Here is a 54,796-nt window from a genome sequence, read left to right on the forward strand (position 1 = left end):
CTGAGCGATCATGGCCGGGCAGCAGCACGCACTGCCCGGCCAATATCCGCAAATTCGGCGGTTCGCACCCGCCGTCCCCAAAACTGTGCTGCTTTTTCCGCCCGTCGCGAACAAGGCATCGCGCCGGGCCATCATCTTTGGTCAGTCATTTCATTGACCGCGACGCGGTTCGGCCGGATATTGATACGCGATATCCGCGTTGTTCAAGGTCACCGCAATGAGACATCCCCACCGCAGCCTGATGTGTGACATGCGAATCCGCATGCAGCATCGCTGCGTCTCGGCGGCGGCCGGCGTCTGTTGTTGATCGCTTAGAAAATCAAAGCACCCGACAATCAGACAGGAGCGCCGTCGTTCGGCGATCGAGCACGCATGTCCCAAGCACAAGTCTCCAAAGCCCAAACGTCTCAAGCTTACGTCATCGAAGTATCGGATCGCACCGCGGGCATCGTTGTCAGCGATGCCAGCGGCTTCTGCTTCTTCTCCTCGGACCGCGCCTTTGACGGCCTCGACGGCGGCTATTTCGGCTCCGCACGCGCCGCGGAGCGCGCGGTGAGGGCGCACTTGCAGCGCCGCCAGACGCGCGGTCAGCCATCATCGAATTCACGCAACATCTGAACGGCAACCTTTGAAAGGACTGTCATGACGACCAGACGTACCATTCTTGCAGCCGCACTGGCGCTGTCGGCATTTGCCGTCGCTCCGGCGAGGGCCGAGGACAAGCCGGCCGAGATCCGCATCGGCACGCAGAAGGGCGGCCTGTTTCCGGCCGTCCGCCAACGTCATACCGTCGAGGACGCGTTCAAGCCGCTCGGCATCGAGGTGAAGTGGATCGACTTCCAGTTCGGCCCGCCGCTACTTGAGGCGATCAATGTCGGCAGCGTCGATTTTGGTTTCGTCGGCGATACGCCGCCGATCTTCGCACAGGCCGGCGCGGCCAAGATCGAGTATGTGGCGGCGGTGACGTCTGATGGCAGCAAGCGGTCGTTCTGCTTCTCAGTCATCATCGCGACAGGCGAATATCTCTTCAGCGGTGCCCGCACCGACACCGCCCCGGCGGATCTGTCGACGTATGGGACCGGCACCGGTTCGCTGACGACGACAGACACCAGCTACTACAAGGGTGACAGCGAGATCGCATCTGTGCGCGTGTCCGACAGCCAGTCGATCTCCTACGGCGTCACGGCTGACAATCCGGCCTTCGAGCAGGTGATGCGGCTTTTGAAATACGTCGGCAACAGCACGACGTTGACGTCGAGCGATATTTCGCAGGCGCTCGACGTCGCCAGCACTGCGCTGGATGCAACGTCCACGGTGCAGGCGAAGCTCTCGACTGCGGCGTCGCAGATCGAGACCGCCAGCACCAACCAGAGCGACTACCAGAATTTCGCGAAGACCCTGTCGACCAACCTCACCAGCGTCGACGTCGCCGCGGTGCCGGCGCAGCTTTCGACCTATCAGGCGCAGCTGACGGCGTCCTATTCGGCGATCGCCAAGATCCAATGCATGAACCTGGCCAATTACCTGAAATAGCCGGGCCGCGGCGAGCGGCTCAGCGGTTCAGGATCTTCAGCCAGACATCACCGAGGACGATCGGCTCGCGCGGGGCGAGCCAGGTGAGGCCAGCCGCCTTGCCGAGCTCGGCGATGGTGCCCTTGGCTTGCAGATCGGACAGCACCTTGTTGACAGCCTCCAGCAGCGCCTTGTCGGTTTCGAGCGCAACGTAACCGCGATTGGCGCCGATCGGATAATAATAGCCCGAAGCGGTGATCCTGGTATCCGGATGGCTGGCGCGGTAGGCGTCGAAGCGGCGGAGGTCGAGCAGCGTTGCGTCGAATTCGCCGTGCTCGAGCTCTCCCAGCAGGTCGCTGCGGCCGGGCACGAGGTGGGTGATGTCTTCGATCAGCTTGCCCTTGTCGAAGGTCATCAGAATGGCATCGCCCAACGTGCCGCTTTCGATCGTTAGGCGAAGGCCGGAGAGATCGCCGATATCGGTGATCTTTTTGTCTTTGGCTTTGGGACCGAGCACGACGGTCATCGGCGAATAGATGTAGGGCTGGCTTGGCACCAGGACGCCGATCGGGATCCGCCGGCGGCGATCGTCGCGGGTGGCGCCGTCGAAGTCCGGCAGCTTTGCCGTCGGGACGCCGGGTACCTTCAGCGAGTCTATGGTGAACGCGTAGCCGCCGACCAGCGAGCAGCGCCCGTCCGACAGCAACGCATTGGCTTCGAGCGCCGGGCTCGAATCTTCGTCGAGCTTGCTCTCGAACCACTGGATCTTGAGCGGCCGCCCGAGCCGTTCGGCGATGGTCTGCGCGAGCGCTACGTCGAAGCCGGCGTCCGGCTTGCCGCGATGATGGGCCGACAGCGGCGGAAGATCCTCGTCGAGGCATACCTTGAGCGGCTCGTCGGCGGCATGCGCTGCCGTCGACATGGCGAGAAGCAAGGCTGTCGCCGCGGCCGCCAGCCGGGCCCTCATGGGGTCCTCCGGCTCGACACGAACGCCCAGACGTCGGCGATCTCCTGCTCGCTCAGGATGTCGGTCCAGGGCGGCATCTTGCCGTTCTTGCCTTGCTTCACGGTGGTCACGAAGCGCGTCTTGTCGTCGGGAAATGCGCGCAAGTCCGGCGTGATGGTGCCGGAGTTGACCATGTTGGGCCCATGGCAATGCGAGCAGTTCTTGGCGTAGGTGACCTTGCCCTGGTCGGTCTGACCCGGAAGGTCGAGTGCACTGGATTGCTGTGCGGCAGCCGGGATCAGCATGATCAAGGCCGCCGCGACGGCGGCGAAGATCGCCGCCGTCAACAGGGTTACTCTTTCAGTCACGTGTGCTCCGCGCTCAATTCTTGACCGCGAAAACCCACAGCGAGCCGCCGGGTGGCACCTTGGCAAGCCGCTCGTCGCCGGAGAACAGCGAATAGACGCCGCCGTACCCCGAGGTGACGGCGACATACTGCACGCCGTCCTGCTGCCAGGTGACGGGTTGTCCCTCGATGCCCGAGCCGGTCTGGAACTGCCAGAGCTTCTTGCCGGTGTCGGCGTCGAACGCCTCGAATTCGCCGGTCAGCTGACCGGAGAACACCACGCCGCCGGCGGTCGAGAGCACGCCGGAGAAGCGCGGAATGTCGCTCGGCGCTTCCCACTTCGCCTTGCCGGTCATCGGATCGATTGCCTTGAGATGGCCGCGCGGTCCGGTGCCCCATTCCCAGGGATCGGTGAGGTCCATGCCGAGATACCATTCGCCCTGCTTGAACGTCACCGGTTCGGACTTGTACTTGCCGCCGAAGGCGAGCGTGTTGGCGTAGGCGAGGCCGGTCTGCGGATTGAACGACATCGGCTCCCAGTTCTTGCCGCCGAGGATCGACGGGTAGACCGTGACCTTCTTGCCGTCACGTGCATCCTTGACGACATCGGTCTCGATCGGGCGGCCGGTCTTCAGGTCTACTCCGGTAGCCCAGTTGACGTTCACATAGGGATTGGCCGCGAGCAGCTTCCCGTTGGTGCGATCGAGCACGTAGAAGAAGCCGTTGCGGTTGGCGTCCATCAGCACCTTGGTCGGCTTGCCCTCGACATTCATGTCGGCGAGCACCATCTCGGCCACCGAGTCATAGTCGAACGGATTGTTCGGCGAGAACTGGTAGTGCCACTTGATCTTGCCGGTCTTCGGATCGAGCGCGAGCACCGAGCAGGTGTAGAGGTTGTCGCCGGGACGCACCGCCGAGTTGAACGGTCCGGGATTGCCGATGCCCCAATAGACCGTGTTCAGTTCGGCATCATAGGAGCCGGTGATCCAGGTCGATCCGCCGCCCAGTTTCCAAGTATCGCCCTTCCAGGTGTCGCCACCGGGCTCGTCCGGAGTCGGGATCGAATAGGTCCGCCAGAGCTTCTTGCCGGTGGCGGGATCCCAGCCGTCGATGAAGCCGCGGGTGCCGAATTCGGCGCCCGAGATGCCGGTGATCACGACGCCGTCGGCGACCAGCGGCGCCACCGTCATCGAGTAGCCTTCCTTGATGTCAGCAGCCTTCTGGCGCCACAGCTCCTTGCCGGTCTTGGCATCGAGTGCGATCACATTGGCGTCGAGCGTGGTGCGGAACAGCTTGCCGTCATAGATCGCCGCGCCACGGTTGATGATGCCGCAGCAGACGATACGCGGCGTCTCGGCGGGATATTCGACCTTGGTCTTCCAGATCTGCTTGCCGGTCTTGGCGTCGACCGCAATCGTGGCGTTGTGCGTAGTGACGTAAAGGACGCCCTGGTAGACGAGCGGCTGAGATTCCTCGCTGCGGTCGTCGTTGAGGCTGTAATTCCAGACCGGCACCAGATTCTTGATGGTGTCCTTGTTGATCTGGTTCAGCGTCGAGAAACGCTGAAGATTGTAACCCATTCCGTAATTGAGAACGTTCGATGTGTCGGTCGCACCCTTGACCAACTGATCGGTGGTCTGGGCGCTTGCACCGTATGATGCAAGAATCACGAGGCTTGCGGCCAGCGCAATGCGTCTCATCCTATCCTCCCAATGAACCTTTTCTGCACGCCTATTCCTGACGTTGCAGACGGAACCATCGGCCTGAAACCAAAACGGGTCAATACGAAAACGTGAACGAACCCCAGCCAACCGCACAAGCCCTGTTGGGCGGGTCAGGTTTTCGCTGATGCGTCCGTAGCTTACCGTCTCGTGGAATACGCAACGCCAGCGCCGCTCGCCGTTATCTCGCAGCGCGAACGGTTCGATCAGCTCGAGGGCGCATGCGGACAGGCACTCGGACGTGGCTTGGTGCCCCGCTTGTCCGGCGGCACATTGCAATTGTCGATGCGCTGCTCGTCGCTCCATTTGCGTCCGAGCCGCTCCTTCCCGGTGAGCGTGCGCTGCTGAATCGCCCCCGCCGAGGCGCCGAGGGGGCTGTTCTGTGCGGACACGGGCGCGATCAGGCCGAGCGCAACGAGGCAGCCCAACGTGGTCCTGCAAACATCGTTCATGGGTCACCTCGTGCGTTCCGGTGCAATGCAATCGGCAGAACGCCACAGATGATCCGTGGGGTCGTCCGTTACCACCCGAAACCCGACAGGCTATCGCCGCTCAGACCAGCTGCAGGAAGGGTCGCCTGACTGCTATGATGGGCATCGATCGCAGGGCGCGCTCCGCAACCCCGGCGGAGCGGCACTCAAGGGAGACCAATGATGATTTCGCGCCGTTCACTTGCTCTGACTTTGGCCATGGCCGTCCTGTCAGGTCCCGTCTTGGCGGCATCCAGCGGTCGCAACGCGCTCAAGCCGCTCGATCCCGACAATGACGGTACCGTCGATCTTGCCGAAGCCAAGAAGGCCGCCGCCGATATGTTCGCGAAGCTCGATCCTGATCACGACGGCACGCTCGACCTGCGCGAATTGCGCGGACGGCTCACCGCGAAAGAACTCGCCGCCGCGGATCCCGATCATGACGGCACCCTGACGCTCGACGAGTACCTTGCGGTGGTCGAGCAGCGCTTCAGGGCCGCCGATCCCGACAATGACGGAACGCTGGATGCGAAAGAGTTGAAGTCGCGCGCCGGCCGGGCACTGCTGCGCCTGCTCAAGTAGGCGCGTGGCGGCGAATTTTGCCGGGCGATTCCGGAGACAGACGCCGGATTCCGCGCATAACAAAAAAAGTTGCGATTTCGCTCTTGGGCAAGACTCGACCGGCGCAATCGGGTCTGCTTATCCGCGCGTCGCTGCCCGGCGGCCGGAAAATGCCTGACAGAACAGTGTCGGAATTTCCCAGCCGTTTCAAAGCCGGGCAGACGTCAGCGAGCCGTCGTCCGTTTCGGCATGTCCAGCAGCGAAGTCGGGTCCTTACCGGCCCTGCTTGCGCCCTGGAAAAGCCAGTCCTAGCTTGCCGCGCGGCGCGAGGCTTGCGCCAACTTATACTTGGGAGAAGGAAATGGCCTGGAAAACACCGAAGATCGTCGAAGTGCCGGTGGGCATGGAAATCAACATGTACGCCTGCGCAGCGCGCAAGTAATCCAAGATAAGTAACGTGAGACAGCCTGCCCGGTTCGTGCAGCTTGCTGCATCGAGCCGGGCAGGTGTCTTCCGCGGCCGCGATGCTGCCGCTCGCATAGCTTCCCTCGCATCCTCTCCAAAAAGACCTTGAGAGTGACACCGCCTGCGCGATTGGCGGGCTGCATCGGTTTGTCTTGCCGTGACGGTCAAGGCGGTGGCCCGGCGACCACGAATGTCTAAATCAAGCGAGCGCGTTCGGGGGTCGTGGTGTCCGCGGCGATCGCTGCCGCCCAGTGCCCACGCCGAGGTCGGTGCGGGTGAATTCCGGAGTCGGACCACCGGGCGCTCCGCCAGGCATGGCGGCCGCTACACACGCTCTTTCAGGAAATGGAGCTGGAGCTCGTAACGACCACGAATTTTCGTTCCTTCAGGTTCCCGTCCTTTCACGGGGCTGTGAAACACTGATTTGGCTGATTACGTATTTCGTCGTGGTATCTATTTCATGAGCACGCTTAGGGATCGCGCATGAACCCGATTGATCTGATCGTCACTGTATGTGCCGTGCTGTCACCCGCCACCTGCGAGGAGCAGCATCTAGTGTTCAACTGGAATGGTTCGCTGCAGCAATGCGCCATGGCCGCGCCGCCTTACATCGCGCAATGGGTCGGCGAACATCCGAAATGGACCGCGGTCCGTTGGCGTTGCGAATATCCGCACAGCAATGACCACGCCGGCACCGACGGCAAACCGTCCGCGGGCTAGCGCTCTATTTGTTGCAGTCCTTCAGATCCTTGTCGGAGACCGAGAACACGGCGTCGGCCTTGATCTCGATGTCGCGGGCGACACACTGCTTGCCTCCGCTGTAGCCGACCTTGGCGTCGTAGTGGCCGGGCTCGACGCCGGTGATGCGCAGGCGCTCGTCGTGGTCGACTTCCTTGTCCTTGTCGTTGAGCGTCTGGTTGGGACCCCATTCATTCTTGCCGGCGGGCGACAGCTCGAAGCTCGAGATCGTCGCGCTGGTCAGATTCCACAGCCGAATGCCCTTGCCCTTGCCTTGGGCGAGCACCGTTGCCGGCAGCACGAGCAACGCAACGCCAACGACAATCAACCCACGCGACATTCAGCCTCTCCCTACCGCTTTCGTCCAAGGATGACGGCGTCTCACATATTTGCAAGGTCCAACTGTGCGAGCTGCCGCTTGATTTCGCCGATCTCGGGCTCGCTGCGCACCGCACGTGGCGCCGCGATGGTTTCGACGTGAAGGATTCGGGCCGGGCACGCCGACAGGAAGAACAGGCGGTCGCCGAGGCGGACCGCGTCGTCGAGATCGTGGGTGACCAGGAGCGTCATCATCTTCCGGCTGGCCACCAGGGTGGCGACCTGATCGCGCAGCCGTCCGGCGAGCGCATTGTCGAGCGAGGCCAGCGGCTCGTCGAGGATCAGGAAATCCGGCTCGATGGCAAAGGCCCGGGCAAGCGCGACGCGGCGGGCGAGGCCGAGCGACAACTCACCGGGAAAATGGTTGCGGTGCGCGCTCAGTTCGAGCACCTCGAACAGCGCGGACAGCGTGCGCTCGTCGACATCAGGTGCGGCCAGCCGGACGTTCTCCTCGACGGTGCGCCAGGGCAACAGCCGCGGCTCCTGGAACACCATGCCAAGGCGCATGCCGGGCGAGCGTGTGACACGACCTTCGTAGTTGCTATCGAGTCCGGCGAGTATCCGCAGCAGGGTGCTCTTGCCGCAGCCGGACGGGCCGAACAGCACGCCAACCTCGCCGGCGTTCAAGCTGAAGGTGACGTTGTCGAGCACGTCGTGCCGCTTCCCGGCCGCGCTCTCGAAACTCTTGCCTGTGATATTGACCTCAAGCTGCACGGAGCCGCCACCGCGTTAGCCTGGTTTCAAACGGCTGCACCAGCAAGGTCTCGATGACGAGCACGACGCCTGCAAAGCTCAACGAGTAGGCGAGCAGCAGGGGGATGTCGAACAGCTGGAAAGCGACGCCGATCTCGAACCCGACGCCGTTCGGGCGGCCCAGATATTCGGCGACCAGTACGATCTTCCAGACCAGCGAGAGCCCGGAGCGCGCAGCGGCTGCAATGTAGGGCGCGAGCTGCGGCAAGATCACATGCCTGAACGCGCGGCCGCGTGGAATGGCGAATGCCGTCGCCATCTCGTCGAGCGCCGGGTCGAGCGCGCGAGCGCCCTCGCGCAGCGTGACCACGGCGGTCGGCAGCTTGTTGATGGCGATCGCCGTGATGGCCGCAACCTCGGTCAGTCCGGCCCAAATGTAGGCAAGCACGATGACGACCAGCGCCGGCAGGTTGAGCAGCAGGATCAGCCAGGGATCGCCGAGGCGATTGGCGAGCGACACGCGACCCATCAGGTAGCCGATCGCCGAGCCGAGGGCCATCGCAAGGGTGAAGGCCAGCGCGACGCGGGCCAGCGTTGCGCCGAGATTGACGAACAGCGCGCCTGACCGGGCTTCGGTGGCGAGCACCGCAAGCACCGCCGGCGGCGCCGGCAGCTTCGCATCGCCGATCATGAGCGAGGCTATCCACCAGGTCGCGATGAACAGCGCGAAGGACAGGAGACGCAGCACCGCTAGTCTCCCGGGATCGCTTGATAGAAGGTGCCGGGATCGAGCTCGGTCGCCGTCCCGACCAGATCGCGGCCGCCGAGTTGCACCAGCACCCGGTAGAGCACGCGGGCATCCGCTTCTTCGTCAGCGATCGGACGGCGAGGGATGCCTTCGCGGTAGCGATCGCGATAGGCATGCAGCGTTGCGGCATCCTGCGCGCCGGTGAGCGGCGCGATCGCGTCCCATTCGGCATCTGAGGTCGCAAGGATATCCTTTGCGGCACGCGTCACGGCGATGAAACGGGCCACCAGATCCTTGTTGGAATTGGCCCAGCCTTCGTCGAACACGTAGCCGATCATCGCGATGCGGCCCTTGCTGCCGAGCTTTTTCAGGACGTCTTCCATGCCGGCGAGACGGCGGAAGCCCTTGGCTTCAAGCGCGGCGCAGAAATTCCAGTAGTTGAGCATCGCGTCCATCTCGCCGTCGAGCGTCTTGGCGGCCAGCAGCGGCGGCGCGCCGTAGACGATGGTCGACTGCGACTTCAGGTCGACGCCGTCCTGCTTCAATGCGGCCTGCAGCAACAGCCAGTTCTTGTCGATCGCGCCGCCGGCAATCGCAAGCTTGCGTCCCTTGAGGTCCGCGAGCGTCTTGACCGCGGAGGAGTCCGACACCATCACGGCGCCCAGCGCGCTCGAATAGGGATAGAATTGCAGCTTGGCGCCGAGCGAACGTTCGCGCGACACCCAGGGCCAGTCGGACACCATCACGTCGGCCGTGCCGGAGCGCAGCGCGATCTTGCCGGCCTCGGGGCTGGCGAGCTCGACGACGTCGATCGACAGATTGGCCTTCTTGTCGAGACCGTGGGAGCGAATGACGGCCAGTTCCCAGGCCAGCGTTCCGGTCTTCTGCGCTGCAACGCGGATGGTCTCCGCGGAGCACGAGGTGCCGAACTGCATGACCGCCAGAACTGCCGCAGCCAACACCGTGCGTACAGAGATGATCATCGTTTGTTGAGCCACTTCCCCGAATGTTTCTTTTCTGATCAACATCCATAGCATAGCTTGCGGAAAGAGAAGAGGAAGCAGGACCATGGCAGGAGCTGGCATGCTACGACCGATTGTCGCCATCCTGGCGCTCGCCGGGACGGCCGTCACCGTGCGGGCCCAGGAGATCAATGACTATCCGACCTCGGCGCGGGCGGAATATGTGTTCGGCTGCATGAAGGCCAATGGCGAATCCAGGCAGTCGATCGAGCAATGTTCGTGCTCGATCGACGTGGTCGCCTCGATCATCCCCTATGATCGCTACGTCACCGCCGAGACCGTGCTGAGCATGGCGCAGGTGCGCGGCAATCTGGGCGGCCAGTTCCGCTCGTCCGAGCAGGCAGCGAACGCGCTCAACGACCTCAGGCGCGCCCAGGCCGAAGCCGAAGTCAGGTGCTTTTAGCGTTTGATCGTGAGAACGCGTCAGGGCCGCTAATTCTAGGTCCCGGGATTCTCGACCTTCCATTCGTGCTCGAAGATGTGCCCGTCGGTGTCCTTGGCTTCGGCACGGAAGTGCTCGGCGCCATTCGAGACGTAGGTGAAGCGGATATTGGGGTCCTCGGAAATCGAGATTCCACCCTCCATCGCGAGCACCGGACTGTCGTCCTGCCAGATGTGCAGCTCGTTGACGAAGAAGGCCGGGATATACAGCTGCGTGACCTGGTCCATCTGCAGGCCTGAATTGTTCGGATGCCCGATCATGATCTGGGCTTCCCGCGTGCTCGTCGCCGGCCCCTGTTCGGACGTTGCGAATTGCCGGTAGCGCATCTGGCCGAGCCGGTTCTTTGCTTCCTCGACGTTCTTGCCGGCCGGCGCCGAGCAGCCGCCTGATGCCTTGACGTAGACCTTGCTCACATAGAGCCTGCCGTCGCTGAGCTCCGCGACGGCGTGGACGTTGGTGTAATTGTTGACGCGGACGCGGGTCGATATCTCGGTGACGTTGGCGTTCGGCCCCAGCGTGAACTTCGCTGCCATCGGCGCGGGATTCTCATCGATGACGAGCGTGATCGCGACGACGCGGCGGCTGTCGGTGGGCTGTAGCTTGCTGCGCAGCGTCACCGGAACGATCGCGGCGTCTTCCGCGCGCGTCGGCATCTCGATGCCGATGACGTCGTTGCCGTCATTCATCGGACGGTTGCTGAAGATGTCCTGGACGAGGCCCGGCCAGGGATCATAGGTCTCGGCCGCGGGCGCAGCCGTGTGCCCACCGCGATCGTGAGGAGGCTGGCAACGCAAAGCAGGCGGGCGCGATGTCCGGTCATTTCGCGAAATCCTATGCGAGCGGCGTCATTATAGGACCAACAGCTACTCCCATTCAATTTCCGAGAATGCTGCAGTTGCGTTGCGGGCGTTGTAATCGTCGAACAATTGCCAGCGCGGTCGCTCGCCGTCCGCGGCATGATCCGCCGCGGCCGTGATCGGCTTGCCGCTTGCGATCAGCGCACGAATGTCTGCGGCCAGCGTCTCAAGATAACGCCGTTCGTCGGCAAGCGCTGCGGGCCACGCGCTCATGGGTCCGTGACCGGGAACCACGCGTGCGGCGGGGATCGCCGCGATGTCGTCCAGCGCGCGCAACCAACCCTTGAGGCTGCCGTCGACCACAGGAATATGCTCGAGAAACACCATATCGCCTGCAAACAGGGTCTTGGTGCGCTCATCGAAGACCGTGAGGTCGTTGTCGCTATGGGCGGGTGGCCATGCCTTCAGGGTGAGGGTCCGTCCGCCGAGGTCGAGCTTCAGCGTGTCGTCGACCAGCACGGTCGGGGGAATGATCCGGACTTCGTCGATCAGCGCATCGCCCATGGTCCGGCGAAACCCGTCGAGATAGAATTGCCCACGCGCAGCCAGCGCGCGGGGCATGGCCTTGTGGCCGACGAAGCCGGTCCTGTCGCCGACGAACGCCGCGTTGCCGAAGCTGTGGTCCGGATGGGCGTGGGTGTTGATCACGTAGCGGATCGGCTTGTTGCTGTGGCTGCGGATCGCGGCGAGCAATTGCCGTCCTTCGCGGACGCTGCCGCCGGTGTCGATGACGGCAATGGCGCTGTCGCCGACCACGAATCCCACATTGGCGATGGCACCTTCGTTCTCGCTGGTCATCAATGCGGTGACCCCGATGTGAACGAAGATTCCGGGAGCGACTTCGCTCACAGGCAATTCCGCCTCTTGCGCCCGCGCTATGGTCGGCGCCCAAAGCATCAGGAGCAGCGCAAGCACCGAACCGCCATGAGCCATGTTTCCGCCTCAGTTTTTCCGGAACGCGCGATCGATGTCGCCGCGCTCAAGTTTGCGCTGCAACAAGCAGCGCGGCGCCGTCGCGATCATTATCATCCCTGTTGCACGTCGTGGTGCACTGGGCAATTGCTGGATATTGGCGACATGTCCGAACAAGAGGAGACCACGTAATGAGAGTTGTCGGACGTCGTCCTGTCCTGCTCGCGCTTGCCGGCTTCATCGTCTGTCTCGCCGGCCGCGACATCGCGCGCGCGCAGGTCAACGAGCAGGGCGAACTCTCCATCGAGTTGGTCGATCCCAGGGTGCTCCGTATCTGCGCCGATCCGCGCAACCTGCCGTTCTCCAACGACAAGGGCGAGGGCTTTGAGAACAAGATCGGCGAGCTGCTGGCCGGGAAGCTGCAAAAGAAGCTCGACTACATGTTCTTTCCGCAGGCGACCGGCTTCGTGCGAATGACGCTCGGTTCGCACCGCTGCGACGTGATCATGGGATTTCCGCAGGGCGATGACCTCGCGCAGGGCACCAATCCCTATTACCGCACGGCCTATGCGATCGTCGCCAAGCCGGGCAGTGGGCTCGACGAGGTCACGACGCTCGAGGATGAGCGGCTGAAGGGCAAGCATATCGGCATCGTCGCGGGAACGCCGCCGGCGACCAACATGGCCATCAACGGTCTGATGAGCAATGCGAAGCCTTATCCGCTGATGATCGATACGCGCTACGATTCCTCGGCCGAGGCGATGATGAACGATCTCGCCAAGGGCGAGATCGATGCCGGCATCCTGTGGGGGCCGATGGCGGGCTTTTATGCCAAGAAGGCGAACCCGCCGCTGCACATCACGCCGCTGGTCAAGGAGACCAGCGGTCCGAAGCTGGTCTATCGGATCGGCATGGGCGTGCGTGGGTCCGACCAGAACTGGAAGCGGCAGCTCAATCGCCTGATCCAGGAGAACCAGCCGGAGATCAACAAGATCCTGCTCGACTTCGGCGTTCCGCTGCTCGACGAGAACGACCGTCCGATCGGGCCGGAGACCGCGACCAAATCGCCATGATCAGGCTCGCGGCCATGCTTGCGGTGATGGTCGTCGCCGCTTCGCCTGTCCGCGCGCAGGACCAGCCCGCAGAGCCCGAGGGCTATCGTACCGAGGATTATCGCGCGCTGGTACCGGCAACACTTGCCGGCGCACGCGTGCTGACGACGGCGGAAGCGGAAGCGATCTGGCGCGACAAGTCCGGCGCCTTCGTCGACGTGTTGCCGCGCGCGCCGAAGCCAAATCTGCCCGCCGGCACGGTGTGGCGCGAACGGCCCCATTCCGCTATTCCCGGCAGCATCTGGCTGCCCGACACCGGCTACGGCAAGCTCGCCGCATCGACGGAGGATTATCTGCGACGCGGGCTGGCCCGCGCCACCGGCGACGACAAGGCAAGATTGCTCGTGATCTATTGCCAGGAGAATTGCTGGATGTCGTGGAACGCAGCCAAGCGCACGCTCGCCTACGGCTACCGCAACGTGGCGTGGTATCCGGAGGGAACCGACGGCTGGGGGCGTGCCAATCTGCCGCTGGCAGATGTGGAGCCAGAGCCGCGCGAGGGCGAGCATTGAGCCCGTCCTCACGCGTCGTGCCGGTTATTTCTGCTTGTCGAGCTTGTTGATGGTCCTGCCGCCATCGCTGTCTGTGGTGGTGAACGTCACCTTGTCGCCGGCGTGGAAGTCCTCCAGCGACTGTCCCTTGGGCACCTTGTATTCCTGGATCGCGCCGCCGGCCGCGCCCACCGTTCCGCTTTGCGTCTGTTGGAGCGAAATGGTTCCACTCAATCGGTCAATCTTGGTGACTATTCCGGTCATGGGTTGCTGGGCCAAAGCCGCTGAGGTGATCAGGCTCGCAGCAGCGAGGCTGGTCATGACGATCTTGGCTGCTCTCATCGAGGTCTCCCAACTTCAGATATAGTTCGAGTCAACGAGCGGGCAGCGCAGTTTGTTCCGGATAAACCCGGCGCCGGCACCCCGATGATCGCCCGGGGACGATCGGTCGCGGACCTCAATCCAGTTCCTGCTGGATGGTGCGGCCCAGCGCGAACAGGCGCTGATCGATGGTGGTCGGCACCTCGCAGACGAATTTCACCACACGCCCGCGGTCCTCGAAGATCCGCGTCTCCCAGACCAGCTGGTTGCCGAGTTCATCGACCTTGGCCTGGTCCGGCGGGGTGGCGTCCTGCAACTTTTGCAGCTTGATCGTATCGTCGCGGATCTTTTCCGCGGCCTCGCGCTGCTTGCGCATCACGCGCTCCAGCCCGTTCATGACCGAGGCTCGCTGCCCGTTGAGCGTATCGAACAGGCCTGCAAACAACAGTTTTCCCGCATTGGCCTTGTCGGCCGCGGCGGCAGACAGGAACTCGGTGATTTCCATTTGCGCGTCCTCCAGGGGAATGCGGCGCGCCGCGAGCTTGGTCGCCAGCGCGCTGATCTTCGGATCGTCCTTCCATTTGGTCTCGGCATCGCCGAGTGGCGGCCCGGCCCAGACCGCGGCGAGCGAGATCTCGGGCACCTTGGCCTGTTGGCAAGGCCAGTCCGGATAACGCGGGTCCGCAGCCGATGCGGCCTCGTTCGACAGAACCATCGCGAGCAGCGCGCCCAGTCCTGGCCGCCAGCCTGTCATGCCTCGCCTCCGCCGGGTCCGCGGCGTACCAGGCCGCGCGATGGATCGTAAGCCAGGATCGCGCCGATCATGAACACCACCGTGCAGCCGCCGACCACCGCGAGCGAGACCCAGTTCATCTTGCCGTACAGCGCAAACCGGATCAGCTCCACCGCATGCGTGAACGGACTGCATTGGCAGACATAATACAGCATCGGGCTGCCTTCCTGCACGCGCCAGAGCGGATAGAGGGCCGACGATGCAAAGAACATCGGGAAGATCACAAAGTTCATCACGCCAGCGAAGTTTTCGAGCTGCTTGATGCTGGCCGAGATCAGCATGCCCAATGCGCCGAGCATCAGGCCCGACAGCATTAACGCCGGCAGCACCGTGAGGTAGCCGATCGTCGGCGGCGTGATGTCCCAGAACCATGCGATCAGGAGGAAGGCGTAGACCTGCAGCAGCGACACCGCGGTGCCGGCGAGCAGCTTGCAGAACAACAGATAGCCGCGCGGCAACGGGCTGACGAGCAGCGTGCGCATGTTGCCCATCTCGCGGTCGTAGACCATCGACAGCGAGGATTGCATGCCGTTGAACAGCTGGATCATCGCCATCAGGCCGGGCGCGATATAGACCTCGTAGAGGATGTAAGTCTCATAGGGCGGGATGATCGAGATGCCGAGCACCTGACGAAAGCCGGCCGCGAAGATGAACAGCCAGACCAGCGGTCTGACCAACGCCGAGACGAAGCGCTCGCGCTGGTGCAGGAAGCGCAGCGCCTCGCGCCACACGATGCCGTTCAGGCAGACGATGTATTCCGACAGTGAGAAACCGCTGCGCTCGGGCGTGACCGTCGTGCTGCTCATGTTGGCGGTTTTCCGGTGAGGGTTGCCGTTCCGGTCAGGCGCATGAACGCCGTGTTGACGTCCTGGGCACCAGCGTCCGCGATCACGCGCGACATCCCCCCGTGCGCCAGCATCCGGCCTTGATGCAGCACGACGAGGTCGTCGCCCGGCATGATCTCGTCGAACAGATGCGTCGCCCACAGCACGCCGATGCCCTGTTCGGTGACGAGCTGCCGGACATGGTCGAGAATGTCGGCGCGCGCCTTGACGTCGAGCCCGACGGTGGCCTCGTCGAGCAGCAACAGTCGGGGACGGTGCAGCAATGCGCGGGCGATCTCAAGCCGGCGCATCTGGCCGCCAGAGAGATCGCGCACCTTGCTGCCGGCGCGGTCGGCAAGGCCGATGCGGGTGAGCACCTCGGCACTGCGCAGCCGCGCCTCGCGCCGCGAGATGCCGTGCAACGCGGCGTGATACAGCAGGTTCTGCGTCAGCGAGAGATCGAGATCGAGTGTGCGAGGCTGGAACACGACGCCCATCAGCCGCAGGGCTTCGCCCGGCGTCCGGCTGATGTCGTGGCCGAAGATCTTGATCTGGCCGTTCTGGATGCCGAACAGCCGGGTCACCAGCGAGAACAATGTGCTCTTGCCGGCGCCATTGAGACCCAGCAGGGCAGTGAAGTTCGCAGGCTGAACCGTGAAGCTGACATCAATCAAGGCGCGGCGCGGTCCGTAGCTGTGGCTGACATTGCCGATCGACAGCGCCGGCTGCACGGCCGCGACAGGACTTGCATCCGGCGAGGACTGGCTCGTGATATGGGCATCGGTTGCGGTCATGGCTGCGCGATCGTGATCCCCCAAGGCAGTTCGCCGACCTGAATGGTCTTGATCACCTTCTGGGCCGCGACGTCGATCACCGAGACGTCGTTCGAGACGCCGTTGGTGACCATCAGATATTTTTCGTCGGGAGTGAAATCCATGTGCCAGACCCGCTGGCCGACCAGCAGATATTTGAGGACCTTGTGGGTCGCGCCATCGACCACTGCGACGCGGTTGGCCGGGCCGAGCGCAACGAACGCGGTCTTGCCGTCCTTGGTCATTCCGATGCCGACCGGCTGGATCGCTTCGTTGCGGAGGCCCGGGATTTCGAAGGTGATCTTGCCGGTCACCTCGCGCTTGACCGGATCGACGATCGACACCGTGCCGCCGATCTCCGAGGAGACCCACAATTCGGAGCCGTCGCGCTTGAACTGGGCGAAGCGCGGCCGCGAATCGACCAGCACATTAGCGACGATCTCGCGCGTCGTGGTGTCGATGAAATGCGCCATGTTGGTGGTTTCGGAGGTGTTGATCAGGATCTTGCCGTCCGGGCTGATCGTCATGCCCTCTGGCTCGACGCCGACCTGGATGTCGCCGAGCCGGGCGCGCTTCTCCAGATCGATCACGGTGACCGTGTTGTCGTTCTCATTGGCGACATACATGGTCTTGCCGGCGGCATCCTGGGTGAACAATTCGGGGTCGGGGCCGGAGGGCAGGGTGTCGACGATCTCCTGGGTCTTGGTGTCGATCACCTGGATCGTGTCGTCGTCGCCGACCGCGACCATCACAAACTTGCCGTCGCGCGAGAACTCGATGCCGCGCGGCCGCTGACCGACCTTGATGGTCTTGGTCACGGCCCAGCTGTTGGTGTCGATCACGGTGACGGTGTTGCCCTTCTCATTGGAGACGTAGGCAACGAAGGCGGACGCCGGTGTCGCGGCAAGCCAAACGAGCATCCCGGTCAACAGACAGCCGCGCCACATGCGTTTCATCTCCCTCACTGCAGCTTGCACTTCGTTTCAGGGCGGTCAACTCCGAGCGTATCGAGTTCGGAGACCTGATGCAGGAAACCTTCCTGCGGCGAGACCGAGACCACCATACGACCATCGGCCAGCAGGATCGGCTGACGGAGTTGCCAATTCCAGTCTCGCAGGGTCAATCGCGTGCCCTTGAAGGCGGCGATCGAGAAATCCTTGCCCTTGAGGAAGGCGATGACCTTCTTTTGGTCCCCCGAATTGGTGCGGGATGTGGCTTCGCCGATCATGCGGGCCGCGGTCCAGGCCTGCATGTCGAGTGCCGTCATCCGCCGCATGTTCAGCTTGACGAAGCGGTTCTGAATCTGGACGGCGCCCCATTGGTCATGCGTCGCGTCCCAACTGGTCGGCACCAGTCCCGCCGAGCCCGCCACCGGGCGCGGGTCCCAGGTCCGGTAAGGCAGATAGTTCGCGAACACCTCGCTCTCGTCGGCGGCGACGAGCACGTCGTAGGCCGGCGCCTGCTGCGTGAACACCGGCATCTGGCGCTGGATCAGCGTCACGCCGCTGTCGGTGCGGCGGGCGCCACCGGTATCCTCGAATGTCCGTTCCTGCACGATCTTGGCGCCGAAGCGCGTAGCGGCGCGGCGCAGCGCGTCGGCGTAAAGCTTGTCCTGATCGTGCGAGCCGACCACCAGCAGCCAGCGCTTCCACTGCTTCCACACCAGGTATTGGCCGAGCGCGTCGGCCAGCATCGAGCGGGTCGGCGCGATATGGATGACATCGGCGCGACAATCCTGCTCGCGCAGCCGGTCGTCGATTGCGCCTGCATTCAGCAGCACGGTGCCGCGCTCGCGCAGCGCATCGGCGACCTTGAGCAGCGCGTCGGCGGGCAGGTCGGTGATGATGTAGTCGTTGCGGCCGGCGAGATCTGTCGCGACCTTGGCGACATCGTCGCTGTCCTTGACCTTGGCCTCGTCGAGCACGAAGCGCTGGTTGAGAAATTTTCCGGTCGTATTGTTGTCCTCGATCGCGAGGCGGGCGCCGGCGATGCCGTCATTGTCGGCCGGCTGCTGGACCAGCGAGAGCGTCGATTTGACGCCGGCATGGCCGAGATAGCCGATATGGATCTCGACGGGATCAGCCGCCAGCGCTCCGGTCGCCATCATGCTGAGCGCGATCGTGCCGATCAGCCATCGGAACATAACTCCTCCCGCAGTCTTTCCTCACTCGGCATGGCATTGTCGAAAGCTTCCGCTTTTCCGGCCATGCGTTGATGTGCAAGATGACGGAATTGGCCTGGCTTGCAACCCCGCTTTTTGTCGTTGCGAGGTAACAAATTCGATTGGTTCACAATCATGAGATCAGGGTTTGCATGAGATCAACGCTCACCGTCGTCATATCTTTGCTGGCGATGTCCGTGGCAGCGGCGCGCGCGGAGCCGCCCAAGCTCGCGGTGTTCGATCTCGAGATGATCGACACCAGCCTGCAGGGGGAAGTGAACGGGCCGCGAGCCGACGAGCAGGCGCGACTGCTCCAGACCGGCGATCAGGTGCGCAAGGGGCTTGCGGACTCAGGCAAGTTCCGAGTGCTCGATATCGCGCCCATCAATGCTGCGGCGCACGGCAGCAATCTTCAAGCCTGCGGCGGATGCGACGTGAAGCTGGCCGGCGAGCTCGGCGCTGACCTCGCGATGACGGGCGTGGTGCAGAAGGTCTCCAACCTCATCCTCAACATCAATCTCTACCTGCGCGACGTGCATACCGGGCAATTGGTGGCAGCAGTGAGCGCCGACATGCGCGGCAATACCGACGAATCCTGGTCACGCGCAACCGACTACCTCGTGCGCAACCGCCTGCTCGCGCCAAACTATGGCGCGCCGCAGGCGCGATAGTTCAGTCCTTCGTTCTGTTCGCGTTGGGGCTGATGCGACGATACCGGCTCACTCCGTCACCCTGAGGAGCGCGCCCTTGCGCGCGTCTCGAAGGGTCGACGGCCACCAGCCGGGCCGTTCATCCTTCGAGACGCCGCTGCGCGGCTCCTCCAGCGACAACGGCAAAGCCGTTGCGCGGGGATGACGGGGATACGTTCGTAGGCTGGCTGGCGCGAGACGGCGTTCACGCCTTCAGCCGCGCGGCGTGCCAGCGCAGGTGATCGGCCATGAAGGTCGAGATGAAGTAGTAGCTGTGGTCGTAGCCCGGCTGACGCCGCAAGGTGAGGGGAATGTCGGCTTTCTGGCAGACCGCCTTCAAGAGTTCGGGCCGCAGCTGCTCGGTGAGGAATCCGTCGGCGTCGCCGTAGTCGACCAACAGACCGGAGAAGCGGGCGCCGTCCTCGATCAGTGCCACCGCATCGTGCTTGCGCCACGCCTGCTTGTTGCTGCCGAGATAACCGCCGAGTGCCTTGTTGCCCCACGGCACCTGCGACGGCGCTACGATCGGCGCGAACGCGCTCGCCGCGCGGTAGCGATCCGGATAGCGCAGCGCTACGGTCAGCGCGCCATGGCCGCCCATGGAGTGACCGAGGATCGATTGCCGCGACGTGTCGACCGGGAACTGCTCGGCGATCAGCTTCGGTAATTCCTCGGTGACGTAGCTCCACATCCGGTAATTGGTCGCGAACGGCTGCTCGGTTGCGTCGACATAGAAGCCAGCGCCGAGACCAAAATCATATGCATTGGCGGGATCTCCGGGGACGCCTTCGCCGCGCGGGCTGGTGTCGGGTGCGACAAAGATCAGGCCGAGCTGCGCGCATGCCTCGCGGAATTCACCCTTCTCGGTGACGTTGGCGTGCGTGCAGGTCAGGCCCGACAGATAGGTGACGACAGGCAATTTAGCGCCGGCCGCGTGCTCCGGGACGAACACAGAGAAGGTCATGTCGGTCCTGGTCTCCCGGCTCGGATGCCGATAGACGCCTTGCGTGCCGCCATGCGACTTGTTCTGGGAAACCGTCTGCATTGCCATATTCCTCTGTGTTGGAGCGTGACGTCAGCCGACGCCGCTCTCGATCGCCAGGCGCACCAGCTCAGCCGAAGTGCGTACACCAAGCTTCTGGCGCATGATCGATGACGTATTCGCGACCGTCTTGTAAGACGAATGCACCAGCCAGGCGATTTCCGACAGACTCTTGCCGGAACTGAGCAGGCGCAGGATCTCCATCTCGCGCGAGGTGAGCTTGGACAGCGGATTCTGCGCAAAGCCCGGCCGCGCAAAGGCGACGTTGCGTGCGATCGCGGGCGGCAGATAGACGCCGCCATTGCCGACTTCGCGTACCGCCTCGATCAGATCATTGGGATCGCCGGTCTTCGAGACGTAGCCCTTGGCGCCGATGTCGATGGCGCGGGCGGCGAACACCGGGTCGTCGTTCATGCTGAACATGATGAGACGCGCGGACGCATCGCGCATCAGGATGCGGCGCGCCAACTCGAAACCGGAGACGGTCGGCAGGTTGATGTCGATCACGCAGAGATCGGGCTTTTCCGCGACGAACGTCAGTTCGCCGCTTTCGGCATCCGCCGCTTCCAGCAGGGTGATCTCGGGGTCGTCGGCGAACACGGTGCGACAACCGGAAGCAACGATGGGATGATCATCAACGATCAGAATGCGCATGGCGTTGTTCCGGCGACCTGCTTCAATTCACTCGTCGTTACATAGGTTTGCACGAAGAACACCTCGGTTCCGACCGCTTGTGCACCTCGCACGAGATTGCGATAGGGTGCGATTAGATAGCCGGGCAAATTTGGCTGTCAACGATCCTCTCGGAGGAGGGATCGCGGTCGGGGGCAACGTCATGTGGCAAAAGCTATCCTTGCGCGCACGGATCAACGCGCTGCTGGCGCTGATATTGGTGCTTGGGCTCGGCATCAATATTGCGCGGCTCGTGCTCGAAGCGGGGCCGCGCGTCCAGGCCGAGGACCGCAGTGTCATCCGCTTGGCTCGAGAGTTTGTTGCGACGATCGTGGCCGGTCTCGACGAGGCGCCCGATCCCGATGCGCGGCTCGATCAGATCGTCCAGGACTTGAGTCGGCTGCGTCATGTCAGCATCACGCGGCATGATGACGCGACGGCAATATCCCCCGAGCGCCCGCAGGACGCCAGTGAACCGCGCGTCGCGCCGGAGTGGTTCGTCGCGCTGGTGCATCCCGAGCAGACCTCGGTGCGGGCGCCGGTCTCGGTTCACGGCAAGGCACAATCACTCGTCATCACCTCGCATCCTGACGACGAAATCGCCGAGATCTGGGACGGCATCGTCACCCAGCTCGAGGTCAGCTCCGCGATTGCGCTGGCGCTGCTTCTGGTGACCATGCTGGTGGTCGGTCGCGCGCTGGCGCCACTGGAGGCGCTGTCGCAGGCCATGACCGGTATCGAGGCGGGGGACTATGATGTCCGCGTCGAACCGGGCGGATCGCCGGAATTGGCTGCGATCTGTGCCAAACTGAACCATCTGGCGGCGACGCTGGGCGAGGCCGTGGACAGCAAGCGGCAGCTGGCCGAACGCGCGGTGTCGCTGCAGGATTCCGAGCGCAAGGAGATTGCGCGCGAACTGCACGATGAGTTCGGGCCCTATCTGTTCGCGCTGCGCGCGCATGCCGGCGCGCTGACCCGGCTGTCGGATCTCGAAAAGCCCGATCCGTCCGCGCTGCGCAAGCATGGCAACGCCATCCTCGAGCAGGTCAACGCGCTCCAGCAGTTCACCCGCCGCATCCTGGAGCGATTGCGGCCGGTCGGACTGGCCGAGCTCGGGCTTGTGGAAGCGCTCGGCGCGCTGGTGCGGCTCTGGAGTGAGTCGCATCCCGAAGTGGAGATCGAGAGCCGCATATCGGCTGATCTCGGCGACACCGGCGAGATGGCCGATCTGACGATCTATCGCATCGTCCAGGAAGCGCTCACCAACGTGTTCCGCCACGCCGGCGCGACGGCAGTCGATATCACGATCGAGCCCGCGGAACGGCAGGCCGGCCTGCGAGGCAACCGCGGCTGCGCGCTGGTGCGGGTTCGCGACAATGGCCGCGGCCTGCTCAGGGATCACCGGCTTGGCCGCGGTTTGACCGGCATGCAGGAGCGAATCCTTGCGCTCGGCGGCACGCTGAAGATCAATTCCACCGATGATGGTGTCACGGTCGAGGCGCTGGTGCCGAAGGCCGCGGGGTCCTAGGGGGCTGTTCGCGGCCAGTATGTGAACGCGGCCCACGCCAGTGCGAATGCGCCGGCGATCCAGAGCGCGATGATCGCGATCATTCCGGCTCGGCTGGCCGGTCGCTGCAATACCGCGCTGGCCTTGGCGCGGCATTCCGCCATCACCTCGTCCGGAACGAGCGAGATGGCAAGCCAGATGCCAAGCGGCACGAGAATCAGATCGTCGAGATAGCCGAGCACCGGAATGAAATCCGGGATCAGGTCGATCGGCGAGAGCGCATAGGCTGCCACTGCGATCGCAACGGCCTTGGCGTACCACGGTACGCGTGGATCACGCGAAGCGAGATACAGCGCGACGCTGTCCCGCTTGAGGTTGCGCGCCCAGGCCTTGATTGAGGGAAGGGTCTTGATTGAGGAAAGGGTCTTGCTTGAGGAATGCTTGATGGCGGACAGCATGGCGGGCGCCTGCACGCCGAACGGAAGCGCTATTCCAGCACGACGTCCACCGGCATGCCGCCGTGCAGACCCTTGTGGACGGAGGAGGGCGCGATGCCGAAATACTTCCGGAAGACGCGGCTGAAATGCGAGGAGCTCGAGAAGCCCCACGAGAACGCCACATCCGTGATGGTCTTGCCGTTCTGTGATTCCAGTTCCTGCCGACAATTTTGCAGGCGGGCCTTCCAGATGTAATCGCTGACCGTCATGCCGCGATCGCTGAACAGCATGTGCAGATAGCGCTTCGAGCAGCCGAGCGCCGCGGAAATGCGGTCGATGCAGAGATCGGGATCGCGCAGATGCTCGCGGATGAACCCCTGGGCCCGCACATAGGTCGCCTCAGCGCTGCCGCGGTCGAACATGGCGCCGGTCTCGCGCAGCGGCAGCAGCAGCAGGTCGATCAGCGCATCAGCGACGCCCACGGCGTTGACCGGGGTCAGCGTCGGTGCCTCGCCGAATGCGGCATGGACGAAATCATAGGCGATGCGGCCGGTGCCGTTGCGCGCCGACAGTTTGCACGGTGCCATCTTGGAGAGCTGGAAGCCGCGCTCCTTGAGCAGGTCCTTTGGAACGATGACAACCTCGTGACGCGTCAGGGACGGGCTGATGATCGTGTGCGGACATGAGACGTCATAGGCGAAGCAGTCTCCCGGCATGATGTCGAAGTGCAGACCGTCCTGCTCGAAATGCGAGACGCCGTGCGTCTGGAAAACGATCTTGATGTAGGGGTGCTCGCTCAGCCTGATGCGCGAGAACGCATGGGCGATTCGATGCTGGCTTGCCTCGATCTGGCACAGCTTCAACCGCGACACGGTGGTGTAGTTGATCCGGCCTTCGAGCGAGGATCCTTCCAGCGCATCGACGTCGAACTGGCCGCAAAGATCAGTGAGCGCATCCGACCAGCGCTGGATTTGACGCTTGGGCGTCAATCCGTTCGTGCTGAGTGAATGGACTGTATCGGACATCTTTCCAGCCACCGATTCGATCCCCAACGTGACTGCCCACCGCGCTTAAGTCTGGTTCGGGATGATGCGCCTTCTCCCTGATTCTGAACAGGTTAGGGAGGCGGCGGGATTTCTTCCCGGTTAATGGCGCGCGATCCTCCGACTTAGTTCTGGGCTCGTCAAGCGCAACCTTAGCACGCGTCAAACTGGCGCTCGGATTGCGCCGGCCGTGATTGATGCCCTGCAACATGAAGCAAGCTTTCCCGCCAATCCGGCGGCGGCCCGCAAAAATCTGACGCAGCTTCGCTTCTGTGCAAACGGCTCTTCTCTATTGGGCAAGTCAGCCGGATGCGATCGGACTACGAATGGGGAACCATAATGGAAGAAGTGGGGCCGTTTCGGCGGAAACCCTTGAGCTCTTGAACCTGGGAGGAAATCCACGATGCGCAAGCTGCTATACGCGACCAGCCTTGGGGCAATGGCGGTGTTCGCCGCCGGAGCTGCCACTGCCAATGACGAACTCCACAAGATGACGCAGAACCCGAAAGATTGGGTGATGCCGACCGGCGATTACACCAATCAGCGTTATTCGAAGCTGAATCAGATCAACGCCTCGAACGTCGGAAAGTTGCAGGTAGCGTGGACGTTTTCGACTGGCGTGCTGCGCGGCCACGAAGGCGGTCCGCTGATCATCGGCAACATGATGTACGTGCACACCCCGTTCCCGAACAAGGTCTACGCTATTGACCTTTCCAAGGACAACCAGATCGTCTGGAAGTACGAGCCGAAGCAGGATCCGAACGTCATTCCGGTGATGTGCTGCGATACCGTCAACCGCGGCGTCGCCTACGGTGACGGCAAGATCTTCCTGCACCAGGCCGACACCACGCTGGTCGCGCTCGATGCCAAGACCGGCAAGGTGGAATGGTCGGTGAAGAACGGCGATCCGAGCAAGGGTTCGACCGGCACCTCCGCGCCGATGGTGATCAAGGACAAGGTCCTGATCGGTATCTCCGGCGGCGAGTTCGGCGTGCAGGCGCACATGAGCGCCTACGACATCAAGACCGGCAAGCTGGTCTGGCGCGGATTCTCGGAAGGTCCGGATGACCAGATCCTGGTCGACGACAAGACCACCGAGCTCGGGAAGCCGGTCGGCAAGGACTCGAGCCTGAAGACGTGGCAAGGCGATCAGTGGAAGATCGGCGGCGGCGCGACCTGGGGCTGGATCTCCTACGATCCTGAACTCAACCTCGTCTACTACGGATCGGGTAACCCCTCGACCTGGAATCCGAAGCAGCGTCCCGGCGACAACAAGTGGTCGATGACGATCTGGGCGCGTAACCCGGATACCGGCGTCGCCAAGTGGGTCTACCAGATGACGCCCCATGATGAATGGGACTATGACGGCATCAACGAGATGATCCTCTCGGATCAGTCGATCGATGGCAAGGCGCGCAAGCTCCTGACCCACTTCGATCGCAACGGCCTCGGCTACACCCTCGATCGCGCCACCGGCGAACTCCTGGTCGCCGAGAAGTATGATCCGAAGGTGAACTGGACCTCCGGCGTCGACATGAAAAAGGACTCGCCGACCTATGGTCGTCCGACGGTTCTTGACGCAGCGTCGACCGACAAGGCCGGCGAAGACCACAACGTCAAGGGCATCTGCCCGGCAGCGCTTGGTTCGAAGGACGAGCAGCCGGCAGCCTACTCGCCGGAGACGCAACTGTTCTACGTGCCGACCAACCACGTCTGCATGGACTACGAGCCGTTCAAGGTGAGCTACACCGCAGGTCAGCCCTATGTCGGCGCGACGCTGTCGATGTATCCGCCTCCCGGTGAGACCAACATGGGCAACTTCATCGCCTGGGACGGCAAGACCGGTAAGATCGTGTGGTCGAACAAGGAGCAGTTCTCGGTCTGGTCGGGTGCGCTCGCGACCGCTGGCGGCGTGGTGTTCTACGGCACGCTGGAAGGCTACCTGAAGGCAGTCGACGCCAAGACGGGCAAGGAGCTCTACAAGTTCAAGACTCCGTCCGGCATCATCGGCAACGTCACCACCTATGAGAATGGCGGCAAGCAGTACGTCGCTGTGCTGTCGGGCGTCGGCGGTTGGGCAGGCATCGGCCTCGCGGCTGGTCTGACCGATCCGACGGCTGGTCTCGGCGCAGTCGGCGGCTATGCCGCGCTGAGCAACTACACCGCGCTCGGTGGAACGCTCACCGTGTTCTCGCTGCCGCAGCAGTGAGCTGAGCGACCTCGTTCCGGCGCATGGAGCGAACTCCATGCGCCGGTCCGTCTTCAATCTGCACGCGAGGATATGCTTTTGCGTAAGATCTGGTTTGTGACTGCTGCGATTTTCGTCGTGGCAATGGGTGGAGTTGCCTCCGCCGAGGACGCGGGTGATCCGACCGCCGTCAAGAGCGAGGACGGCAAGTATCTCGACAAGGATGGAGACCCGACGTTCAAGGTGACGTCCGACGGCACGGTGGACTGGTACACGTACTCCGGATACCGCCGCTATCATTCGGAGTGCCACGTCTGTCACGGCCCCGACGGCATGGGATCGACCTATGCTCCGGCGCTGGCGAATTCGCTGAAGAGCATGAACTACGCGGACTTCATGGGCGTCGTCGCGAGCGGACGCAAGAACGTGTCCACGGCGCAGGAGAATGTGATGCCGGCATTCGGCGATAATCCCAACGTTGCCTGCTACATGGACGACCTCTATGTGTACCTGCGCGCCCGGGCCAATGATGCGGTTGGGCGTGTTCGGCCGGCCAAGCATGAAGACAAGTCGGAAGCCTATGGCAAGGCCGAAGACGCCTGCATGGGCAACAAGAAGTGAGCGTGACCGGCGCGAACGACAAACCTGTTTGATGTTTAGTGGAGACCAAGATGAAGACCCGCGCCGCAGTCGCATTCGAAGCAAAGAAGCCGCTCGAGATCGTCGAGCTCGACCTGGAAGGCCCCAAGGCCGGCGAGGTCCTCGTCGAGATCAAGGCGACCGGTATCTGCCACACCGATGCCTACACGCTCGACGGTTTCGACAGCGAAGGCATCTTCCCCTCGATCCTCGGCCATGAAGGCGCCGGCATCGTTCGCGAAGTCGGCGCCGGCGTGACGTCGGTGAAGCCGGGCGATCACGTGATCCCGCTCTACACGCCGGAATGCCGGCAGTGCAAAAGCTGCCTGAGCCAGAAGACCAACCTCTGCACCGCGATCCGCGCGACGCAGGGCAAGGGCGTGATGCCCGACGGCACCTCGCGCTTCAGCTACAAGGGCAAGCCGGTCTTCCACTACATGGGATGCTCGACCTTCTCGAATTTCACCGTGCTGCCCGAGATCGCGGTGGCCAAGATCCGCGAGGACGCGCCGTTCGACAAGAGCTGCTACATCGGCTGCGGCGTCACCACCGGCGTCGGCGCTGTGGTCAACACCGCCAAGGTGACACCGGGCTCCAACGTGGTCGTGTTCGGCCTCGGCGGCATCGGCCTCAACGTGATCCAGGGCGCCAAGATGGTTGGTGCCGACAAGATCATCGGCGTCGACATCAACGACTCGAAGGACGCCTGGGGCCGCCAGTTCGGCATGACGCATTTCGTCAACCCGACCAAGGTGCAGGGCGACATCGTCCAGCACCTGGTGGGCCTCACCGACGGCGGCGCCGACTACACCTTCGACTGCACCGGCAACACCACCGTGATGCGGCAGGCGCTGGAAGCCTGTCATCGCGGCTGGGGCGTCTCGGTCGTGATCGGCGTTGCGGAGTCCGGCAAGGAGATCGCGACCCGGCCGTTCCAGCTCGTCACCGGACGCGTCTGGAAGGGCACTGCATTCGGCGGCGCACGCGGCCGCACCGACGTGCCGAAGATCGTCGACTGGTACATGGGCGGAAAGATCCAGATCGATCCGATGATCACCCACGTGCTGAAGCTCGACGAGATCAACAAGGGCTTCGACCTGATGCACGAGGGCAAATCGATCCGTTCGGTCGTCGTATTCTGAAATCAAAACACCAAGCACTAGGAGGATAGACCAATGACTGTTCATATCCACCCGTCGGTCGACAATGGCGTCAAGCAAGGCTCCGGCAATTTTGCCGGCGGCACGCTGGTCTGCAAATGCGCGGACAAGAAGGTCAAGGTCGGGGTCAAGGGCGACGTCGCCCATAACCACGCCTGCGGCTGCACCAAATGCTGGAAGCCCGCGGGCGCCACCTTCTCGGTGGTCGCGGTGGTTCCGCGCGAGAACGCCACCGTGCTGGAGAACGGCGACAAGCTGAAGATCGTCGACGCGGCCGCGGTGATCCAGCGCCACGCCTGCACCGGCTGCGGCACCCATATGTACGGCCGGATCGAGAACAAGGGCCATCCGTTCTACGGCCTCGACTTCATCCACCCCGAGCTGTTCCAGGAGTCCGGCTCGGCGGCTCCGGGATTTGCCGCCTTCGTGTCGTCGGTGATCGAGTCCGGCGTCAAGCCGGCGGAGATGGCCGGGATCAGGTCGCGGCTGAAGGAGCTTGGGCTCGAGCCCTACGACTGCCTGTCGCCGGCGCTGATGGATGCAATCGCGACCCACGTGGCGAAGTCGAAAGCAGCCTGACCAAGGCAGCCTGGTCGGCTGAGCCTGATGAGATCCTGCGCCGGCAGAGGGCCTGCCGGCGACGGATATGCTGGTAGTACCCGTGACCTTGAACCTTGCATGCCCTGCGGGCGACCACAGGGCATGCATTTTATTTTTCGCCTTGCCCTCGTCCTTTCCCCGATCCTGGTCCTCTCGCGCGCCCACGCGGCGTCGCCGGAAGACCGCTACATCGCCGCGCGTGACGCCGCGATCGCCAAATTCGCCAAGCTGTCGAGCGACAACAAGATCAACGAGGCCGTCGACAAGGCCGAGGCGGCCGCGCGAGACGGGCTGAAGGCGCAGCTTGCCGCCATCCTGTCCGAGCCCGCCCGGCCGGGCTTTGGCCCCGCCCAGCTCAACCTCGACACTCTATATAAGGGCGACATGGGGTTCGGCATGCTGGACGGCCTGCGCTTCGATGCCGACAGGGGCAGCGACGGCGCCAAGATAGGAGAGAAGCGCGCCGACGGGAGCTTCGTCGAGCCGAAAGCCCACATCATCGTCACCGCCGATGCCTTGTTCACGCGCTGGCTGCAGGAGCACAAGGCCTGGTGGGACAAGGGCAGCAAGAACGTGCCGCAGCAGATCGACGCAGCGGTGAAGTTCGAAGGCCTCTACACCCAGGCGATCTCGACCGACGCCGCGGTGGTCAATTTCAACGACCTGCCGGTCGCCAAGCCGGCGTCGGCCACCCTGACTTACGGCTTCCTGGCCGGCCGCACCCAGGACTCGTTCCCTGAGGCCGCCGATGAGGTGTTCGTGGCTGTTCTCGCCAACGGCAAGTTCTACATCGCCTATGGCGAGATCGAGCCCACTGTGAAAGTGCCCGCCTGCACGGCGATCCGCACCGACTACAACAAGAAGGCCGATGAAGCGGCCGAGAAGCTCGAGCGCAAGCAGATCAACAGGAAGGCGTATGACAAGCTCGGCGACCTCCGCCAGCAGGGCGAGGACGCATTCAAGCGCTGCTTCGTTCAGCACGCCCCGGAGCAGCCGGCGTTCGCCGAGGCCGCCAAACAGGCCCAGGCGCTGCTGGAGACGGCGATCGGTAAATAGCACCGCATGGCAGTTTGATCGGCGACCAGCGCGAGCCTATCTTCTCCGGAAAGTCTGCATCTCCGGGGAGACACCATGAATACCGCCATCAGCCCGTTTCGCATTGCCGTCAGTGACGGTGTCCTTGAGGATCTCCGCTTCAGGCTGCGCCGGACCCGCTGGCCGGAAGCCGAACTGGTCGACGACTGGAGCCAGGGCGCGCCGCTGAAATGGATCAAGGACGTCTGCCACTATTGGGCCGAGACGTATGATTGGCGGCAGCGCGAGGCGCGGCTCAACCGCTTCAGCCAGTTCACCACCATGATCGATGGGCTCGACATCCACTTCATCCATGTCCGCTCAGGGCATCCGGAGGCGCGACCGCTGATCATCACCCATGGCTGGCCGGGATCGGTGGTCGAATTCCACAAGGTGATCGAGCCGCTGACCGATCCGACGGCGCATGGTGGCAGCGCGAGTGACGCGTTCCATGTGGTGTGCCCGTCATTGCCGGGCTTCGGCTTCTCGGCCAAGCCGGCAGCGACCGGCTGGGGCGTCGATCGGATCGCCAGGGCCTGGGCCGTCCTGATGGAGCGGCTGGGCTACACCAGCTATTTCGCGCAAGGGGGCGATTGGGGCTCCGCGGTCACGACCGCGATCGGCGGGCAGGACCCGGCACATTGCGCCGGCATTCACATCACGCTTGCGATGTCGACCCGGCCCAATGTCGAGGGGCAGCCGACGCCGGAGGAGACCCGTGCGCTCAACGGCATCAAATACTATGCCGACTGGGATTCCGGCTATTCCAAGCAGCAGTCCACCCGGCCGCAGACGCTTGGTTATGGCCTGACGGATTCACCGAGCGGGCAGGCGGCCTGGATCCTCGAAAAGTTCTGGGCCTGGACCGACTGCGACGGGCATCCGGAAAACATCCTCAGCCGCGACGAGCTGCTCGACAATGTCATGCTGTATTGGGTCACCGCGACGGCCGCTTCGTCGGCGCGGCTGTACTGGGAAAGCTTCGGGCCGGGCAAGCGGACTCCACACAAGGTGAGTGTGCCGACCGGCGTTGCGGTGTTCCCCAAGGAGATCGTCACGCCGGTCCGCAAATGGATGGAGACGAACTTCACCAACATCCAGCACTGGAGCGAGATGCCGAAGGGCGGGCACTTCTCCGCGTTCGAGCAGCCCGAGCTGTTCGTCGGCGAGGTGCGCAAGTTCTTCGGGATGCTGCGCTAGCAGCGTTTGTGTCAGAATGCGCTGCGCAACGGAGGGACGTCGGCGTGCTGCTTGATCCCCGCCATGGCGACTTTGAGGACAACGCTGCCAGTCCCGAACAGCGTTCGTTGTTCGCGATCGTGGGCAGCCTTCTGGTTGAGATAAGCCCGGCGAAGCTGCTGTTCGCCTGGACGGTTTCGCTCCTGCTTCCGGGCGTGCTGCTCGGCCTTGCGCCGCTGGTTGCGTCCGCCTGGATCTCGAGCCTTTCGCAACAGCTTCTGGCATTGTCCGAAGTCGGGGCCGTGCTGGCGTTGATTGTGATCGCGGCGTTAGGCTGGCTCGGCGGGCGACCGCTGCTTCAAATCGCGGAAACAAACTTCTGGTCGCTGAACGCGCTCGCGGTGCAACCGAGCTACGCCTTCACGCGCGAGGCGCTGCGCCATCTGGCGGAGCTGCTCTGGCGAACCGGCTCAACTGCTGCCTCTCGCGCGAGGCTGCGCCGGAGTTGCTCGATCGGCGCCGGCATGTTGCTCTCTGCAGGTGCGGCATTGATCGCGGTCCTGGCCTGGCCTGTTTCGCAATGGACTGCGACCATAAATGACCTTGTTCTGATTCATCGTCTCGTGGTGCCGACGTTCGCGAACGCCGTGGTGCTGGTGTCCTGCTATCTTGCGGTCGCATCGCTGGCCTGGAGTGTGGCCGACGCCAGTATGGATCAACCGGCCGACCTTGCCGGCTTCGACGCGAAGCCGTCCGGAGGCCGCTCCTGGCGCCTTGCGCATTTGTCTGATCTTCACGTGGTCGGCGAGCGATACGGCTTCCGCATCGAAAGCGGGACGGCCGGTCCACGGGGAAACCAGCGCTTCAACCGCGTGCTGGCTCGCCTCGCCGAAATTCACGCCGTCGATCCGCTCGACCATGTGCTGATCAGCGGCGATATGACGGATGCCGGCCGGCCCGGCGAATGGGCGGAATTTCTCGATGCGCTGGCAGGTCATCCCGAGCTTGCCGCACGCATCATCATGCTTCCGGGCAATCATGACGTTAACGTCGTGGATCGCGCCAATCCCGCGCGCCTCGACCTGCCGTTCAGCCCAGGCAAGCGGCTACGGCAGGTGCGTACCCTGTCGGCGATTGCGGCCGTCCAGGGCGATCGCGTGCGTGTCATCGACGGTTCCGGCAAACCATCGGCTACGCTGAACCAGTCGCTGGCGCCTTACCGTGACCGGATAACGCAATTTGCGCAGCACGGGAGCGTGCGCCGCGCAGCGGCGCTCCGCGGTCTGTTCGATGATCAATTCCCAATGATCCTGCCGCCGGACCGGGATGGCGGCCTCGGGATCGCTGTTCTCAACTCCAACGCAGAAACCCACTTCTCCTTCACCAACGCGCTCGGTCTGGTTTCGGAAGCGCAAACGCGGCGATTGGAGGCTGCAATCCGTCATTTCCCGACGGCATACTGGACCATCGCGCTGCATCATCACTTGGTGGAGTATCCTATGCCGGTCAAGACGTTTGCCGAACGCATCGGGACCGCCCTGATCAACGGCAGTTGGTTTGTACGCAGGTTGCAAAGGTTTTCCGATTGCTCGGTCGTGATGCACGGTCACCGGCATATCGATTGGATCGGTACATGCGGTGCGTCGAAGATCGTCTCAGCCCCGTCGCCGGTGATGGGGGCGGCGGATGATGCAGTCACCTATTTCTATATCCACACAATGGTGGTCGGTCCGGACCGAAAGCTCTGCCTCGCCGAGCCCGAGCGGGTGGAAATTGCCGGGGGCTAGGACGTTTCCGGCCTATCTTCGGGCGTTCCGCCGAACAAATCGGCGATCCATGCGGCCGACGGACTCTCGGCACAGAAGGTCAGAATAGCGAGCGTGATCGGCACGCCGATGAAAGTCCCGAACAGGCCCCAGAGCGAGCTCCAGAAGAAGATCGCAAACAGCACCAGGAACGGCGAGATCGATAGGGTCGAGCCAGCCACTCGCGGTTCGACATAGCTGCCGACCACGAACTGGATGACGTTGAGACAGGCGAACACTCCAAACACCGCGGGCCAGCTCTCGAACTGCGTCATGGCCAGCAGCGTGGGGAACAGTGTCGCGATGAAAGGGCCGATGAAGGGAATGTAGTTGAGGACAAAAGCGATGACGCCCCATTCGAACGCGAATGGCAGTCCGGTCACCGCAGCGAACAGGCCGACCAGGAGACCCGTGACCGCGCTCATCTGCGTCCGCACCAGCATATACTGGCGAAACTTGGCGGCCGTCGCTTTGCTGCCCTTGAGCAGAATGCGCGCGGCTGTGCGGTTCTCCAATCGCTGGATTCGCCGACCGGCATCTTCGACCTCGAGAAGTCCCAGCACGACATAGACCAGCGCGATGAGCCAGAAACTCAACGTGGTGTTGACGCGGCCGGTGACGTATTGCGTGATGCGCAGCAGCCAGCCGACATTGAAATGCTCCGCCCAAAGGCCTGCGAACGAGACGCCGTGGCCGTCCAGCCAAATCACCGCGGCGTCGTAGAAGGCTTGATATCGCGCCGCATCCGCAATCAAGGAGCGCCCGACACGGCCGAATCCCCACGCCGCCAGCGAGGCAAACGCGACGCAGGTCGTGGTCGTAACGACGACGGTGATGGCGAGCGCGAGGAGTTTCGGCAGCCACGACTGCAGCCGTTTCTGAACGGGCCAGACGATCGCAATGATGAACAGCGCGGCCGCAAGCGGGGCCAGCACACTGCGCGCCTGAGCCACCGCCGCGGTGACCAGTACCGCGGCGATGATGCCGGTCGTGATCTTCAACCCGCCAGTCATCCTTGGGCTATCCGATCTCCTTGCGAGCTGGCTCGATCCTGCGGCGCAGCTACAGCAATCCGCGATAAATCCCCGGCGCGGAGCCGTCGATGGCCACCGCGCCGACGGCCTTCGCATAGAATTCCGCCGGCCCGACTCCGCCGATGATGGCGTAGCCGAAGCCCTGATATTTCATGTCCTCGAGACAGGCGAACAGCAGCGCCTTGCCGATTCCGCCCTGTTGCGCCTTCGGCGCGACGCCGGTCGGACCGAAGAAGTTGCGGCAGGCCGCGTCGTAGCAGGCGAATCCCACGATCTTCTTCTGTTGGGTCGCGATGAAGCAGGAGACCGGTCGGCGGCTGAATGCCACGTCGGTTTCGCTGGCCCACGCCTCGCTGAATGTTTCGCGCACCCAGGCGATGACCTTGTGCTTCTCAGGGGCGAGCGCCCGGCGCATGATAATTCCGGCCTGCTGCAATCGATCGTAGGCGGGCCTTGAATCGGGCAGGGCGTAGAGCTTGACGAGCATGTCCATCCGGCAACCTTAGTGGAAAACGCGCCCCGCGCGCAAATCACGGGAGGAAGGTCGAGGCGTAGGTTGGATAGAGCCCTACGGACTACCATTACCCGCCGATCCGATGCCAATGGGGGCACCGTCTCGATTCAGATCGATATGCGGAGCCGGACGTCTGCGGCGGATGGCGTGGTTCGGGCCGTCCAGCTGCCCAAGGGCGCGTCTGCGATCAGCGTGACGTATGGAGACTGGATCGTCAAATGCCAGCTCGACGGCGGTGCCAAGCTGTGCACCCTCGGGCAGACGCAACTCTCCAAGGAGACCAATCAGCAGGTCTTCGCCATCGAGCTGATTGCCAGGGACGGAAAGGCCGAAGGCAACATATTGATGCCGTTTGGGTAACGGGCAGGCCGTCGTCTTCAACGTCCCGCTCAACGGCTTTGCCGCGGCGCTGGAGCGCACCGTTCAGCTTGGAAGCTGACCGGCAATCTCGTCGGCCCGCCAGCACCGGACCGCGTGCCCGTCCGGACGGGTTTGAAGCGAAGGCCGAGGCTCGCGCTGACACACCGCTTCTGCGTAACGACAGCGTGGACTGAATGCACATCCGTCCGGCGGATTGAGCGGATTGGGAAGCTCACCCCTCGTCGTCGCGAGCGGTGCGCGGCGCAGCGGATCGGGAATGGCGGCGATCAGGGTTTGCGTATACGGGTGCGCCGGCCGTTCGAAGATCTCGCGCCAGCCGCCCGTCTCCACAATGCGGCCGAGATACATGACCGCGACCCTGTCGCTCATGTGCTCGACGACGCCGAGGTCGTGGCTGATCATGATGTAGGAGAGGCCGAGTGTTTCCTTCAGCTCCAGCAGCAGGTTGATGATCTGGGCACGGATCGAGACATCGAGTGCCGAGACCGGCTCGTCGCAGATGACGATCTTCGGATTGAGGATCAGCGCGCGGGCGATGCCGATGCGCTGGCGCTGGCCACCCGAGAACTCATGCGGGTAGCGGCCGGCCTGTTCGGGCCGCAGGCCGACATGCCTGAGCATCGCCGCAACGCGTCCGTCGATTTCGCTTTTGGCCGTCACGCCATGCAGGCGCAACGGGTCTTCGAGCGTGCGACGAACCGTCTGGCGTGGATTGAGAGAGGCGTAGGGGTCCTGAAATACCATTTGGGCGGTCCGGGCCAACAGTTTTCGATCGCCCGATTGCCGGCCCGTCACGACGTGTCCGTCGAGCACGATCCTGCCCCGCGTCGGCGTCAGGAGCCCAAGCAGCGAAAGGGCGACGGTCGACTTGCCGCAACCGGATTCGCCGACGAGACCGAGGCACTCGCCACGCTTCAGTTCGAGATCGATGCCGTCGACCGCGCGCAACAGCCGCTGGCCGCCGCCCAGCAAGCCGCCGCCGAGCGGAAAATGCACCGCGAGATCCTCCACGCTGAGAATGACATCGTCGCCGGGCTTTACCGCGGGGTCATGCATGGTGATGGCACCTGACCAGGCCGCCCGCACCGAGCCATGTCGTCTCGGGTGCGGTGGTCCGGCAGACCTCGGTCGCCTGCGCGCAACGCGGATTGAAGCGGCAACCGGCTGGAAAGTCCGCGATCGCCGGTACGACGCCGGCGATCTCCCTGAGCCGCGACCTGCCGAGTGCTGCGCGGCTCCCCAGCCGTGGCAGCGAGTCGACCAGGCCCTGGGTATAGGGATGGGCGCAGGCGCTGAAGATGTCGTCCGAGCGGCGTTCCTCGACGATACGACCGGCATACATGACGCCGACCCGGCGGCAGACGTTGGCGACCAGGCCCAGATCGTGGCTGATCATCAAGATCGCCGTGCCTCGCTCGGCGCACAGATTGCGCATCAGCTCGATGATCTCAGCCTGCACCGTCACGTCGAGCGCGGTGGTCGGCTCGTCGGCAATCAAAAGATCCGGATCGCAGGCGAGCGCGATGGCGATCATCACGCGTTGGCGCATGCCGCCCGAAAGCTGGTGCGGGTAATCCTTCACGCGCCGCTCCGGTGCCGGAACGCGCACGTTCGCCAGCGCCTCGACGGCCAGTTGGTTTGCCTCGCGCCAGCCCTTGCCCTTGTGCAGCACAAACATCTCCGCGATCTGCCGGCCGACGGGCGAGACCGGATTGAGCGCGGTCATCGGCTCCTGGAAGATCATGGCGATGCGGTTGCCGCGCAGCGCCCGCTGCTCGGCCGCGGAAAGTCGCTGAATTTCGCGGCCCTCGAAGCGTATCGCGCCGGCAGCGACCGAGAGCGGCCGGCGCAGCAGGCCGATCAGGGCGAGCGCCGTGATGCTCTTGCCGCAGCCGGACTCGCCGACAAGGCCGAATGTCTCGCCGCGATCGATACGAAATGAAACGCCCTCGACCGCCGCAATATGGTTGGCGCCGTCGTCGAGATCGATGCGCAAGTCCTCGACTTCGATCAGCGGGGCGACTGTCATGTGCGCCGGCTCCGCGACTGGGGATCGAGAACGTCACGCAAGCCGTCGCCAAGCAGATTGAGGCCGAGCACCGTCAGGAAAATCGCGAGGCCCGGGAACACCGACAGCCACGGCGCCGTCGTGATCTGGTCGCGCGCCTCCGACAGCATGCTGCCCCAGCTTGGATAGGGTGGACGGATTCCAAGGCCGAGGAACGAGAGTGAAGCTTCAGCGAGGACCGCGCCGCCCATGCCGAGCGTGCCGATGACAATGATGGGGCCGACCATGTTCGGCAGCAGCTGCGTGATCATGATACGCAAGTCTCCGTAGCCGAGCACGCGCGCCGCCTGCACATAGCCCTGGCTCTTGAGCGACAGCGTCGAGGCCCGTGCGATCCGGCAGGTGAAAGACCAGTTGGTCAATCCGAGCGCGATCAGCAGGCTGGTGAGGCCGGGCCCAAGCACCGCCATAATGGCGAGTGCGAAGATCAGCGAGGGGATCGCGAGCATCAGGTTGGTCAGCCCGTTGACGACATCGTCCCACCAACCGCCCCAATAACCCGCGGTCAGGCCCAGCGTCACGCCGATGATGCTGTTGACGAGCTGCGAGACGATGCCGACCGTCAGCGAGATGCGTGCGCCGTGCACGACGCGGGAATAGATATCGCGGCCCTGCGCGTCGGTACCGAACCACCAGATCCAGCTCGGCGGCTCTTCCGCATTCATGAGGTTGGCGCCCATGACTGGATCCGTGTGTGCCAGCCAGGGCGCGAACAGGCCGACGAAGATCGCAAGCGCGAACAGCAGCCCGCCGATGATCGCACTGGTGCCAAGCTTCATCGCGGCCGCTCCGCCGTGACAGGCAGCGCGGCTGGTCGTGCGCAGGCGTGATGAGGCTGGCGGCCGCTCATGCGTATCTGATCCTGGGATCGATCACGCCGTAGAGCAGGTCGACCAATGTATTGACGGTGAGGAAGAACAGCACCACGACGAGAATGGTGCCTTGAACGGCTGGAATGTCGCGCTGCAGGACGCTGTCGACCAGCAGCGAACCGATGCCCGGCCAGGAGAACAATTTCTCGACGACGACCGCTTGCCCCATCACGACACCGAATTGCAGGCCGATCGCGGTGAGAATGATGACGAGGGCATTGCGCATCACATGCCACGTCACGACCCGGGTCTCGCTCATGCCCTTCGAGCGCGCCGTCCGGACAAAATCCGCGGTCATGATCTCGAGCACCGCTGCACGCGTCGTCCGCGCCAGCAGCGCCATCGGCGAGACACCGAGCGTCACGGCTGGCAGGATCAGATTTTTGAGTCCGCCATCGCCATAGCCAAAGCTCGGCAGCCAGCCGAGCTTCAAGGCAAACAGATACATCAGCAGCAGCCCGAACCAGAACTTGGCCATTGAAAGGCCCGACACCGCGAGGACCATCGAGACAGTGTCGACGATGCTGCCCGGCCTCAGCGCCGCGATGAAGCCGAGCGGCACGCCGACCGCAACTGCAAACGCCAGGGCTGCAAATATCAACTGCAGGGTCGGCCACATCCGCTTGGCGATCATGGCTATGACCGGCTCGCGGGTCCGGAACGAGGTCCCGAAATCACCTGTCATGAGCTTGGCGATGTAGGAGCCGAAGCGCACGTAAACGGGATCGTCGAGGCCGAGCTGTTTCTTCATGCGTTCCACGACCTGCGGGTCCGTCGGACCGCGGCCGTCGTCACCCATGCTCGACACGATGCTGCCCGGAACGACGCTGAACAGCACGAAGATCAGCAGCACGACAGCCAGCACGGTCGGGATGGTTTGCAGGACTCGACGGATCGCGAAAGAGAGCATTGAACGTTTTCCTCACTCCCTCCATCGTTTCTCGCGATGGCGGGGAGCGATGGCACCTGTCACTTCGCCGGCGAGGTGTCGTCGACCCAGAGGTCTTCGACGTTCTGATGGGTCAGTTCCGTCGCATCCAACTGAATTCCCTTGAGCCAGGGCTGCACCGCCATGACAGCCTTGTTGTAGTTGAAGAACCAGATCGGCGCTTCCTCAAAGAGCAGCGCATTGGCCTTTTGCAGCAGCTGGACGCGCTTTGCGGCGTCGTCGGTCTGCCCGGCTTCATCGATCACCTTGTCGAAGTCGGTGTTCTTGAAGTTCGTGTAGTTGCAGGCCGATTGCGGCGTCGTCGAGTGGAAGCATTTGAGCGCAGCCTGCGGATCCGGACCGGTCGCCTGGGAATAGATGAAGGCCTGGAAGTCGCCCTTGCGAATGACCTCCGCCAGCACCGCGGTCTCGACCTGCTTGACCTTTACCTTGATGCCCACCTTGTCCAGCATCGGGATGGCGGCCTCGACGATCGGCAAGCCCCAGCTTTCATTCTGGCTGGTGGTCCATTCGAATTCAAAGCCGTTGGGGTAGCCTGCGTCCGCCAGCAATTGCTTCGCCTTCGCGGGATCGTAGGGGTAGGGCTTCATGGCCTTGTCGTAGGCGGGCGAGGTCAGCGGCAGCCAGCTCGTGGCGCGATAGGCTTTGCCCTTGACCAGCTTGCTGATGATCAGATCGGCATCGATCGCGTAGTTGATGGCCTGCCGAACCCGCTTGTCGGAGAAAGGTTTGAACGCCGGATTCATCCCCATATAGCGCGTGAAGACCTCGGCGACCTCGACGATGGTGCCCTTGAGGTTGGGGTCGGCCTGATAGGCGACATACTGCGCGGGGCCGAGCACCGAGGTGTCGATCTCCTTGTTACGGAAGGCGACATCGCGCGCCGCGGCTTCGCCCATCAGCGATATCACGAGCTTGTCGGCGTATGGCTTGCCGGGCTTGTAGAACCGGTCCCACCTGTCCAGCACGATGCGCGATCCCGGCACATGCTCGACGAATTTGAATGGACCAAGACCGATCGGCTTCTGGAGAAAGCTTTCCTTCCCGCCTTCGTCGGCGGGATAGATCGAGGTCAGTGCGGTGAAGAAATAGAAGGCAGGATCGACTTTCTCGGTCAGCTTCATTTCGAGGGTGAAGTCATCGATCTTCTTCAGGCCGGAGATCTCCTTGGCCTGGCCCTTCTCGACCGCGGCCGCGCCCTCGATGATGCGGACGAAGCGCGCGCCGGGATAGGCCTTGGTGCCGTCCATGATGCGGTTGTAGGACCAGATGATGTCGTCGGCCGTCATCCTGCGGCCGTTATGGAAATAGGCGTCGTCGCGCAGCTTGAAGGTATGAACGAGACCCCCGCCCGAGACGACGACCTCCTTGGCAAGTTCCAGGACCGGCTTGCCCTCGGTTGAATCCCAGATGTAGAGCGAGCGGTGAAGGGCCTTGGCGTAGATCTCGTCCTGGGCGCGCGGTGTGGTGTGGATGTCCATGCTGGTGAAGCTGGAGCCATAGGGCGCCGTCATACGAATGGTCCCGCCCTTGCGCGGTGTCTGGGCAGCCGCCGTGGCGGCGAGTGCGAGCCCCAGACCGGCCGCGATCGCAATCATCCTGAACATCATGTTTTCCCCAACGATGCAGAAGCGCTCCGATCAGCGAGTTGACCATCGGCGGCATGTCGAGCGCAAGGTCCTCGTGTCGTGTCGATGGCGACCGGCACCAAATATTTGTATCGCCACGATGTAAGAGGGGCGGATCATGGAAACGCAGCGTGTGGCGCGTGCCCGCTGCGAGTGGCTCCGGCGGGCCAACCAAAGACACGCATCAGATACATAGGCGGGAGTGGGCGCACCGGGCTGGCGCCGAACCTTGGCTACAACTTGCGCGGGCAAGTAAGCAATTGCGATTGAACGAATTTTGGCTTCCGTCCTGAGAATCGTGGCGCCAGGGTTCCTAACCACATGATAGTCGCAGGTGGCCTCGCGCATCGAATTGCAAACGCGACGATTACAGATACCAGGCTAGGACCGCCTTGAGCCGGGCGTTCTCGATCACCGGCAGCGCAACCACCTGGTTCATGCCGGAGCTGCGTGCCGAGGCGGCGGCGACCGATTCATCCTGCTTCAGATGTTGGGTGAGCGCGGGCATGCCGGTGGCCCATGCGCCGCCAATGCTGCCTTCTCCGCGGCTGATCCTCCGTTCCGCATAGAGTGCGGCGAGATCCGGATGCTCGCGGCAATCACCGGAGTGGAACAGCAGCGCCGATCGCTCTTCGTTCGGTACCCAAATCTCGAACCGGCGTGCGATCGGCGTCGCCTGGGCCGACAGGAATGTCACCACCCAGGTCTGGTCGCCGGTCGTGTAGGGGATGCCGACACCGCAATTGATGCCGGTCTCGGATGCGTCCTCCCAGCGCAGGAATCCTTTGGAATTGTGCAGATCCTTGATGATCAGCGGGATGCCGGCCTTCCAGGTCCGGCCGGGCAGGCCGAAGCCGCGCGGGAATTTGGTGTGGCGCGAGTTGAACTCGAACATGTCGGCGGTGCCGTAGTAGCCGTCGACCAGCGCCATCTGGTGGGATTTTTCGGGATCGTTGTGCCAGAGCTCGATGGCGCCGACATGCTTCCTGTCGTCGCCGCACAGCAGGACCATCACGGCCATCAGGAATTCGCCGGCGAACACCGGAAGCGCGACGCCGCACGTCAGCCCCGCTTCGAGCGCCTCGTCGGTTCGCTTGAAACAAGAGTCGGCGAATTCGGTCAGGATGACCGGATGGCCGCTCGCCCAGGCCTTGCCTGGAAGGCCCTCGTCATAGGCGAACAGCGCGTTCTCGCTTACCGCGTTGAACTCCGCGAACTCGGTGCTGGAGAGGCTGCCGCCGAACTCCAGCCGCGTCCGTGTTCGATCGGGCACCCACAGTTCAACAACGCGAATGAAGGTCTTCATCGCACGCACCTGCCGTCTCGCCGACGACCAGCATCGGCGATGTCGCGGCAAAACGTGCGCTCAAATAGCGGGCAAACGACGCCCAAAGTTGGTGCGAAGGCGCGATTTCGTCTCAGTCCCGATACGACGGATCGGCGCGGTCGAGCTTGCGCAGCAGCGCGGGCCAGGCGAGTTCGCCGTTGCGGGCAGCGCGGCCGGGCTTCGGCAGCATCCGCTCATAGGTGTCTTCGAGGATGTTCTGCGGCGGATAGATCAGCTTGGTGTTGCAGGACAGCGCCATCACCTGGGTCTGGCAGGCGCGCTCGAGACGGAACAGCACGTTGAAGGCGGCGGGTACCGTGCGGCCCACGACCAGGAGGCCATGGTTGCGCAGGATCATCGCCTCGTTGTCGCCGAGGTCACGAACCAGCCGCTCGCGCTCGTCGACATTGTCGGCGATGCCTTCGAAGTCGTGATAGGCGATGTGCAGGAAGCGCATCGAGGTCTGCGCCAGCGGCAGCAGACCGCATTCCATCGCGGACACCGCCATGCCGGCCGGGGTGTGGGTGTGCGCGACGCAGTCCATGTCGTGCTTGGCCATGTGGATGGCGCTGTGAATCACGAAGCCGGCGACATTGACGTCATAGTCTGTTGCGTTGAGCAGCGTGTTGCCCTCGACATCGACCTTGATCAGGCTGGAAGCGTCGATCTCCTCATAAAGCATGCCGTAGGCGTTGATCAGGAACTGGTCGGTGGTGCCGGGCACGCGGCAGGAGATGTGGTTCGCGATCATCTCGGTCATGCCGTACATCGCGGTGAGGCGATAGCAGGCGGCGAGATCGACACGGGCCTGCCACTCCTCGGCGCTCACCTGCTCGCGAACGGATTTGACGACCTTGATCGCGGGCGAGCTGACGGGGGGATTCATGGCGTTCTCTCCTTGAGATGTCTGCGAGGCCGGAGCCTGTTCGTTGCCGTGGAACATAGCAGAATCCACGCGGCGGCAAGCCGTGGCGCGTCGGCTTATTTGCAGGTCTGGCGGGCAAAAACCGAATGCGGATTGGCGTGTCGCGGGATCAATGCCACTATGCGGAAAAACAGCCGAGGCGCATTGAAATGAGCGATCGCAAGATCCGTATCGCCGTCCTGCATTTCTCCCACGAAACCGTCTCGTTCCTGCCGAACGAGACCACACTCGACGACTTCATCTATCCGGGCTCGCCGGCGAAGGGCGAGGCGCTGCTGCAATTCGATCCCAAGAACTACATGGGCGGTTTCGTGCAGGTCGCGCGCGAGTTCTCCGGGGTCGAGCTGGTCGGCATCGAATCCCCGCTCTGGCCGAAGACCTACACCGGATCGGGCTGGATCACCCAGGAGGCCTACCGGACCTTCGTCGGCAAGATGATCGCAGAGCTGAAGGAGGAGGGGCCGTTCGACGGCGTCTATCTGTGCCTGCACGGCGCGATGGCCGTGCGCGACGTGCCGCGGCCGGAGGCCGATCTGGCGCAACAGGTCCGTGAGATGGTCGGCCGCTCCGCCTTCATCGCCGCGACCTTCGATCCTCACGGCAATGAGGACGAGGCGTTTCTTGAACAGGCCGACATGGCGTTCGCCGTCAAATATTTCCCGCACTATGATGCGCATCTGCAAGGCGAGCGGGCGGCGCGCATGCTGGTGCGGGCGATCCGTGGCGACTACAAGCCGACCCACAAAACAATCAAAGTTCCCGTGATCTCGCCCACCGTGCTGCAATGGACCGGGGCGCGGCCGTGGATGGATCTCGTGCAGCGCGCGCTGGTCTGGGAGGCCCGCGAGGTCGACGTCTACGTCAACATCTTCGTCGGCTTCCCGTTCGCCGATGTGCCCGATGTCGGCATGACCGTGCAGGTCCTGACCAACGAAAACCCAAAGCTCGCCGAGCAGGTCGCGCGCGACCTCGCAGGTGCCATCTGGCGGCTGCGTGAGGCGCTGCTGCAATCGACCCGGCTGCACAGCATTGCCGAGGGCGTCACGCTGGCAAAGCAGGCCGTCGCAGATGGCAACACGCCGGTGGTGCTGGCCGATCACAGCGACCGGTCGGGATCGGCGACGTGGCTGCTGCGCGAGATCATCGCGCAGGACCTCGCCAACACGGTGATCGCCACCATTGCCGATGCCCGGGCGACGGCAAGCCTGAAGGCGGCCGGCGCCAAGGCCGGCGATGCGTTCGACATGGAGATTGGCGGCCTTGCCGACGAGTCGGCGGGCGATCCGGTTCGGATTCAGGGCATCATCTCGGCCGCCGGCGAGGGCTACGGGCAGTTCTGGGTCTGCGTGCGTTTCGGCCGCAACAATGTGCTGATCCTGTCCACCTATCTGGTGCAGGTCATGGTGCCGTTCTCGCTGAAGGCGCTGGTGCCCGACATTGGCACCTTCGACGTGATGGCAATCAAGTCGCGGGTTCACTTCCGGCGCGGCTTTGACGACAATGGCTTTGCCAAGACGATCCTGCTGGTCGAACCGGACCAGCCGTTCCTCGGCACGACGCGTCTCGACAAACTGCCTTACAGGAATGTCGACCTCACGCAGTTCTATCCCTACGGCAATCCGGCGTTCCCGGAGTGATCGTCATGACGGAAGGCCGCTATCGCCTGATTGGTTCGACCGCGTCGCCCTATGCGATCAAGCTGCGCGCACTGATGCGCTACCGACGCATTCCGCACGATTGGGTGATCATGACCAAGGCGCTGCGCGAGGCGACCGCGCATTTGAAGCCGATGCTGATCCCGGTGCTGCAATATCCTGATGGGAGCTACCGCGGTGAGACCACCACGCTGGCCTATGATCTGGAAGCGCGTCATCAGGCGCGCTCGGTCGTCCCGGAGGACAGGGCGGTCGCCTTCGTCTGCGATTTGCTCGAGGATCTCGCCGACGAATGGGCGGTGAAGCCGCTGTTTCTCTATCGTTGGTGGGATCCGGAAGACCAGGCCTATGTGTCGCGCTGGGCGGGAGAGGAATGGTCGACGTCGGACGCCAAAGCCGGCAGCCGCGAGGAAATCGAGGAGTTCCGGCAGCGGCAAATCTCGCGCATGGTCATTCTCGGCGCGACGGACGAGAACAGGCCGCTGCTCGAGGAAAGCTATCGGCGGACGCTTGCGGCGTTCGAGCCGCATGTCGGCATGGCGAACTATCTGTTCGGCACGCGGCCATCGCTGGCGGATTTTGCCTGGTTCGGTCAGCTCAGCGAGATGGCGACCGACCCGAGCCCGATGCGGATCATGCGCGACCGTGCGCCGTTTACGGACCACTGGGTGAGGCGGCTCGACGATGCGTCCGGTGTCGAAGGCAACTGGTATCCGCGTGAGCAGGCGCTCGGCGGGTTCGCCGAGGCGCTGCTGCGGATTGCGGGCGAGCTCTATCTGCCGTTCCTGGCGGCCAATGCGGATGCATTCGCGAAAGGCCTCGAGCGGCTCGAGATCAACGTATGGGGTCTGCCTTACGCGCTCGCGCCGTTCAAATATCAGGTCAAGTGCCTGCAGCAGTTGCGCGCGAAGTTTGCCGCGCTCGATGCCGGCGATCGCGCGGCGTTGAAGCCGCTGCTGGAACGCACGGGATGCTGGGCCATCCTGGATGGAGGCTGATCGATCAGGCTTTCGGAAAGTCCTTGCGCATCGCGATCTCGGCTGCATCATCAGGCGACAGGGTGTTGCTGTCGAAGGCGGCCTGACGCTCGGTCACGATGTCGTAAAGTGAGATCTGCTTGATCGGCTTGGCGAGCAGCAGCCGGATGCAGTCCGCCAGGGTTCCATTGTACACCAGATAGGGCGTCCTGTTGGCCACCCGCTCGTTCCTGAGCGAAGGCCATTTCTTCAGGTCGGCCGGCGCGTCGTAGGCAATCGGAACGCTTTCCCTGACCATGCTCGGTTCCCGGTGGGGTCGTCATCGGGAAGGCTAGCCAAGGACGGTAAACAGAACCAAAACAGCCGATGCTTACGTCCGGTGCCTGCTGCCGAGCGCGACCGCGACTGATTCCGGATGTTTGATCCGCTCGATCAGCATGTCGATGCGGTCGCCGCCCCAGAACAGCTCGCCGTTGAACACCATGCTCGGCACGCCGAACACGCCGAGCGCTTCGGCCTCGTCGACGATGCTATCGTGTTCGGCGCGGGCTGGGCCACGGACATAGGCCTCGAACGCCTCGGTGGAACCGCCGATCGCGGCGATCACGCCGGAGATATCCGACAGGTCGTCGATTTCCAGCTCGTGGTTCCAGAACCTTCGGAATACCGTGTCATGATAGGGCCGGAACAATCCCTGCCGCTGCGCAAACAGCATCCCGGCGCTGGCGTAGAACGCGTCGTAGATGCGGCGCGGGCCCTTCATGGTCAGTCCCTGCGCATTCGCGAACCGCCGCGCATCCATGTAGGAGTAGCGCACCTTGCGCCAGAAGTGCGGCGTGCGCTGCTCGACCGTGCCCATGAACTCGGGAATCCGAAGCGTGTAGGGCAGCCATTCCAGCGCGACGCCGTAGGTCTCCTCGAGCTCAAACAGCCGCTTGTTGGCGACATAGGCGTAGGGAGACTTGTAGTCGGTGTAGATCCTGACCTTCGGCTTTTCCATTCTCGTTCCTCACTGCGTGAGGACAATTGTTCCCGATCCCGCGCAGTGGCGCAATGCGGCGTGATGAAGGGGAGATGGTGCGCAAACGAGTGGGCCCCGGTGCAGTCAAGCATCGCGGGGCCCTGCAACTTCGTTTTAGCGAAGGATCTCTGGTGTAGACCAGTGGTGTTTCGGGACCTAAAAGCGCTTGGCCTTTGCGCTCTCGTCCTGCGGATATGTTCAGATTGTCGGCGGCACACGCGGCTAGCAGCTGCTATCAGCCTCAACGTGCACCGAGACCTTGCTGAGCAAGGTCGCTGGCTTTCGCCGGTGGCGTCATGCTCCTCTCCAAGGGTGGGCCGACGGACATCTGTCCGCTTTTGCTGCCTGATGGCCGATCCCATAATCGCCCGTCAATTCCTGCGACGCGAGGAGCAGCCGCTCCAACACTCCAACAGGTGCAGCCATCGAAATGCTGCGGCAGTTATGGCCTGCTGTCAAGTTAACGAGCGAGAGAATTCAGGTCAGGAATCCTGTCGCGACTTGGTCTTTCGATACTGGGTGAAGTCTGGATCGTGCGTCATTTTCCAGTAGTCGACGAACCGCCACGGCATTGCCGAGAACACGCGGCCGCTGCTGTTGCGGTAGTAGGTCGTCATGCCTGGATGCGTCCAGATCAATTGCTCATGCTCGGCATCGACGTTGCGGATGTACTCATCATGCGCGTCGGGATGCACGTCGATCGCAGCGATGTCGTTCTCGATCATCTCGACGAGGCAGGCGGAGATGTAGCGGCTCTGGCATTCCGACTGGAAGATCACGCTGCCGCCATGCGCAGGCCCCGTGTTGGGGCCGAGCATCAGAAACAGGTTGGGGAAGTCAGGCACCGTGAGACCGAGATATGCGGTCGGATTGTCGTGGCCCCACGTCTGCTGGAGGTTCTTGCCATCGCGGCCGGTGATGTTGAGGCGCGCCGCCATCTCGGAGACCTTGAAGCCGGTCGAGATCACGATGACGTCGTGCGGCCGCGATGTGCCGTCGGCCGTGACGACGCCGTCCGCCGCGAAATGGTCGATCTTGTCGGTAACGAGTTCGACGTTCGGCTTGGTCAGCGTCTTGAACCAGTTGTTGTCGAGCAGGATGCGCTTGCCGTAGGGCGGATAGGTCGGCATGCACTTCTCGATCAGGTCCGGGCGATCCTTCAGCTCGGAGAGGATGAAGTCGGCCAGCTCCTGACGATGCCGGTCGTTGCCCTTGTTGACGGCGCGCTCCGGATGCGGCCAGGCCGGATCCTTGCGCAGGAATGGCAGCAAGCCGTCGCCGTAGCGCCAGAACATGTTGAAGCGATACCACTGCACATAGAACGGCAGATGTGCCAGCAGCCACTGCGCGCCCTCGGTGATTGGATCGGAATAGCCCTTCACCGGCCGCGCCCACTGCGCGGTGCGCTGGTAGACGGTGACCGAGGCGACGCGGTCGGCGATCGACGGTACGAGCTGCATCGCGGTCGCACCGGTGCCGATCACGGCAACATGTTTGCCGTCGAGCTTGACGTCGTCGGACCACAGCGCCGAATGAATCTTCAACCCGGTGAAATCCTCGTCGCCCTCAAAACGGGCGGGCAAGGGATCATTGAGTTGTCCGATCGCACTGACCAGCGCGGTGGACTCGAAGGTCTCTTCGCCGCCCGCAGTCTTCAGCGTCGAGATCCAGCGCCGGTTGCCTTCGTCCCAGTGCGAGGCGACGAGCTCAGTCGAAAGGCGGACGTGCTTGCGGATGTCGTATTCGCGCACGACCTTGAGCAGGTAATCCAGCAATTCCTGCCGTTGCGCGAAATAGCGGGTCCACGGATTGCGGGCGCCGAACGAGAACGAATAGGAGTGGTTCGGCGTATCGACGCCGCAGCCGGGATAGCGGTTGACGTACCAGGTGCCGCCGATCTCGTCCTGCTTCTCGACGATCGTGTAGGGAATGCCGAGCCGGCCGAGCGCGACGCCAAGGGCGATCGCGCAGACCCCGGCACCGACGATCAGCACATGCTGCTGCGCCAGTCTTGCGTCCGACGGACGCTCGCGCCATTTGGCTTCGCGGGGAACGAAGCCCATCTCCTCCCGCATCAGCGGTGCATACTCCGGCGCGACGTTCTCGCCGAGCGTCGCGCGCATCATCTGCAGCATCAGCTCATTGCCGGGATCGGTGATGGCGGGTTTCGGCGTTCCGTTGGCGAACAGGTTCAGCACGGCGGCGCGGATATCGTCCTGGATCTCCTTCGGCACACCGGCGTCCGGGTCGGGGATCAGGCGCACGTCGCGCTTCGGCTTGTAGGGCGGTTCCAGCCACTTCTCGTCGCCGGTCATGTGCACCAGCACCATCAGCAGCACACGGATGTCGCCCTCGGCGATGGCGGAGGACAGATCGAGGTGTTTGCGCGGAAGCTCGATATTCATGCGTTGTCCTCAGCTCGCCGGTACTTCGGGCAGGCCGCCATAGGCGGCCCAGGTGGTGCCCGCGATGTAGCCGGCATCGACCGGCAGGTTGATGCCAGTTACGCCGCTGCTCTGTGGCGAGAGTAGCCAGGCGATCGCCTGTGCCACCTCCATGGGCTCGACCAGCCGGTTCATCGCGGTCGGGCGTGCCAGCAGGTCTTTGCTCAAGGCGCCCGACGCAATGCCGGCCTCAAGCGCCCCCGTGCGGGTGAAGCCGGGCGAGACGGCGTTGACGCGCACGCCGGAGCGGCCCCATTCGGCGGCGAGCGTCTGTGTGATCTGGATGACGCCGGCCTTGGCCGCGGTATAGGCGTGGATCGGACCCGACGTCATGCCGGCCACCGAGGCGACGTTGACGATCGCACCACGCTGTCGCTTCGCCATGCCGATGCCGACGCTGCGCGTGACCAGAAAGGTGCCGCGCAGGTCGATATTGACCTCGCGGTCCCATTGTTCCATCCGTACCCGCTCGATCGTGTGCATCTTGCCGAACACGCCGGCCGCGTTGACGAGGCCGCTGATCGGGCCGTGCGCCTTCTCGATATCGGCAATTCCGGCGACGACGGCAGCTTCGCTCGCAACATCGAACGGCGCCGGCCAAAGGATGGCGTCGGTGCCGACCAGCGGCTCCGGCGCGATGTCGACGATGACGACGCGATGTCCCTGATCGGCGAGCAGCGTTGCGGTCGCAGCGCCAATGCCGCGGCTACCGCCGGTGACGAGGATGGTGCCGTCAACGCTCATCGTTTCTTTCCTTCGCTGCTGTTGAACAGGCCATGCGTGACCAGCTTCTGATAGGCCGTGATGACATAGTCGGGCACGGCGGTGACGCCTTGCTCGGAATAGGAATAGCGGCGGCTGAGATAGCCGCGCGCGCCCATCAAGACCTGGACGATGGCCTCGAATTCCTCATCGCTGAATGTGTTGGTAGCTCCCGCGGCCCGCGCGCGCTGGAGGATCCGGACATAGGCGTTCGAGATGTTTTCGAAGTGCTTCTGGTAGCCGATCGGCGCGAAGAACTCCGCTTCGTTCAGGATGCGCAGGAACTCCGGCACTTCGCGGATGAAGTCGAAGAAGGCGCTGAAGCGCTCGACCTCCTGCCGGGCCTCATTGGCGGTGCCCGTGCGTGCATGGATGAAGCGGACCATGTCGAGACCGATCTTCGGCAGCAACTGGTCGAGGAGTTCCTGCCGGTTCTCGAAATGATTGTAGAAGGTGCCCTGCGCCACGCCGGCGGCCTCGGTGATGCGGGCAACCGAGGCTTCGGCATAGCCGTATTTGCCGACGACCTTGGTCGCGGCATCGAAGATCTTCTGCTTGGTCCAGGCGTTGCGCTCAACCCGGTTGAGCTTTGTCACCTTGGCGGATGTCGCTTCTGTCATGCATTAGCCTCGAGTTCGGCGCGGAGCACGCGTTTGAGCACCTTGCCGGATGGATTGCGCGGCAGGCTGTCGCGAATGATCAATTGCCGCGGCACCTTGAAGCCCGCGAGCCTTGTCCGGCAGAAATCGGTGAGATCGAGCAGATCGAGCTTGGCGTCATCGGCCAGCACCACGATGGCGATCGGCTTCTCGCCCCAGCGGTCATCCGGCAGGCCGATCACCGCGACCTCGCGCACCCCGGGCATTTCGTAGATAACACGCTCGACCTCGGAGGATGCGATGTTCTCGCCGCCTGAGATGATCATGTCCTTCTTGCGGTCGGTCAGATAGAGAAAGCCTTCCTCGTCGAGATACCCGACGTCACCGGTGCGGAACCAGTCGCCGAAGAAGGCGGACGCCGTCTTCTCCGGATCCTTCCAGTAGCCTTGCGTGACCTTCGGGCCGCGCAGGCATATCTCGCCATTCTGGCCGGCGGGCAGGCGCTTGCCGGTGTCGTCGCGGATCTCGATCTGGACATGGGCGATGGCGCGGCCGGTCGAGCCGATCTTCTCGATCTCGCGGCCTGGATCCATGAAGGTGTCGCCGCCGCAGCTTTCGGTGAGGCCGTAGGCATCGATATAGCGCGCGTTCTTGAAGTAATCCGAGAAGGCGCGGATGCGGAGCTCCGGCGTCTTTTCGCCGCCGCCGATCGCCCATTTCAGGCTGGAGACGTCGTAGCGGTCGCGGTTCGGGCAGGTGAGGAGGGCCGTGGTCATGACCGGCGCGAACCATGCCGTGTTGAGCTTCTCGCGCTCGATCGCGGCCAGGGCCAGCTCGGCTTCAAAGGTGCGGTGAATACACAGCATGCCGCCGTGCCAAAGCACGGCGATGCCGGGCAGATCGAGTGCGCCGACGTGATAGAGCGGACCGACCACGAGCAGCCGCGTGTCCGCATTCAATCCGAGCACCAGCGTCTGGTCGGCCGATTTCCAGTAGATGTTCTCATAAGTGAGCATCACGCCCTTGGGACGATCCGTCGTGCCTGAGGTGTACATCAGCCGCATCAGGTCACGTGGTTGGCGTAGATGCGCAGGCGCCGGCGCGATGTCAGGCACACGGCTGGTGATGCCGGACTGCGCGACTTCATCGAGCAGCACCACCGGCGCATCGCCGGTCGCGATCGCGGCAAACTCCTCGTCGGCGACCAGCAGGCGCGCGCCGGAGTTGCCGACGATGTAGCCGACTTCGCCGGCCGACAGGCGATAGTTGATCGGCAGGAACACCGCGCCGATATGGCTGGTCGCGAACACCAGTTCGAGAAACGCCGTGCTGTTCTTCATCAGGACGGCAACGACGTCGCCGGGCGCAATCCCGCGTGCGGCAAGCCAGGCGCCCACCTGGCGGATTCGCAGGTCAAAGTCGGCGTAGGAAACGTCCTCGCCGCGATATTTCAGCGCACAGCGGTCCGGTGTCCGCCCGGCATGAAATGCGATGAAGCTGGAAAGATTGATCATTTGCCGCTCGTCGGGCCAATTCCGGCGCCGTTTTCTCCCTAGATGAACTATGAGTCGTAATTCATATTTGGCTTGACGTCACCCCCCTTGCTCTGAAAACATTGTGGTCACGGAGACGGTACGATCTCCGACAGGGATTTTGGGAACGCGAACCCGACAGGGAGGGGAATATGAAGAGGACCCGGAAACCGGGCATCAGCCGGCGTTCGACGCTTGCGCTGATGGGTGCCGGAGCGGTGACCTTTGCCGCGCCATGGGTGGCGCGCGCGCAGGCCAAGACCATCAAGATCGGCATGCCGACCATCCTGTCGGGCCGCGTCGCGCAGCTCGGCACGTCTTCGCGCAACGCGGTGATGCTGGAAGTCGAGAAGGTCAATGCCGCCGGCGGCCTTGCCGGGCGCCAGATCGAGATGGTGATCCGCGACTCCAAGGGACAGCCGCAGGAAGCTGCGCGGATCGCTCGCGAGCTCGTCAATACGGACGGTTGCGAGATGCTGCTCGATGGCGAGGCGTCGTCGGGATCGTTCGCGGTTCACGAGGTCGCGCGCGATCTCGGCGTGCTCTGCATCCACACCTGCTCGGAAGCCTCGTCCCTGACGGCCGATCCCAAGCAGCACATTCCGAACGCCTTCCGCTGCGTGCGGCAGGGTATTCATGACTCTATCGTCGGCGCCGGCTACGCGGCAGGGATCGCCAAGGCCAAGGGCCTGAAGAAATGGGCGACCTGTTCGCCGGATTATGCCTATGGCCGCGACACCACCGGCGAGTTCGTGCTGTACCTGAAGAAGTTCGCGCCCGATGTCGAGATCATCAGCGAGTCTTGGCCCAAACTGTTCCAGCCTGACTACACCGAGGTGGTGACCAAGATCCTGCAGGCCAAGCCGCAGGCGCTCTATTCGTGCCTGTGGGGCGGCGATCTCACCTCCTACATCGACCAGGCCAACATCTACGCGATGTTCACCCAGATGGAGGTGTTCGCGGTCAACATGGCCGACTACACCGCGCTCACCGTGGTGAAGAACCTGCCCAAGGGCATCCACTCCGGCGACCGCTACATCAAGACATTCCCGCCGACGCCAGAGAATGCGGCGTGGGGCGATGCCTACAAGGCGAAATACAACGAGTACCCGACCAACTGGTCCTGGCAGAACGCAACCGCGGTCATGTTCCTCAATGAGGCCGTCAAGAAGGCTAATTCGACCGACGGCAAGAAGGTCGCGGAGGTTCTCGCCGGGCTCACCATCAAGTGCCCGTTCGGCGCCGACGGCACCGTCACCATGCGTGCCGACGATCATACGCTGGTCGGCTACGCGATCGGATGGGGCACCACGATCCCGCAGGAACCTTACGTCCCCGACGTGAAGGCCGGTGACTGGAAGGCCATCTTCGAGCTCGAAGCCGACTGGAAGAAGAGCAAGGGCTACACCTGATCCGCATATGAGGCGGAGGCAGCACGCTGTCTCCGCCTTTGATCTGATGTTTGTCGCGCGCCGGCGTTGCGGCCCGCCGTAATGGATGATTCTCGTGGACCTCGACGCGCTCGCCAGTTGTCTCACCAGCCCTTCATGTTTGGTGACGCAAACCACCAGCGGCCTGATCATCGGCATGCTGCTGTTTCTCGTCGCTGTCGGGCTGACGTTGATTTTCGGCGTGCTCAAGGTGGTCAATTTCAGCCACGGCGCCTTCTATATGTTCGGCGCCTATTTCGCGATGACGGCCTATCAACTCACCGGCAGCTTTGCGCTGGCGATCCTGAGCGGCGCTGCCGGCACCGCCATCCTCGGCCTGATCTTCGAGCGCGTGTTCATGAGCCGGGTCTACGGCCGCGATGTGCTGATGCAGCTCCTGGTCTGCTACGCCTTCGTGCTGATCTTCGACGACGTCGTCCGCATGATCTGGGGGCCTGAATTCAAGTCGATGGGCATGCCGGCCGCGTTCCAGGTGCCGCCGCTGTTCATCGCCGGCGGTGTGGTGCCGCCATATTATCTGCTGCTGATCGGCGTGGCGCTGGCTGCGGCCGCTGTTCTCGGGCTGGGGCTGGCACGCTCCAGGATCGGCAAGGTGATCCGTGCGGCTGCCCATAATCCCGGCATGGTGTCGGCGCTCGGCATCAACACCGGGCTGATCTATGGCGGCGTGTTCGCGCTCGGCGGCATGCTGGCGGGGCTGGCGGGAGCACTTGCCGCGCCGGTGCGCTCGCTGACGCCGGGCATGGGTTTCTCGGTTCTGATCGAGTCCTTCATCGTCACCGTCATCGGCGGCATGGGCTCGATCCTGGGCGCGCTCATCGGTGCGCTTTTGATCGGCCTGATCCGCTCTTTCGGATCGCTCGGCTTCCCGCTGTTCACCGAGGGGCTGATGTATCTCTTCATGGTGATCGTGCTGGTGTCACGTCCGACCGGCCTGTTCGGCAAGGAGGTCGCATGACCGAGTTGCAGGCCGGGCAGAGCGCGCAGCCCCTCGAAGTGCCCCGGATCGAGACCAGGCCGCAGCGCTATCGCGATGTGCTGATCGCGCTCGCGGCCTTTGTGCTGCTTGCGCTGCTGCCGATGGTGTTCGGCAGCAAGCAGCTGCTCGACTTCGTGATCCGCTGCGCAGCCTACGGATTGTTCGCGACGTCGCTCAACCTTCTGGTCGGCTACACCGGACTGATCTCGTTCGGGCATGGCATGTTCTTCGGCCTCGGCGCCTATGGTTTCGGCCTCATGATGCAGAAGACCGGTGTGCCGATCCCGGTGGCCTTCGTCGCCACGCTCGCGATGACCTTCGTCGTCGCCGTCGTCATCGGCGCGATCTGCGTGCGGCTGAAGGAGATCTATTTCGCCTTCGTGACGCTGGCGTTCCAGATGCTGATTCATTCGACCATCCTGTCGTGGCAGTCGCTGACCGGCGGCGACCAGGGACTGCGCGGCGGCATCCCGCGGCCGCCGTTTCTCGGCATCGACCTGTCGAACCATCTGCACCTATACATCACGAGCTGCGCGCTGCTGGTGATCGGGCTGTTCCTGATGCGCCAGATCGCGCAGTCGCCGTTCGGCTACACGCTGCGCATGATCCGTGACAACGCCACGCGGGCGAGCTTCATCGGCATCGACGTCTGGCGCGCCAAGCTGACGATATTCGTGCTGGCGGCGCTGTTCGCCGCGACCGGCGGCATGATCATGGCGCTGTTCGTCTCGGGCGCCTATCCCGAATTCGCCTACTGGACGATCTCCGGCGAGGGCATCTTCATCAACATGCTCGGCGGCGTGACCACCTTCCTCGGCCCGATGGTCGGCACCGTGCTGCTGTTGATCCTCAACGATACTGTTACGCGGCTGACCGAGTATCAAGGCATCGTGCTCGGCGTCGTGATCCTGTTCTTTGCTATCGGCCTGCGAAAGGGCCTGATGGATTTTGTCGTGGAATGGTTCGCGCAGCGTCGCGGCGAGGGGCGCGGCTAGCCATGCTTGAAATTCGCGGGCTCTCGAAATCCTTCGGCGGCGTCAAGGCGACTGACAACGTCTCGCTCGACTTTGCCGATGGTTCGCTCACCGCCGTGATCGGCCCCAACGGCGCCGGCAAGAGCACCTTCTTCAACCTGATCACCGGCGCGCTGCGGCCGGACGCCGGGCAGATTCTGCTCAATGGCGTCGACATGGCGGGCCGGACGCCGCCCGAGATCGTGCGCCACGGCATCGGCCGGGCCTTCCAGGTCGCAAGCATCTTCCCGTCGCTGACGGTCGAGGAGACTATGCTGGCAGCGGTCGGTGCCGATCAGCGCCGC

At 63.4% G+C, this 54,796-nt stretch carries 60 protein-coding genes and 1 pseudogene (2 of these 61 only partly in view); 26 read left to right on the top strand and 35 right to left on the bottom strand.

Features of this window, described 5'->3' with window-relative positions; genetic code table 11:
- The 3 genes from H8A95_RS00285 to H8A95_RS00295 form a co-directional block, all read left to right on the top strand.
- Positions 1-4 carry the 3' portion of a short-chain fatty acid transporter gene (locus H8A95_RS00285; RefSeq protein ID WP_229181259.1) on the top strand. Its footprint begins 1,451 nt before the window's first position, so the window shows 4 of its 1,455 coding nt (coding positions 1,452-1,455); the start codon falls outside the window, past its left edge; its stop codon occupies positions 2-4.
- A 368-nt stretch (positions 5-372) separates the two neighbouring features.
- On the top strand, positions 373-618 hold the full coding sequence (locus H8A95_RS00290) for a hypothetical protein (protein ID WP_229181260.1): 246 nt from the start codon (positions 373-375) through the stop codon (positions 616-618).
- 24 nt (positions 619-642) lie between these two features.
- Positions 643-1,533: a flagellin gene (locus tag H8A95_RS00295; protein ID WP_229181261.1), complete on the top strand. Its 891-nt coding sequence runs from the start codon at positions 643-645 to the stop codon at positions 1,531-1,533.
- A 19-nt stretch (positions 1,534-1,552) separates the two neighbouring features.
- Here the strand turns inward: H8A95_RS00295 and H8A95_RS00300 are convergent, their stop codons facing one another.
- The 4 genes from H8A95_RS00300 to H8A95_RS00315 form a co-directional block, all read right to left on the bottom strand.
- Positions 1,553-2,479, bottom strand: a complete 927-nt coding sequence (locus H8A95_RS00300) for a substrate-binding periplasmic protein (RefSeq protein WP_229181262.1) — start codon at positions 2,477-2,479, stop codon at positions 1,553-1,555.
- Entirely contained in the window at positions 2,476-2,763 is a 288-nt protein-coding gene (locus tag H8A95_RS00305) for a c-type cytochrome (RefSeq protein WP_229181397.1), read from the bottom strand. Before H8A95_RS00305 ends, H8A95_RS00300 begins: the two co-directional genes overlap by 4 nt.
- Positions 2,764-2,839: 76 nt before the next feature.
- Complete coding sequence (locus H8A95_RS00310; protein WP_229181263.1) at positions 2,840-4,504, bottom strand: methanol/ethanol family PQQ-dependent dehydrogenase; 1,665 nt, start codon at positions 4,502-4,504, stop codon at positions 2,840-2,842.
- Between the two features lie 227 nt (positions 4,505-4,731).
- Complete coding sequence (locus H8A95_RS00315) at positions 4,732-4,977, bottom strand: hypothetical protein (RefSeq protein WP_229181264.1); 246 nt, start codon at positions 4,975-4,977, stop codon at positions 4,732-4,734.
- Positions 4,978-5,178: 201 nt separating this feature from the next.
- Here H8A95_RS00315 and H8A95_RS00320 point away from each other — a divergent pair, with 201 nt between their 5' ends.
- From H8A95_RS00320 to H8A95_RS00330, 3 genes are all read left to right on the top strand, one after another.
- The gene (locus H8A95_RS00320) at positions 5,179-5,577 is read left to right on the top strand and encodes an EF-hand domain-containing protein (RefSeq protein WP_229181265.1); all 399 of its coding nucleotides are present in this window, start codon (positions 5,179-5,181) and stop codon (positions 5,575-5,577) included.
- Between the two features lie 340 nt (positions 5,578-5,917).
- Positions 5,918-5,998, top strand: coding sequence for a pyrroloquinoline quinone precursor peptide PqqA (pqqA, locus tag H8A95_RS00325; RefSeq protein ID WP_009031067.1), 81 nt, complete (start codon positions 5,918-5,920; stop codon positions 5,996-5,998).
- A gap of 506 nt (positions 5,999-6,504) precedes the next feature.
- Positions 6,505-6,741 (top strand): hypothetical protein, encoded by a 237-nt coding sequence (locus tag H8A95_RS00330; RefSeq protein WP_229181266.1) that lies wholly within the window; start codon positions 6,505-6,507, stop codon positions 6,739-6,741.
- 4 nt (positions 6,742-6,745) lie between these two features.
- Here H8A95_RS00330 and H8A95_RS00335 read toward each other — a convergent pair whose 3' ends face one another.
- From H8A95_RS00335 to H8A95_RS00350, 4 genes are read right to left on the bottom strand one after another with little or no spacing between them, the layout of a single operon-like run.
- Positions 6,746-7,099, bottom strand: a complete 354-nt coding sequence (locus H8A95_RS00335) for a hypothetical protein (protein ID WP_229181267.1) — start codon at positions 7,097-7,099, stop codon at positions 6,746-6,748.
- A 41-nt stretch (positions 7,100-7,140) separates the two neighbouring features.
- The gene (locus H8A95_RS00340) at positions 7,141-7,851 is read right to left on the bottom strand and encodes an ABC transporter ATP-binding protein (protein ID WP_229181268.1); all 711 of its coding nucleotides are present in this window, start codon (positions 7,849-7,851) and stop codon (positions 7,141-7,143) included.
- On the bottom strand, positions 7,841-8,578 hold the full coding sequence (locus H8A95_RS00345) for an ABC transporter permease (RefSeq protein ID WP_229181269.1): 738 nt from the start codon (positions 8,576-8,578) through the stop codon (positions 7,841-7,843). Before H8A95_RS00345 ends, H8A95_RS00340 begins: the two co-directional genes overlap by 11 nt.
- Positions 8,579-8,580: 2 nt before the next feature.
- On the bottom strand, positions 8,581-9,561 hold the full coding sequence (locus H8A95_RS00350; protein WP_229181270.1) for an ABC transporter substrate-binding protein: 981 nt from the start codon (positions 9,559-9,561) through the stop codon (positions 8,581-8,583).
- Positions 9,562-9,661: 100 nt separating this feature from the next.
- On the opposite strand from H8A95_RS00350, the gene H8A95_RS00355 reads away from it, so the two are divergent.
- Entirely contained in the window at positions 9,662-10,003 is a 342-nt protein-coding gene (locus H8A95_RS00355; protein ID WP_420839302.1) for a hypothetical protein, read from the top strand.
- Between the two features lie 35 nt (positions 10,004-10,038).
- On the opposite strand, the pseudogene H8A95_RS00360 reads toward H8A95_RS00355, so the two are convergent.
- A pseudogene (locus tag H8A95_RS00360) lies at positions 10,039-10,862 on the bottom strand (quinoprotein dehydrogenase-associated SoxYZ-like carrier).
- Positions 10,863-10,905: 43 nt separating this feature from the next.
- A complete protein-coding gene (locus H8A95_RS00365; RefSeq protein WP_420839308.1) occupies positions 10,906-11,796 on the bottom strand; it encodes a quinoprotein relay system zinc metallohydrolase 2 in 891 nt (296 codons plus the stop codon).
- A gap of 27 nt (positions 11,797-11,823) precedes the next feature.
- Between H8A95_RS00365 and H8A95_RS00370 the strand changes: the two genes are divergently transcribed.
- The 3 genes from H8A95_RS00370 to H8A95_RS00380 are packed head-to-tail and all read left to right on the top strand — an operon-like array spanning position 11,824 to position 13,435.
- The gene (locus H8A95_RS00370; protein WP_229181273.1) at positions 11,824-12,003 is read left to right on the top strand and encodes a hypothetical protein; all 180 of its coding nucleotides are present in this window, start codon (positions 11,824-11,826) and stop codon (positions 12,001-12,003) included.
- Complete coding sequence (locus H8A95_RS00375; RefSeq protein WP_229181274.1) at positions 12,003-12,884, top strand: substrate-binding domain-containing protein; 882 nt, start codon at positions 12,003-12,005, stop codon at positions 12,882-12,884. Before H8A95_RS00370 ends, H8A95_RS00375 begins: the two co-directional genes overlap by 1 nt.
- Positions 12,881-13,435 carry a PQQ-dependent catabolism-associated CXXCW motif protein gene (locus tag H8A95_RS00380; RefSeq protein ID WP_229181275.1) on the top strand — a complete coding sequence of 185 codons (555 nt, stop codon included), beginning with the start codon at positions 12,881-12,883 and terminating at the stop codon, positions 13,433-13,435. The genes H8A95_RS00375 and H8A95_RS00380 overlap by 4 nt, the downstream gene beginning before the upstream one ends.
- 24 nt (positions 13,436-13,459) lie before the next feature.
- Here the strand turns inward: H8A95_RS00380 and H8A95_RS00385 are convergent, their stop codons facing one another.
- The 6 genes from H8A95_RS00385 to H8A95_RS00410 all read right to left on the bottom strand — a co-directional run bounded on the left by H8A95_RS00385 (position 13,460) and on the right by H8A95_RS00410 (position 18,307).
- Positions 13,460-13,756: a copper-binding protein gene (locus tag H8A95_RS00385; RefSeq protein ID WP_229181276.1), complete on the bottom strand. Its 297-nt coding sequence runs from the start codon at positions 13,754-13,756 to the stop codon at positions 13,460-13,462.
- Positions 13,757-13,871: 115 nt separating this feature from the next.
- The gene (locus H8A95_RS00390; protein WP_229181277.1) at positions 13,872-14,489 is read right to left on the bottom strand and encodes a hypothetical protein; all 618 of its coding nucleotides are present in this window, start codon (positions 14,487-14,489) and stop codon (positions 13,872-13,874) included.
- Positions 14,486-15,334, bottom strand: coding sequence for an ABC transporter permease (locus H8A95_RS00395; protein ID WP_229181278.1), 849 nt, complete (start codon positions 15,332-15,334; stop codon positions 14,486-14,488). The genes H8A95_RS00390 and H8A95_RS00395 overlap by 4 nt, the downstream gene beginning before the upstream one ends.
- Positions 15,331-16,146: an ABC transporter ATP-binding protein gene (locus H8A95_RS00400; RefSeq protein ID WP_229181279.1), complete on the bottom strand. Its 816-nt coding sequence runs from the start codon at positions 16,144-16,146 to the stop codon at positions 15,331-15,333. The genes H8A95_RS00395 and H8A95_RS00400 overlap by 4 nt, the downstream gene beginning before the upstream one ends.
- The gene (locus H8A95_RS00405; RefSeq protein WP_229181280.1) at positions 16,143-17,120 is read right to left on the bottom strand and encodes a YVTN family beta-propeller repeat protein; all 978 of its coding nucleotides are present in this window, start codon (positions 17,118-17,120) and stop codon (positions 16,143-16,145) included. The genes H8A95_RS00400 and H8A95_RS00405 overlap by 4 nt, the downstream gene beginning before the upstream one ends.
- Before the next feature lie 5 nt (positions 17,121-17,125).
- Positions 17,126-18,307, bottom strand: coding sequence for an ABC transporter substrate-binding protein (locus H8A95_RS00410; protein WP_229181281.1), 1,182 nt, complete (start codon positions 18,305-18,307; stop codon positions 17,126-17,128).
- 209 nt (positions 18,308-18,516) lie between these two features.
- On the opposite strand from H8A95_RS00410, the gene H8A95_RS00415 reads away from it, so the two are divergent.
- Positions 18,517-18,996: a DUF3280 domain-containing protein gene (locus H8A95_RS00415; RefSeq protein ID WP_229181398.1), complete on the top strand. Its 480-nt coding sequence runs from the start codon at positions 18,517-18,519 to the stop codon at positions 18,994-18,996.
- A gap of 223 nt (positions 18,997-19,219) precedes the next feature.
- On the opposite strand, the gene fghA is transcribed toward H8A95_RS00415, so the two are convergent.
- Positions 19,220-20,065, bottom strand: coding sequence for an S-formylglutathione hydrolase (gene fghA, locus H8A95_RS00420; protein ID WP_229181282.1), 846 nt, complete (start codon positions 20,063-20,065; stop codon positions 19,220-19,222).
- A 24-nt stretch (positions 20,066-20,089) separates the two neighbouring features.
- On the bottom strand, positions 20,090-20,710 hold the full coding sequence (locus H8A95_RS00425) for a response regulator transcription factor (protein WP_229181283.1): 621 nt from the start codon (positions 20,708-20,710) through the stop codon (positions 20,090-20,092).
- A 181-nt stretch (positions 20,711-20,891) separates the two neighbouring features.
- Between H8A95_RS00425 and H8A95_RS00430 the strand changes: the two genes are divergently transcribed.
- A complete protein-coding gene (locus H8A95_RS00430; RefSeq protein WP_229181284.1) occupies positions 20,892-22,256 on the top strand; it encodes a histidine kinase in 1,365 nt (454 codons plus the stop codon).
- Here H8A95_RS00430 and H8A95_RS00435 read toward each other — a convergent pair.
- Positions 22,253-22,648: a YkvA family protein gene (locus H8A95_RS00435; RefSeq protein WP_420839309.1), complete on the bottom strand. Its 396-nt coding sequence runs from the start codon at positions 22,646-22,648 to the stop codon at positions 22,253-22,255. The two genes, H8A95_RS00430 and H8A95_RS00435, sit on opposite strands and share 4 nt — an antisense overlap.
- A gap of 74 nt (positions 22,649-22,722) precedes the next feature.
- Positions 22,723-23,697, bottom strand: a complete 975-nt coding sequence (locus H8A95_RS00440) for a helix-turn-helix domain-containing protein (protein ID WP_229181286.1) — start codon at positions 23,695-23,697, stop codon at positions 22,723-22,725.
- Between the two features lie 421 nt (positions 23,698-24,118).
- Here H8A95_RS00440 and xoxF5 point away from each other — a divergent pair, with 421 nt between their 5' ends.
- The 7 genes from xoxF5 (at position 24,119) to H8A95_RS00475 (ending at position 32,342) form a co-directional block, all read left to right on the top strand.
- Positions 24,119-25,924, top strand: a complete 1,806-nt coding sequence (xoxF5, locus tag H8A95_RS00445; RefSeq protein WP_229181287.1) for a lanthanide-dependent methanol dehydrogenase XoxF5 — start codon at positions 24,119-24,121, stop codon at positions 25,922-25,924.
- Between the two features lie 123 nt (positions 25,925-26,047).
- The gene (locus H8A95_RS00450) at positions 26,048-26,524 is read left to right on the top strand and encodes a c-type cytochrome, methanol metabolism-related (RefSeq protein WP_163157680.1); all 477 of its coding nucleotides are present in this window, start codon (positions 26,048-26,050) and stop codon (positions 26,522-26,524) included.
- Between the two features lie 50 nt (positions 26,525-26,574).
- On the top strand, positions 26,575-27,684 hold the full coding sequence (locus H8A95_RS00455) for an S-(hydroxymethyl)glutathione dehydrogenase/class III alcohol dehydrogenase (RefSeq protein WP_229181288.1): 1,110 nt from the start codon (positions 26,575-26,577) through the stop codon (positions 27,682-27,684).
- Positions 27,685-27,717: 33 nt separating this feature from the next.
- On the top strand, positions 27,718-28,281 hold the full coding sequence (gene gfa / locus H8A95_RS00460; RefSeq protein ID WP_229181289.1) for an S-(hydroxymethyl)glutathione synthase: 564 nt from the start codon (positions 27,718-27,720) through the stop codon (positions 28,279-28,281).
- Between the two features lie 123 nt (positions 28,282-28,404).
- On the top strand, positions 28,405-29,358 hold the full coding sequence (locus H8A95_RS00465) for a hypothetical protein (protein ID WP_229181290.1): 954 nt from the start codon (positions 28,405-28,407) through the stop codon (positions 29,356-29,358).
- 75 nt (positions 29,359-29,433) lie between these two features.
- Positions 29,434-30,576, top strand: a complete 1,143-nt coding sequence (locus H8A95_RS00470) for an epoxide hydrolase family protein (RefSeq protein ID WP_229181291.1) — start codon at positions 29,434-29,436, stop codon at positions 30,574-30,576.
- Positions 30,577-30,620: 44 nt separating this feature from the next.
- On the top strand, positions 30,621-32,342 hold the full coding sequence (locus H8A95_RS00475) for a metallophosphoesterase family protein (RefSeq protein ID WP_229181292.1): 1,722 nt from the start codon (positions 30,621-30,623) through the stop codon (positions 32,340-32,342).
- Here H8A95_RS00475 and H8A95_RS00480 read toward each other — a convergent pair.
- Positions 32,339-33,373, bottom strand: coding sequence for an AI-2E family transporter (locus tag H8A95_RS00480; protein WP_229181293.1), 1,035 nt, complete (start codon positions 33,371-33,373; stop codon positions 32,339-32,341). The genes H8A95_RS00475 and H8A95_RS00480 overlap by 4 nt on opposite strands.
- A gap of 49 nt (positions 33,374-33,422) precedes the next feature.
- A complete protein-coding gene (locus H8A95_RS00485) occupies positions 33,423-33,881 on the bottom strand; it encodes a GNAT family N-acetyltransferase (RefSeq protein ID WP_420839303.1) in 459 nt (152 codons plus the stop codon).
- Between the two features lie 174 nt (positions 33,882-34,055).
- Here H8A95_RS00485 and H8A95_RS00490 point away from each other — a divergent pair, with 174 nt between their 5' ends.
- The gene (locus H8A95_RS00490) at positions 34,056-34,268 is read left to right on the top strand and encodes an invasion associated locus B family protein (protein ID WP_229181295.1); all 213 of its coding nucleotides are present in this window, start codon (positions 34,056-34,058) and stop codon (positions 34,266-34,268) included.
- A 63-nt stretch (positions 34,269-34,331) separates the two neighbouring features.
- Here H8A95_RS00490 and H8A95_RS00495 read toward each other — a convergent pair whose 3' ends face one another.
- The 7 genes from H8A95_RS00495 to H8A95_RS00525 form a co-directional block, all read right to left on the bottom strand.
- Positions 34,332-35,345, bottom strand: a complete 1,014-nt coding sequence (locus tag H8A95_RS00495; RefSeq protein WP_229181296.1) for an ABC transporter ATP-binding protein — start codon at positions 35,343-35,345, stop codon at positions 34,332-34,334.
- Positions 35,338-36,318, bottom strand: coding sequence for an ABC transporter ATP-binding protein (locus tag H8A95_RS00500; protein ID WP_229181297.1), 981 nt, complete (start codon positions 36,316-36,318; stop codon positions 35,338-35,340). The genes H8A95_RS00495 and H8A95_RS00500 overlap by 8 nt, the downstream gene beginning before the upstream one ends.
- On the bottom strand, positions 36,315-37,136 hold the full coding sequence (locus H8A95_RS00505; RefSeq protein ID WP_163157646.1) for an ABC transporter permease: 822 nt from the start codon (positions 37,134-37,136) through the stop codon (positions 36,315-36,317). Before H8A95_RS00505 ends, H8A95_RS00500 begins: the two co-directional genes overlap by 4 nt.
- 67 nt (positions 37,137-37,203) lie before the next feature.
- Complete coding sequence (locus H8A95_RS00510) at positions 37,204-38,139, bottom strand: ABC transporter permease (RefSeq protein ID WP_229181298.1); 936 nt, start codon at positions 38,137-38,139, stop codon at positions 37,204-37,206.
- Between the two features lie 59 nt (positions 38,140-38,198).
- Positions 38,199-39,788, bottom strand: coding sequence for an ABC transporter substrate-binding protein (locus H8A95_RS00515; protein ID WP_229181299.1), 1,590 nt, complete (start codon positions 39,786-39,788; stop codon positions 38,199-38,201).
- A gap of 385 nt (positions 39,789-40,173) precedes the next feature.
- Complete coding sequence (locus H8A95_RS00520; RefSeq protein WP_229181300.1) at positions 40,174-41,112, bottom strand: GAF domain-containing protein; 939 nt, start codon at positions 41,110-41,112, stop codon at positions 40,174-40,176.
- A gap of 112 nt (positions 41,113-41,224) precedes the next feature.
- Positions 41,225-42,019, bottom strand: coding sequence for a class II aldolase/adducin family protein (locus H8A95_RS00525; protein WP_021080321.1), 795 nt, complete (start codon positions 42,017-42,019; stop codon positions 41,225-41,227).
- A gap of 188 nt (positions 42,020-42,207) precedes the next feature.
- Between H8A95_RS00525 and H8A95_RS00530 the strand changes: the two genes are divergently transcribed.
- Both H8A95_RS00530 and H8A95_RS00535 read left to right on the top strand, forming a co-directional pair.
- The gene (locus H8A95_RS00530; protein WP_229181301.1) at positions 42,208-43,695 is read left to right on the top strand and encodes a M81 family metallopeptidase; all 1,488 of its coding nucleotides are present in this window, start codon (positions 42,208-42,210) and stop codon (positions 43,693-43,695) included.
- A gap of 5 nt (positions 43,696-43,700) precedes the next feature.
- Positions 43,701-44,711 carry a glutathione S-transferase N-terminal domain-containing protein gene (locus H8A95_RS00535; protein ID WP_229181302.1) on the top strand — a complete coding sequence of 337 codons (1,011 nt, stop codon included), beginning with the start codon at positions 43,701-43,703 and terminating at the stop codon, positions 44,709-44,711.
- A gap of 4 nt (positions 44,712-44,715) precedes the next feature.
- Here the strand turns inward: H8A95_RS00535 and H8A95_RS00540 are convergent, their stop codons facing one another.
- From H8A95_RS00540 to H8A95_RS00565, 6 genes are all read right to left on the bottom strand, one after another.
- Positions 44,716-44,988, bottom strand: a complete 273-nt coding sequence (locus H8A95_RS00540) for a hypothetical protein (protein ID WP_229181303.1) — start codon at positions 44,986-44,988, stop codon at positions 44,716-44,718.
- A 72-nt stretch (positions 44,989-45,060) separates the two neighbouring features.
- On the bottom strand, positions 45,061-45,690 hold the full coding sequence (locus tag H8A95_RS00545; protein ID WP_229181304.1) for a 2-hydroxychromene-2-carboxylate isomerase: 630 nt from the start codon (positions 45,688-45,690) through the stop codon (positions 45,061-45,063).
- Positions 45,691-46,193: 503 nt separating this feature from the next.
- Positions 46,194-48,116, bottom strand: coding sequence for a flavin-containing monooxygenase (locus tag H8A95_RS00550; RefSeq protein ID WP_229181305.1), 1,923 nt, complete (start codon positions 48,114-48,116; stop codon positions 46,194-46,196).
- Positions 48,117-48,125: 9 nt separating this feature from the next.
- Positions 48,126-48,899 carry an SDR family NAD(P)-dependent oxidoreductase gene (locus H8A95_RS00555; RefSeq protein WP_229181306.1) on the bottom strand — a complete coding sequence of 258 codons (774 nt, stop codon included), beginning with the start codon at positions 48,897-48,899 and terminating at the stop codon, positions 48,126-48,128.
- Positions 48,896-49,537 carry a TetR/AcrR family transcriptional regulator gene (locus H8A95_RS00560; protein ID WP_229181307.1) on the bottom strand — a complete coding sequence of 214 codons (642 nt, stop codon included), beginning with the start codon at positions 49,535-49,537 and terminating at the stop codon, positions 48,896-48,898. The genes H8A95_RS00555 and H8A95_RS00560 overlap by 4 nt, the downstream gene beginning before the upstream one ends.
- Positions 49,534-51,030 carry an AMP-binding protein gene (locus H8A95_RS00565; protein WP_229181308.1) on the bottom strand — a complete coding sequence of 499 codons (1,497 nt, stop codon included), beginning with the start codon at positions 51,028-51,030 and terminating at the stop codon, positions 49,534-49,536. Before H8A95_RS00565 ends, H8A95_RS00560 begins: the two co-directional genes overlap by 4 nt.
- Positions 51,031-51,200: 170 nt before the next feature.
- Here H8A95_RS00565 and H8A95_RS00570 point away from each other — a divergent pair, with 170 nt between their 5' ends.
- The 4 genes from H8A95_RS00570 to H8A95_RS00585 all read left to right on the top strand — a co-directional run.
- Positions 51,201-52,460, top strand: coding sequence for an ABC transporter substrate-binding protein (locus tag H8A95_RS00570; RefSeq protein WP_229181309.1), 1,260 nt, complete (start codon positions 51,201-51,203; stop codon positions 52,458-52,460).
- A gap of 94 nt (positions 52,461-52,554) precedes the next feature.
- Positions 52,555-53,457 (top strand): branched-chain amino acid ABC transporter permease, encoded by a 903-nt coding sequence (locus H8A95_RS00575; protein ID WP_338027759.1) that lies wholly within the window; start codon positions 52,555-52,557, stop codon positions 53,455-53,457.
- On the top strand, positions 53,454-54,473 hold the full coding sequence (locus H8A95_RS00580; RefSeq protein WP_229181311.1) for a branched-chain amino acid ABC transporter permease: 1,020 nt from the start codon (positions 53,454-53,456) through the stop codon (positions 54,471-54,473). The genes H8A95_RS00575 and H8A95_RS00580 overlap by 4 nt, the downstream gene beginning before the upstream one ends.
- Positions 54,474-54,475: 2 nt before the next feature.
- Positions 54,476-54,796, top strand: partial view of an ABC transporter ATP-binding protein gene (locus H8A95_RS00585; protein WP_229181312.1) — the beginning only. It continues 438 nt past the right edge of the window; 321 of the gene's 759 nt are visible here — the first part of the coding sequence; the start codon lies at positions 54,476-54,478; the stop codon falls past the right edge of the window.

Source organism: Bradyrhizobium oropedii (assembly GCF_020889685.1).
Lineage (GTDB): Bacteria > Pseudomonadota > Alphaproteobacteria > Rhizobiales > Xanthobacteraceae > Bradyrhizobium > Bradyrhizobium oropedii.

Bases quoted from the DNA above. Each gene is read 5' to 3' on its own strand.
- H8A95_RS00290 (WP_229181260.1), top strand. From the start codon at position 373: ATGTCCCAAGCACAAGTCTCCAAAGCCCAAACGTCTCAAGCTTACGTC.
- H8A95_RS00295 (WP_229181261.1), top strand. From the start codon at position 643: ATGACGACCAGACGTACCATTCTTGCAGCCGCACTGGCGCTGTCGGCA.
- H8A95_RS00300 (WP_229181262.1), bottom strand. From the start codon at position 2,479: ATGAGGGCCCGGCTGGCGGCCGCGGCGACAGCCTTGCTTCTCGCCATG.
- H8A95_RS00305 (WP_229181397.1), bottom strand. From the start codon at position 2,763: ATGCTGATCCCGGCTGCCGCACAGCAATCCAGTGCACTCGACCTTCCG.
- H8A95_RS00310 (WP_229181263.1), bottom strand. From the start codon at position 4,504: ATGAGACGCATTGCGCTGGCCGCAAGCCTCGTGATTCTTGCATCATAC.
- H8A95_RS00315 (WP_229181264.1), bottom strand. From the start codon at position 4,977: ATGAACGATGTTTGCAGGACCACGTTGGGCTGCCTCGTTGCGCTCGGC.
- H8A95_RS00320 (WP_229181265.1), top strand. From the start codon at position 5,179: ATGATTTCGCGCCGTTCACTTGCTCTGACTTTGGCCATGGCCGTCCTG.
- pqqA (WP_009031067.1), top strand. From the start codon at position 5,918: ATGGCCTGGAAAACACCGAAGATCGTCGAAGTGCCGGTGGGCATGGAA.
- H8A95_RS00330 (WP_229181266.1), top strand. From the start codon at position 6,505: ATGAACCCGATTGATCTGATCGTCACTGTATGTGCCGTGCTGTCACCC.
- H8A95_RS00335 (WP_229181267.1), bottom strand. From the start codon at position 7,099: ATGTCGCGTGGGTTGATTGTCGTTGGCGTTGCGTTGCTCGTGCTGCCG.
- H8A95_RS00350 (WP_229181270.1), bottom strand. From the start codon at position 9,561: ATGATCATCTCTGTACGCACGGTGTTGGCTGCGGCAGTTCTGGCGGTC.
- H8A95_RS00355 (WP_420839302.1), top strand. From the start codon at position 9,662: ATGCTACGACCGATTGTCGCCATCCTGGCGCTCGCCGGGACGGCCGTC.
- H8A95_RS00365 (WP_420839308.1), bottom strand. From the start codon at position 11,796: ATGCTTTGGGCGCCGACCATAGCGCGGGCGCAAGAGGCGGAATTGCCT.
- H8A95_RS00370 (WP_229181273.1), top strand. From the start codon at position 11,824: ATGAGCCATGTTTCCGCCTCAGTTTTTCCGGAACGCGCGATCGATGTC.
- H8A95_RS00375 (WP_229181274.1), top strand. From the start codon at position 12,003: ATGAGAGTTGTCGGACGTCGTCCTGTCCTGCTCGCGCTTGCCGGCTTC.
- H8A95_RS00380 (WP_229181275.1), top strand. From the start codon at position 12,881: ATGATCAGGCTCGCGGCCATGCTTGCGGTGATGGTCGTCGCCGCTTCG.
- H8A95_RS00385 (WP_229181276.1), bottom strand. From the start codon at position 13,756: ATGAGAGCAGCCAAGATCGTCATGACCAGCCTCGCTGCTGCGAGCCTG.
- H8A95_RS00390 (WP_229181277.1), bottom strand. From the start codon at position 14,489: ATGACAGGCTGGCGGCCAGGACTGGGCGCGCTGCTCGCGATGGTTCTG.
- H8A95_RS00395 (WP_229181278.1), bottom strand. From the start codon at position 15,334: ATGAGCAGCACGACGGTCACGCCCGAGCGCAGCGGTTTCTCACTGTCG.
- H8A95_RS00400 (WP_229181279.1), bottom strand. From the start codon at position 16,146: ATGACCGCAACCGATGCCCATATCACGAGCCAGTCCTCGCCGGATGCA.
- H8A95_RS00405 (WP_229181280.1), bottom strand. From the start codon at position 17,120: ATGAAACGCATGTGGCGCGGCTGTCTGTTGACCGGGATGCTCGTTTGG.
- H8A95_RS00410 (WP_229181281.1), bottom strand. From the start codon at position 18,307: ATGTTCCGATGGCTGATCGGCACGATCGCGCTCAGCATGATGGCGACC.
- H8A95_RS00415 (WP_229181398.1), top strand. From the start codon at position 18,517: ATGTCCGTGGCAGCGGCGCGCGCGGAGCCGCCCAAGCTCGCGGTGTTC.
- fghA (WP_229181282.1), bottom strand. From the start codon at position 20,065: ATGGCAATGCAGACGGTTTCCCAGAACAAGTCGCATGGCGGCACGCAA.
- H8A95_RS00425 (WP_229181283.1), bottom strand. From the start codon at position 20,710: ATGCGCATTCTGATCGTTGATGATCATCCCATCGTTGCTTCCGGTTGT.
- H8A95_RS00430 (WP_229181284.1), top strand. From the start codon at position 20,892: ATGTGGCAAAAGCTATCCTTGCGCGCACGGATCAACGCGCTGCTGGCG.
- H8A95_RS00440 (WP_229181286.1), bottom strand. From the start codon at position 23,697: ATGTCCGATACAGTCCATTCACTCAGCACGAACGGATTGACGCCCAAG.
- xoxF5 (WP_229181287.1), top strand. From the start codon at position 24,119: ATGCGCAAGCTGCTATACGCGACCAGCCTTGGGGCAATGGCGGTGTTC.
- H8A95_RS00450 (WP_163157680.1), top strand. From the start codon at position 26,048: ATGGGTGGAGTTGCCTCCGCCGAGGACGCGGGTGATCCGACCGCCGTC.
- H8A95_RS00455 (WP_229181288.1), top strand. From the start codon at position 26,575: ATGAAGACCCGCGCCGCAGTCGCATTCGAAGCAAAGAAGCCGCTCGAG.
- gfa (WP_229181289.1), top strand. From the start codon at position 27,718: ATGACTGTTCATATCCACCCGTCGGTCGACAATGGCGTCAAGCAAGGC.
- H8A95_RS00465 (WP_229181290.1), top strand. From the start codon at position 28,405: ATGCATTTTATTTTTCGCCTTGCCCTCGTCCTTTCCCCGATCCTGGTC.
- H8A95_RS00470 (WP_229181291.1), top strand. From the start codon at position 29,434: ATGAATACCGCCATCAGCCCGTTTCGCATTGCCGTCAGTGACGGTGTC.
- H8A95_RS00480 (WP_229181293.1), bottom strand. From the start codon at position 33,373: ATGACTGGCGGGTTGAAGATCACGACCGGCATCATCGCCGCGGTACTG.
- H8A95_RS00485 (WP_420839303.1), bottom strand. From the start codon at position 33,881: ATGCTCGTCAAGCTCTACGCCCTGCCCGATTCAAGGCCCGCCTACGAT.
- H8A95_RS00495 (WP_229181296.1), bottom strand. From the start codon at position 35,345: ATGCATGACCCCGCGGTAAAGCCCGGCGACGATGTCATTCTCAGCGTG.
- H8A95_RS00500 (WP_229181297.1), bottom strand. From the start codon at position 36,318: ATGACAGTCGCCCCGCTGATCGAAGTCGAGGACTTGCGCATCGATCTC.
- H8A95_RS00505 (WP_163157646.1), bottom strand. From the start codon at position 37,136: ATGAAGCTTGGCACCAGTGCGATCATCGGCGGGCTGCTGTTCGCGCTT.
- H8A95_RS00510 (WP_229181298.1), bottom strand. From the start codon at position 38,139: ATGCTCTCTTTCGCGATCCGTCGAGTCCTGCAAACCATCCCGACCGTG.
- H8A95_RS00515 (WP_229181299.1), bottom strand. From the start codon at position 39,788: ATGATGTTCAGGATGATTGCGATCGCGGCCGGTCTGGGGCTCGCACTC.
- H8A95_RS00520 (WP_229181300.1), bottom strand. From the start codon at position 41,112: ATGAAGACCTTCATTCGCGTTGTTGAACTGTGGGTGCCCGATCGAACA.
- H8A95_RS00525 (WP_021080321.1), bottom strand. From the start codon at position 42,019: ATGAATCCCCCCGTCAGCTCGCCCGCGATCAAGGTCGTCAAATCCGTT.
- H8A95_RS00530 (WP_229181301.1), top strand. From the start codon at position 42,208: ATGAGCGATCGCAAGATCCGTATCGCCGTCCTGCATTTCTCCCACGAA.
- H8A95_RS00535 (WP_229181302.1), top strand. From the start codon at position 43,701: ATGACGGAAGGCCGCTATCGCCTGATTGGTTCGACCGCGTCGCCCTAT.
- H8A95_RS00540 (WP_229181303.1), bottom strand. From the start codon at position 44,988: ATGGTCAGGGAAAGCGTTCCGATTGCCTACGACGCGCCGGCCGACCTG.
- H8A95_RS00545 (WP_229181304.1), bottom strand. From the start codon at position 45,690: ATGGAAAAGCCGAAGGTCAGGATCTACACCGACTACAAGTCTCCCTAC.
- H8A95_RS00550 (WP_229181305.1), bottom strand. From the start codon at position 48,116: ATGAATATCGAGCTTCCGCGCAAACACCTCGATCTGTCCTCCGCCATC.
- H8A95_RS00555 (WP_229181306.1), bottom strand. From the start codon at position 48,899: ATGAGCGTTGACGGCACCATCCTCGTCACCGGCGGTAGCCGCGGCATT.
- H8A95_RS00560 (WP_229181307.1), bottom strand. From the start codon at position 49,537: ATGACAGAAGCGACATCCGCCAAGGTGACAAAGCTCAACCGGGTTGAG.
- H8A95_RS00565 (WP_229181308.1), bottom strand. From the start codon at position 51,030: ATGATCAATCTTTCCAGCTTCATCGCATTTCATGCCGGGCGGACACCG.
- H8A95_RS00570 (WP_229181309.1), top strand. From the start codon at position 51,201: ATGAAGAGGACCCGGAAACCGGGCATCAGCCGGCGTTCGACGCTTGCG.
- H8A95_RS00580 (WP_229181311.1), top strand. From the start codon at position 53,454: ATGACCGAGTTGCAGGCCGGGCAGAGCGCGCAGCCCCTCGAAGTGCCC.